At 70.5% G+C, this 55,086-nt stretch carries 56 protein-coding genes (1 of these 56 only partly in view); 38 read left to right on the top strand and 18 right to left on the bottom strand.

The annotated features are described in order from the left end of the window. A protein-coding gene (locus tag ACFWZ5_RS12210; protein WP_384785807.1) for a M6 family metalloprotease domain-containing protein crosses the window boundary here: on the bottom strand, positions 1–1,384 show its 5' portion. 617 nt of this gene lie to the left of the window's left edge; 1,384 of the gene's 2,001 nt are visible here — the first part of the coding sequence; the start codon lies at positions 1,382–1,384; the stop codon falls past the left edge of the window. A gap of 248 nt (positions 1,385–1,632) precedes the next feature. Here ACFWZ5_RS12210 and ACFWZ5_RS12205 point away from each other — a divergent pair, with 248 nt between their 5' ends. Continuing rightward, positions 1,633–2,028, top strand: coding sequence for a GNAT family N-acetyltransferase (locus ACFWZ5_RS12205; protein ID WP_384785804.1), 396 nt, complete (start codon positions 1,633–1,635; stop codon positions 2,026–2,028). A gap of 81 nt (positions 2,029–2,109) precedes the next feature. Here the strand turns inward: ACFWZ5_RS12205 and ACFWZ5_RS12200 are convergent, their stop codons facing one another. Beyond that, entirely contained in the window at positions 2,110–2,562 is a 453-nt protein-coding gene (locus tag ACFWZ5_RS12200; RefSeq protein ID WP_384785800.1) for an ATP-binding protein, read from the bottom strand. 253 nt (positions 2,563–2,815) lie between these two features. On the opposite strand from ACFWZ5_RS12200, the gene ACFWZ5_RS12195 reads away from it, so the two are divergent. The 5 genes from ACFWZ5_RS12195 (at position 2,816) to ACFWZ5_RS12175 (ending at position 7,258) form a co-directional block, all read left to right on the top strand. Continuing rightward, on the top strand, positions 2,816–3,691 hold the full coding sequence (locus ACFWZ5_RS12195; RefSeq protein WP_384785797.1) for a helix-turn-helix domain-containing protein: 876 nt from the start codon (positions 2,816–2,818) through the stop codon (positions 3,689–3,691). Continuing rightward, a complete protein-coding gene (locus tag ACFWZ5_RS12190) occupies positions 3,692–3,928 on the top strand; it encodes a DUF397 domain-containing protein (protein WP_384785794.1) in 237 nt (78 codons plus the stop codon). An 89-nt stretch (positions 3,929–4,017) separates the two neighbouring features. Further along, entirely contained in the window at positions 4,018–4,833 is an 816-nt protein-coding gene (locus ACFWZ5_RS12185) for an SAM-dependent methyltransferase (RefSeq protein ID WP_384785791.1), read from the top strand. A gap of 212 nt (positions 4,834–5,045) precedes the next feature. Next, positions 5,046–5,534 (top strand): beta-class carbonic anhydrase, encoded by a 489-nt coding sequence (locus ACFWZ5_RS12180; RefSeq protein ID WP_384785869.1) that lies wholly within the window; start codon positions 5,046–5,048, stop codon positions 5,532–5,534. Between the two features lie 116 nt (positions 5,535–5,650). Continuing rightward, entirely contained in the window at positions 5,651–7,258 is a 1,608-nt protein-coding gene (locus ACFWZ5_RS12175) for an amidase (RefSeq protein WP_384785866.1), read from the top strand. Positions 7,259–7,315: 57 nt separating this feature from the next. Here the strand turns inward: ACFWZ5_RS12175 and ACFWZ5_RS12170 are convergent, their stop codons facing one another. Further along, positions 7,316–7,888, bottom strand: a complete 573-nt coding sequence (locus tag ACFWZ5_RS12170) for a hypothetical protein (RefSeq protein ID WP_384785788.1) — start codon at positions 7,886–7,888, stop codon at positions 7,316–7,318. Positions 7,889–7,990: 102 nt separating this feature from the next. Then, positions 7,991–8,347 carry a DUF805 domain-containing protein gene (locus ACFWZ5_RS12165; protein ID WP_384785785.1) on the bottom strand — a complete coding sequence of 119 codons (357 nt, stop codon included), beginning with the start codon at positions 8,345–8,347 and terminating at the stop codon, positions 7,991–7,993. A gap of 653 nt (positions 8,348–9,000) precedes the next feature. Between ACFWZ5_RS12165 and ACFWZ5_RS12160 the strand changes: the two genes are divergently transcribed. After that, a complete protein-coding gene (locus tag ACFWZ5_RS12160) occupies positions 9,001–9,702 on the top strand; it encodes a response regulator transcription factor (protein ID WP_384785782.1) in 702 nt (233 codons plus the stop codon). A gap of 38 nt (positions 9,703–9,740) precedes the next feature. Then, complete coding sequence (locus tag ACFWZ5_RS12155; protein WP_384785779.1) at positions 9,741–11,087, top strand: ATP-binding protein; 1,347 nt, start codon at positions 9,741–9,743, stop codon at positions 11,085–11,087. On the opposite strand, the gene ACFWZ5_RS12150 is transcribed toward ACFWZ5_RS12155, so the two are convergent. Next, positions 11,072–12,946, bottom strand: coding sequence for a serine/threonine-protein kinase (locus ACFWZ5_RS12150; RefSeq protein WP_384785776.1), 1,875 nt, complete (start codon positions 12,944–12,946; stop codon positions 11,072–11,074). The genes ACFWZ5_RS12155 and ACFWZ5_RS12150 overlap by 16 nt on opposite strands. A 52-nt stretch (positions 12,947–12,998) precedes the next feature. Beyond that, positions 12,999–13,190, bottom strand: coding sequence for a hypothetical protein (locus ACFWZ5_RS12145; RefSeq protein ID WP_384785774.1), 192 nt, complete (start codon positions 13,188–13,190; stop codon positions 12,999–13,001). Between the two features lie 526 nt (positions 13,191–13,716). Between ACFWZ5_RS12145 and ACFWZ5_RS12140 the strand changes: the two genes are divergently transcribed. From ACFWZ5_RS12140 to ACFWZ5_RS12110, 7 genes are all read left to right on the top strand, one after another. Next, complete coding sequence (locus tag ACFWZ5_RS12140) at positions 13,717–14,679, top strand: quinone oxidoreductase family protein (RefSeq protein WP_384785771.1); 963 nt, start codon at positions 13,717–13,719, stop codon at positions 14,677–14,679. A gap of 97 nt (positions 14,680–14,776) precedes the next feature. Continuing rightward, positions 14,777–15,388: a TetR/AcrR family transcriptional regulator gene (locus ACFWZ5_RS12135; RefSeq protein ID WP_384785768.1), complete on the top strand. Its 612-nt coding sequence runs from the start codon at positions 14,777–14,779 to the stop codon at positions 15,386–15,388. A gap of 185 nt (positions 15,389–15,573) precedes the next feature. Continuing rightward, positions 15,574–16,641 (top strand): alpha/beta fold hydrolase, encoded by a 1,068-nt coding sequence (locus ACFWZ5_RS12130; RefSeq protein ID WP_384785765.1) that lies wholly within the window; start codon positions 15,574–15,576, stop codon positions 16,639–16,641. Positions 16,642–16,758: 117 nt separating this feature from the next. Then, positions 16,759–16,953 carry a hypothetical protein gene (locus tag ACFWZ5_RS12125; RefSeq protein WP_384785762.1) on the top strand — a complete coding sequence of 65 codons (195 nt, stop codon included), beginning with the start codon at positions 16,759–16,761 and terminating at the stop codon, positions 16,951–16,953. Positions 16,954–17,047: 94 nt separating this feature from the next. Beyond that, positions 17,048–17,551: an RNA polymerase sigma factor gene (locus tag ACFWZ5_RS12120; protein ID WP_384785759.1), complete on the top strand. Its 504-nt coding sequence runs from the start codon at positions 17,048–17,050 to the stop codon at positions 17,549–17,551. Beyond that, the gene (locus tag ACFWZ5_RS12115) at positions 17,548–18,228 is read left to right on the top strand and encodes a response regulator (RefSeq protein WP_384785756.1); all 681 of its coding nucleotides are present in this window, start codon (positions 17,548–17,550) and stop codon (positions 18,226–18,228) included. Before ACFWZ5_RS12120 ends, ACFWZ5_RS12115 begins: the two co-directional genes overlap by 4 nt. A 15-nt stretch (positions 18,229–18,243) precedes the next feature. Then, positions 18,244–18,432 (top strand): hypothetical protein, encoded by a 189-nt coding sequence (locus tag ACFWZ5_RS12110; protein ID WP_384785753.1) that lies wholly within the window; start codon positions 18,244–18,246, stop codon positions 18,430–18,432. Between the two features lie 54 nt (positions 18,433–18,486). Here ACFWZ5_RS12110 and ACFWZ5_RS12105 read toward each other — a convergent pair whose 3' ends face one another. After that, entirely contained in the window at positions 18,487–19,011 is a 525-nt protein-coding gene (locus ACFWZ5_RS12105; protein WP_384785750.1) for a hypothetical protein, read from the bottom strand. A 76-nt stretch (positions 19,012–19,087) separates the two neighbouring features. Between ACFWZ5_RS12105 and ACFWZ5_RS12100 the strand changes: the two genes are divergently transcribed. Both ACFWZ5_RS12100 and ACFWZ5_RS12095 read left to right on the top strand, forming a co-directional pair. Next, positions 19,088–20,461, top strand: a complete 1,374-nt coding sequence (locus tag ACFWZ5_RS12100) for a PLP-dependent aminotransferase family protein (RefSeq protein ID WP_384785747.1) — start codon at positions 19,088–19,090, stop codon at positions 20,459–20,461. A gap of 68 nt (positions 20,462–20,529) precedes the next feature. After that, positions 20,530–21,096 (top strand): cupin domain-containing protein, encoded by a 567-nt coding sequence (locus ACFWZ5_RS12095; RefSeq protein ID WP_384785744.1) that lies wholly within the window; start codon positions 20,530–20,532, stop codon positions 21,094–21,096. Here the strand turns inward: ACFWZ5_RS12095 and ACFWZ5_RS12090 are convergent. Both ACFWZ5_RS12090 and ACFWZ5_RS12085 read right to left on the bottom strand, forming a co-directional pair. Further along, entirely contained in the window at positions 21,056–21,592 is a 537-nt protein-coding gene (locus ACFWZ5_RS12090) for a hypothetical protein (RefSeq protein WP_384785741.1), read from the bottom strand. The two genes, ACFWZ5_RS12095 and ACFWZ5_RS12090, sit on opposite strands and share 41 nt — an antisense overlap. Before the next feature lie 106 nt (positions 21,593–21,698). Then, positions 21,699–22,337: an HD domain-containing protein gene (locus tag ACFWZ5_RS12085; protein ID WP_384785739.1), complete on the bottom strand. Its 639-nt coding sequence runs from the start codon at positions 22,335–22,337 to the stop codon at positions 21,699–21,701. Between the two features lie 113 nt (positions 22,338–22,450). On the opposite strand from ACFWZ5_RS12085, the gene ACFWZ5_RS12080 reads away from it, so the two are divergent. Beyond that, positions 22,451–23,428, top strand: coding sequence for a GlxA family transcriptional regulator (locus tag ACFWZ5_RS12080; RefSeq protein ID WP_384785736.1), 978 nt, complete (start codon positions 22,451–22,453; stop codon positions 23,426–23,428). Here ACFWZ5_RS12080 and ACFWZ5_RS12075 read toward each other — a convergent pair. Further along, positions 23,416–23,871 carry a hypothetical protein gene (locus ACFWZ5_RS12075; protein WP_384785733.1) on the bottom strand — a complete coding sequence of 152 codons (456 nt, stop codon included), beginning with the start codon at positions 23,869–23,871 and terminating at the stop codon, positions 23,416–23,418. The two genes, ACFWZ5_RS12080 and ACFWZ5_RS12075, sit on opposite strands and share 13 nt — an antisense overlap. 83 nt (positions 23,872–23,954) lie before the next feature. Here ACFWZ5_RS12075 and ACFWZ5_RS12070 point away from each other — a divergent pair, with 83 nt between their 5' ends. The 4 genes from ACFWZ5_RS12070 (at position 23,955) to ACFWZ5_RS12055 (ending at position 30,067) form a co-directional block, all read left to right on the top strand. After that, the gene (locus tag ACFWZ5_RS12070; RefSeq protein WP_384890680.1) at positions 23,955–24,173 is read left to right on the top strand and encodes a hypothetical protein; all 219 of its coding nucleotides are present in this window, start codon (positions 23,955–23,957) and stop codon (positions 24,171–24,173) included. Positions 24,174–24,714: 541 nt separating this feature from the next. After that, on the top strand, positions 24,715–25,065 hold the full coding sequence (locus ACFWZ5_RS12065; RefSeq protein WP_384785730.1) for a hypothetical protein: 351 nt from the start codon (positions 24,715–24,717) through the stop codon (positions 25,063–25,065). Between the two features lie 516 nt (positions 25,066–25,581). Next, a complete protein-coding gene (locus ACFWZ5_RS12060) occupies positions 25,582–29,007 on the top strand; it encodes a hypothetical protein (protein ID WP_384785863.1) in 3,426 nt (1,141 codons plus the stop codon). Positions 29,008–29,395: 388 nt separating this feature from the next. Beyond that, a complete protein-coding gene (locus tag ACFWZ5_RS12055; RefSeq protein WP_384785861.1) occupies positions 29,396–30,067 on the top strand; it encodes a response regulator in 672 nt (223 codons plus the stop codon). On the opposite strand, the gene ACFWZ5_RS12050 is transcribed toward ACFWZ5_RS12055, so the two are convergent. Further along, positions 30,031–31,260 (bottom strand): sensor histidine kinase, encoded by a 1,230-nt coding sequence (locus tag ACFWZ5_RS12050; protein WP_384785727.1) that lies wholly within the window; start codon positions 31,258–31,260, stop codon positions 30,031–30,033. The two genes, ACFWZ5_RS12055 and ACFWZ5_RS12050, sit on opposite strands and share 37 nt — an antisense overlap. Before the next feature lie 102 nt (positions 31,261–31,362). On the opposite strand from ACFWZ5_RS12050, the gene ACFWZ5_RS12045 reads away from it, so the two are divergent. From ACFWZ5_RS12045 to ACFWZ5_RS12035, 3 genes are all read left to right on the top strand, one after another. After that, positions 31,363–32,310 carry an ABC transporter ATP-binding protein gene (locus ACFWZ5_RS12045; protein WP_384785724.1) on the top strand — a complete coding sequence of 316 codons (948 nt, stop codon included), beginning with the start codon at positions 31,363–31,365 and terminating at the stop codon, positions 32,308–32,310. After that, positions 32,307–33,086 (top strand): ABC transporter permease, encoded by a 780-nt coding sequence (locus ACFWZ5_RS12040; protein ID WP_384785721.1) that lies wholly within the window; start codon positions 32,307–32,309, stop codon positions 33,084–33,086. Before ACFWZ5_RS12045 ends, ACFWZ5_RS12040 begins: the two co-directional genes overlap by 4 nt. 69 nt (positions 33,087–33,155) lie before the next feature. Then, positions 33,156–33,749, top strand: coding sequence for a 3'-5' exonuclease (locus tag ACFWZ5_RS12035; RefSeq protein ID WP_384785718.1), 594 nt, complete (start codon positions 33,156–33,158; stop codon positions 33,747–33,749). 43 nt (positions 33,750–33,792) lie between these two features. Here the strand turns inward: ACFWZ5_RS12035 and ACFWZ5_RS12030 are convergent, their stop codons facing one another. Then, on the bottom strand, positions 33,793–34,788 hold the full coding sequence (locus ACFWZ5_RS12030; RefSeq protein WP_384785715.1) for an MBL fold metallo-hydrolase: 996 nt from the start codon (positions 34,786–34,788) through the stop codon (positions 33,793–33,795). Positions 34,789–34,888: 100 nt separating this feature from the next. Here ACFWZ5_RS12030 and ACFWZ5_RS12025 point away from each other — a divergent pair, with 100 nt between their 5' ends. From ACFWZ5_RS12025 to cpt, 4 genes are all read left to right on the top strand, one after another. After that, positions 34,889–35,872: an AraC family transcriptional regulator gene (locus ACFWZ5_RS12025; protein ID WP_384785712.1), complete on the top strand. Its 984-nt coding sequence runs from the start codon at positions 34,889–34,891 to the stop codon at positions 35,870–35,872. Positions 35,873–36,039: 167 nt separating this feature from the next. Further along, the gene (locus ACFWZ5_RS12020; protein WP_384785709.1) at positions 36,040–37,185 is read left to right on the top strand and encodes a PQQ-dependent sugar dehydrogenase; all 1,146 of its coding nucleotides are present in this window, start codon (positions 36,040–36,042) and stop codon (positions 37,183–37,185) included. A 169-nt stretch (positions 37,186–37,354) separates the two neighbouring features. After that, positions 37,355–39,034, top strand: coding sequence for a peroxidase family protein (locus tag ACFWZ5_RS12015; RefSeq protein WP_384785706.1), 1,680 nt, complete (start codon positions 37,355–37,357; stop codon positions 39,032–39,034). A gap of 213 nt (positions 39,035–39,247) precedes the next feature. Continuing rightward, a complete protein-coding gene (gene cpt, locus ACFWZ5_RS12010; RefSeq protein ID WP_384785702.1) occupies positions 39,248–39,781 on the top strand; it encodes a chloramphenicol phosphotransferase CPT in 534 nt (177 codons plus the stop codon). Between the two features lie 51 nt (positions 39,782–39,832). Here the strand turns inward: cpt and ACFWZ5_RS12005 are convergent, their stop codons facing one another. After that, positions 39,833–40,498: a DUF2238 domain-containing protein gene (locus tag ACFWZ5_RS12005; RefSeq protein WP_384785699.1), complete on the bottom strand. Its 666-nt coding sequence runs from the start codon at positions 40,496–40,498 to the stop codon at positions 39,833–39,835. 342 nt (positions 40,499–40,840) lie between these two features. Between ACFWZ5_RS12005 and ACFWZ5_RS12000 the strand changes: the two genes are divergently transcribed. The 4 genes from ACFWZ5_RS12000 to ACFWZ5_RS11985 all read left to right on the top strand — a co-directional run bounded on the left by ACFWZ5_RS12000 (position 40,841) and on the right by ACFWZ5_RS11985 (position 45,108). Then, the gene (locus ACFWZ5_RS12000; RefSeq protein WP_384785697.1) at positions 40,841–41,512 is read left to right on the top strand and encodes a DedA family protein; all 672 of its coding nucleotides are present in this window, start codon (positions 40,841–40,843) and stop codon (positions 41,510–41,512) included. Positions 41,513–41,607: 95 nt separating this feature from the next. Beyond that, complete coding sequence (locus tag ACFWZ5_RS11995) at positions 41,608–42,792, top strand: sensor histidine kinase (protein WP_384785694.1); 1,185 nt, start codon at positions 41,608–41,610, stop codon at positions 42,790–42,792. Continuing rightward, positions 42,783–43,427 (top strand): response regulator, encoded by a 645-nt coding sequence (locus ACFWZ5_RS11990; protein ID WP_384785691.1) that lies wholly within the window; start codon positions 42,783–42,785, stop codon positions 43,425–43,427. Before ACFWZ5_RS11995 ends, ACFWZ5_RS11990 begins: the two co-directional genes overlap by 10 nt. Positions 43,428–43,563: 136 nt before the next feature. Continuing rightward, positions 43,564–45,108, top strand: a complete 1,545-nt coding sequence (locus ACFWZ5_RS11985; protein ID WP_384785688.1) for a helix-turn-helix domain-containing protein — start codon at positions 43,564–43,566, stop codon at positions 45,106–45,108. A 31-nt stretch (positions 45,109–45,139) separates the two neighbouring features. Here the strand turns inward: ACFWZ5_RS11985 and ACFWZ5_RS11980 are convergent, their stop codons facing one another. Continuing rightward, positions 45,140–45,520: a VOC family protein gene (locus ACFWZ5_RS11980; protein ID WP_384785685.1), complete on the bottom strand. Its 381-nt coding sequence runs from the start codon at positions 45,518–45,520 to the stop codon at positions 45,140–45,142. 188 nt (positions 45,521–45,708) lie between these two features. On the opposite strand from ACFWZ5_RS11980, the gene ACFWZ5_RS11975 reads away from it, so the two are divergent. Further along, complete coding sequence (locus tag ACFWZ5_RS11975) at positions 45,709–46,578, top strand: alpha/beta fold hydrolase (RefSeq protein WP_384785681.1); 870 nt, start codon at positions 45,709–45,711, stop codon at positions 46,576–46,578. A gap of 179 nt (positions 46,579–46,757) precedes the next feature. After that, positions 46,758–48,074 carry an aminotransferase class V-fold PLP-dependent enzyme gene (locus tag ACFWZ5_RS11970; RefSeq protein ID WP_384785678.1) on the top strand — a complete coding sequence of 439 codons (1,317 nt, stop codon included), beginning with the start codon at positions 46,758–46,760 and terminating at the stop codon, positions 48,072–48,074. 59 nt (positions 48,075–48,133) lie between these two features. Here the strand turns inward: ACFWZ5_RS11970 and ACFWZ5_RS11965 are convergent, their stop codons facing one another. Continuing rightward, positions 48,134–48,937, bottom strand: a complete 804-nt coding sequence (locus tag ACFWZ5_RS11965; protein WP_384785675.1) for an NAD(P)-binding domain-containing protein — start codon at positions 48,935–48,937, stop codon at positions 48,134–48,136. 32 nt (positions 48,938–48,969) lie between these two features. Next, entirely contained in the window at positions 48,970–49,968 is a 999-nt protein-coding gene (locus ACFWZ5_RS11960; protein WP_384785672.1) for an alpha/beta hydrolase, read from the bottom strand. Between the two features lie 110 nt (positions 49,969–50,078). Here ACFWZ5_RS11960 and ACFWZ5_RS11955 point away from each other — a divergent pair, with 110 nt between their 5' ends. Both ACFWZ5_RS11955 and ACFWZ5_RS11950 read left to right on the top strand, forming a co-directional pair. Continuing rightward, positions 50,079–50,654: a TetR/AcrR family transcriptional regulator gene (locus tag ACFWZ5_RS11955; protein ID WP_384785669.1), complete on the top strand. Its 576-nt coding sequence runs from the start codon at positions 50,079–50,081 to the stop codon at positions 50,652–50,654. Positions 50,655–50,790: 136 nt separating this feature from the next. Continuing rightward, positions 50,791–51,594, top strand: coding sequence for an SMI1/KNR4 family protein (locus ACFWZ5_RS11950; protein ID WP_384785665.1), 804 nt, complete (start codon positions 50,791–50,793; stop codon positions 51,592–51,594). 52 nt (positions 51,595–51,646) lie between these two features. Here ACFWZ5_RS11950 and ACFWZ5_RS11945 read toward each other — a convergent pair whose 3' ends face one another. Both ACFWZ5_RS11945 and ACFWZ5_RS11940 read right to left on the bottom strand, forming a co-directional pair. After that, entirely contained in the window at positions 51,647–52,636 is a 990-nt protein-coding gene (locus ACFWZ5_RS11945; RefSeq protein WP_384785662.1) for a hypothetical protein, read from the bottom strand. A 45-nt stretch (positions 52,637–52,681) separates the two neighbouring features. Beyond that, positions 52,682–53,674 (bottom strand): hypothetical protein, encoded by a 993-nt coding sequence (locus ACFWZ5_RS11940; RefSeq protein ID WP_384785659.1) that lies wholly within the window; start codon positions 53,672–53,674, stop codon positions 52,682–52,684. A gap of 334 nt (positions 53,675–54,008) precedes the next feature. On the opposite strand from ACFWZ5_RS11940, the gene ACFWZ5_RS11935 reads away from it, so the two are divergent. Continuing rightward, on the top strand, positions 54,009–55,007 hold the full coding sequence (locus ACFWZ5_RS11935; RefSeq protein ID WP_384785656.1) for a threonine/serine dehydratase: 999 nt from the start codon (positions 54,009–54,011) through the stop codon (positions 55,005–55,007). Positions 55,008–55,086 lie beyond the last annotated feature (79 nt).

Raw genomic sequence — 55,086 nt, 5'->3', positions numbered from 1 at the left:
GGGAGTCGATCACCCACGCGAAGGGGGCCTGGTCCTGGTTCTTGGTCTTGGACAGGAGGACGCCGTGGTCCGGGGTGAAGGAGTCCATGCCCATGCGGTCGACGACTTCGACGGTGTAGTTGTTGTAGCCGCCGCCGTCGCACAGCGGATCGGTGCTGGTGTCGCAGGACGGGGACAGGTCGCGGCTCATGGAGATGTTGACGCCGCTGAGGCCCTTGTCGCCGGGCGGCGCCGAGCGTGCGGTGACGCGGGCGACGACCGTGCCGGAGTCCTTGAGCGCGTCGCGGTCGAGGCGCAGCACGTTCTTCTCGTCGACGATGCCGAGCTTCAGCTTGTCGCGCAGGACGTGCTGGGAGCCCATCGAGCCGCCACCGGTGGCCGGTATGTGCCAGCGGGTGTGCGGACCGCCGGGACCGTTGAAGGAGCCGCGCGAGAGCATGCTCCAGATGCCGGTGTACGCGCGGCGCAGCGGCTTGCCGTACGGGTTGTTGTAGTTGTCGCCTATGCCCAGGATGTGGCTGAGCTCATGGGCGTACACGCCCATCCCGGAGCTCTCGGCCTGGGTGGACGAACCGGCCGTCGCGTTGGGCCAGATGCGGGCCGCGGCCGCCCAGGACGTCCACGGCACATAGCGGGTGTTCGCGGAGTTGCCGCCGGACGCGATCGGCGCGGGCGGCCCCCAGGCCCCCGGCACGGCCTGCGGCGAGGCGAACTTCATCTGGCCGAACTCCTGCCACACGCCGGACTCGTCCTGACCGGCGGTGAGGAAGAAGACGAAGTCGTACTTCGCGGTCTCGCCGCCGCCCACGTCGGCGGTCCAGGCGGCCTTGCCGTCGGCGCGGATGTCCTTGCCGCAGGTGCTGCCGCGCGGGCAGGCGCCGGGGTTCATCTGGGGTTCGATGCCGTACTGGAAGGACTTGAACGGCATGCGGTAGACGCCGAAGGCGGTCAGGTCGACGCCGATGCGGCCGCCGGAGTCCTCCATCCAGTACTCGTTGATGGTGTGGCCGCGGTTGAGCTTTCCCGGCTTGTTGAGGAAGTCGCGGTAGAAGGACGGGAGTTGGCTGCGCGGTATGTCGGACGCGCCCACCTGGGGGTTGCCGAAGAGGCTGGAACCGGCCGGTTTGCTGACCGTGAACTCCTCGTCGGGGTAGTCGAGCAGGACCAGGGCGCCCTTGAAGGTGCGCTTGGTGGGCTTGACGTCGGGGTTGGCCCAGTCGGTGCCGGGCACGGACCGGTGGTCGGCCCAGGTCATGTCGTCGGGGTTCTGCCAGTTCTGCGGGTCGATCGGCTGGACGAGGGGGGACTGGGGCGGCCGGCCGGTGGGCTCGGGGGTCGCCCGGGCGGGCCCGGCGGCGAAGACGGATGCGACGAGGCCGGTCACCGCGGCGGCGATACCGAACCGGCGCGCGTGGACACGGGTCGTTCTGGTACGTCGGCGTAGGGGCTTACGGCTTCGTGGTCGGCGGTAGAACAAGGCTCACCTCTTGCCTGACGGGTGTGGACAAGGGCATGACAAGCCGTTCATCGATACTGTCCGCCGAAGCTGTTGGGGAGTCAATATGCTTTTGGGGCGGGTTTGCCGGAAGTGACACGGCAGCCCGCGCGCGGCGCCCCGGCTACGCTCGCGCCATGACGATCACGTACGCATGGCGGGGAGACTTCGACAACGCGACCCTCAACGCCCTGCACGCGCAAGGGTTCAAGCACCGGATCCTCGACATCGACTGGCGGACCCAGGTGCGCGACCACAGTCTGGGCTGGGTGTGCGCGTACGACGAGGGCGACCTGGTCGGTTTTGTGAACGTGGCGTGGGACGGGGGAGTGCACGCCTTCCTCCTCGACACGCTCGTCGCACAGGCCCACCGGCGCGCGGGCGTCGGTACCGAACTCGTCGCCGAGGCCGCACGGCACTCCCGGGCGGCGGGCTGCGAGTGGCTGCACGTCGACTTCGACGACGACCTGCGGGCGTTCTACTTCGACGCGTGCGGCTTCACGGTGACCCCGGCGGGCCTCATCGCCCTCTGAGGAGTCCCCTGCTGAAGCCCGCCGCGCTATGTCGTGTCCTTCGGTTCAGGCCGGGCCCGCGGCGCCTGGAACGGGGGAGGGCTACGGGGGTCCGTCCGGGCGTAGTTCGGCCCACACGAGGTGGCCGGGGCCGCGCGTCGCGCTCGTCACGCCCCATTCATGGGCCAGCGCGTCCACCAGCACAAGACCGCGTCCGCACTGACTGTAGAGATCCGGCGCCTGCCGCTCGGGCACCGCCTCCCTCTGGTCCTGGTCCTCGACCTCCACGCGGACGCGGCGCCCGTCGGCGTACAGGCGGAAGAGCACCCACTGACTGGACGTGTGCGTGATCACGTTGGTGACCAGCTCGGAGACGACGAGCAGGACGTCATCGCCCACGTCGGCGGAGAACCCCCACTCGTCGAGCAGCATGCGCGCCTGGTCGCGTGCCTCGCGCACCGAGGAGGCGATCGCCGGCAGCTCGAAGGCGGCCCGGCGCGTGAGCGCTCGCCTCGGCGTGAGGTCTGAAGGCGTGGGATGGGCGGGGGAAACCACGTCGATCGCCTTTCGTCGCACCCCAACTGCCCAACGCCAGCGGTCATTTGACGTTCGAAGTGGAGGTGATCCCACTGTGGCACCTGTGACGATCGATATGCAACCGCCGAGATGAAAATTGCAAAGTGTGACGCGCATACTGTCGTTGTCGGGTGATGATCGTGACAGACTGCGATCTCAACGCCGGAAGCGCGGCAGAACGGTGGCAGAGCGTGGTGCCGTGAACTCGGCACCAGGAGCGAGGAGGTGGGGCATGACGGCGGAGACGGCATGGGGCGGCGCCCCCACGGTCCTGCGCATGATCCTCGGCAAGCAGCTCGAAGAGCTGCGGACCCGGGCCGGCCTGACCTTCGAGCAGGCGGGCGAGGCGATCGGCGTCAGCCACTCGACGATCAGGCGGCTGGAGGCCGCCAAGGTGGCCCGGCTGCGCCTCGCCGACGTCGAGAAGCTCCTGCGGACGTACGGCATCGGGGACCAGCACGAGATCGACACGTTCCTGCAGTCGGTCCGCGAGGCCAACAAGCGCGGCTGGTGGCACACGTACCGCGATGTGATGCCGGACTGGTTCGCCGCGTATCTGAGCCTGGAGCAGGCTGCGCTCCAGATCCGTGCCTACGAGGCGCAGTTCGTGCACGGACTGCTGCAGACGGAGGACTACGCGCGCGCCCTGCTCAGCGCCGGAAACCCGCACGCCCCGGCCGACGCCACCGAGCGCCGGGTGGCCCTGCGGATGCAGCGCCAGGAGCTGCTCTCCCGCCCGTCCCCGCCGCACCTGTGGGTCGTGATGGACGAGACGGTGCTGAGATGGCCGGTCGGCGGCAGCGCGGTGATGCGCGGCCAGATCGACCACCTGATCGCGGTCACCGCGCTCCCGCACGTGACCCTGCAGATCATGCCGTTCACGAACGGCCCGCACCCGGCCATGCGGGCCGGGGCCTTCCACATCTTCCGGTTCAAGGCCCCCGAGCTGCCGGACATCGTCTACCTCAACGGCCTCGTCGGTGCGGTCTACCTCGACAAGGACGACGACGTGGTGGTGTACCGCGAGGCCCTGGACCGGTTGGGCGCCCAGTCGGCACCCGTCAAGAAGACCGAGGCGCTGCTCGGCGCGATCCGCAAGGAGCTGTGAGTGCACGACCCCCTGGACAACGGCACGCCCTCCCGGGACCTGGGCGCACAAGGCTGGCTGAAGCCGTGGAGCGACGACGCGGGCGGCGCCTGCGTCGAAGCGAAGAGACTGCCCGACGGGAGCGTCGCGCTGCGCCAGTCGACCGACCCCGACGGCCCCGCCCTGGTCTTCCCCCGAAGCGAGATCGCCCGCTTCCTCGCGGGCGTGAAGGCCGGCGACGCCGACTTCCTCTGCTGACCGGGCGCCCACGGACTTCTTACGGACTTCTCGAGGACGACCCGAGATCGACCCGAGATCGACCCGACAACCTGACAGGAGGGGCCGCGTTGCACGACAACGGATGGCCGGCTGACCGGATCGACACCGACAACGCGCATTCCGCGCGCATCTACGACTACATCCTCGGCGGGAAGGACTACTACCCCGCGGACCGGGCGGCGGGCGACGCCATGAGCAAGGAGTGGCCCGCGCTGCCGGTCCACATGCGCGCCAACCGCGACTTCATGAACCGCGCCGTCCGCTACCTGGCCGAGGAGGCCGGGATACGCCAGTTCCTCGACATCGGCACCGGCATCCCGACCTCACCGAACCTCCACGAGATCGCCCAGGGCGTCGCCCCCGACTCCCGCGTCGTGTACGTGGACAACGACCCCATCGTCCTCACCCTCTCCCAGGGCCTGCTCGCCAGCACCACGCAGGGGATGACCTCGTACATCGAGGCGGACATGCTGGACCCCGCCACGATCCTGGGCGCCCCCGAACTGCGCGACACCCTCGACCTCGGCCGGCCGGTCGCCCTCACCGTCATCGCGATCGTGCACTTCGTCCTGGACGAGGACGACGCCCCCGGCATCGTCCGCCGCCTCCTCGAACCGTTGCCGTCGGGCAGCTACCTGGCGATGTCCATCGGCACGGCCGACTTCGCACCGGACGAGGTGGGCCGGGTGGCGCGCGAGTACGCGGCCCGCAACATGCCCATGAGGCTGCGCACCCTGCCCGAGGCGGAGCGCTTCTTCGACGGCCTCGACCTGGTCGAGCCCGGCATCGTCCAGGTCCACAAGTGGCACCCGGACGGCACGGGCGAGCAGGGCATCAAGGACGAGGACATCGCGATGTACGGGGCGGTGGCGCGGAAGCCCTAGCTCTGCACCGGAGCTGCCGGGACCGTGCGGGTGGCGGCCGACTGGGGTCAGGTCAGCGGGCCCGCGCGCCCCCCTGCGGGGCGGGTCTTGCGTTGCTGCCATGTTGCGGTCCCATGGCCAAGTGGGCCCGGCCCTTCCTCGCGGTGGTGCCCGTCGCTACGGTGCCGAGCGACAGGCACCGGGCCGCCCGGGGCTCAGAAGGCGAGGGCATCATGTCCGTGACCGACGAGTATCTGGCCAACAACACCGCGTACGCCGCGTCGTTCCCCGGGCCGCTGCCCCTCCCGCCCTCCCGGCACGTGGCGGTCGTCGCCTGCATGGACGCCCGCCTCAACGTGTACGCGGTCCTCGGACTCAAGGAGGGCGAGGCCCATGTCATCCGCAACGCGGGCGGGGCGGTCACCGACGACGAGATCCGCTCCCTGGCCATCAGCCAACGCCTCCTGGGGACCAGGGAGATCATTCTGATCCACCACACGGACTGCGGCATGCTCACGTTCACCGACGACGACTTCAAACGGCAGATCCAGGAGGAGACCGGGCTCCGCCCGCCCTGGGCGGCCGAGGCGTTCTCCGACGTCGAGGAGGACGTTCGCCAGTCCGTGCGGCGCATCACCGCGAGCCCGTTCGTGCCGCACACCGATTCCGTCCGCGGCTTCGTCTTCGACATCACGACTGGACAGCTCACCGAGGTGAAGTAGGGGGCGCCGCGCCACCCGGCGTGCCTCGGCAGCGTGCGGGGCTCTTGCGCCGGGTGAAGGCGTGTAGTCGGCTGGTCCTCATGAGGAGCATGAGGAGCATGAAGACCATGAAGACCATGAGAAAGAGGAACGTGGCCGCGCTGACCGCCACCCTGGTCGTGGGCGCTCTCTGTGCGGGCGTACCGCAACTGCCTGCTCAAGCCGCTGATACCGCCGGTCCCGGGGGCAGTTCGCCGCCCGCGACGGGCTCGTCCGCCAGGCTCGGGGTCGATCTCGACACCGTGACGATCCCGGAGTTACAGGCCCGCATGGCGGACGGTTCGCTGACGTCGTCGGCGCTGACGTCCGCCTACCTGGGGCGGATCAAGACCGTCGACCCGAAGATCAACGCGGTGCTGCGCACCGACCCGACGGCCCTGCGGCAGGCGGCCGCCAGCGACGTCAGGCACCGGCAGGGCCGCACCCGTGGCCCGCTCGACGGCATCCCCGTTCTCATCAAGGACAACGTGAACACCCGCGGCCTGCCCACGACCGCCGGATCCCTCGCCCTGGCCAGCAGCCCGCCGGACACCGACGCCGTCCTGGTGACCCGGCTGCGCAAGGCGGGCGCGGTGATCCTCGGCAAGACCAACCTGTCCGAGTGGGCCAACTTCCGCGCGGCGAAGCCGACATCGGGGTGGTCGGCGGTGGGCGGCCAGACCCACAACCCCTACGTCCTCGACCGCAATCCGTGCGGGTCGTCCTCCGGGTCGGCCGCCGCCCTGGCCGCGTCGCTGTCGCAGGTGGCGATCGGCACCGAGACGGACGGCTCCATCGTGTGCCCGGCCGGGATGAACGGAGTGGTCGGCCACAAGCCCAGCCTGGGCCTGGTCAGCCAGTCCGGCGTGGTCCCGATCTCCGCGGAGCAGGACACCGCGGGGCCCATGGCGCGCAACGTGACCGACACGGCGCTCACCCTCGCGGTCCTCAGCGGGGGCTCCCGTTCCGGCACGTCCGCCGCGGCCCCGGGCGACCTGATCCGTCCCGGAGGCCTGCGCGGCAAGCGGATCGGTCTGTGGCGGCTGCCCTCGCTCGGCCCGGAGGTGGACGCCGTCATGACCCGTACCGCGAAGGAGCTGCGCGGCGCGGGAGCCGAGGTCGTCGAGGTGACGCCCCCGTATCAGGAGCGGCTCGCCGCACTCGAATTCCCGGCGCTCCTGAGCGAGTTCCACCGGGACATCGACGCCTACCTCGCCACCCGCAAGGGGCCGCGGAACCTCGCCGAGCTGATCGAGTTCAACCGCACCCACCCCGCGGAGCAGACCTGCTTCGCGGGCCAGGAGCTGTTCGAGCAGGCCCTGGCCGCCCCGCCCACCACCGACCCCGCGTACCGGGCGATGCGGGCCGAGCTGAAGGACCTGTCCCGGCGGTCCATCGACGAGACCATGGCCACCCACCGGTTGGACGCCATCGCCGCGCCGACGAACCCGCCCGCCTGGACGACGGACTGCGCGCGCGGCGACAACGACGTGATCCCGTCCTCCACGCCCGCGGCCGTGTCCGGCTACCCGTCCCTGTCGGTACCCGCCGGTTCCGTGCAGGAGCTGCCCGTGGGCCTGCTCCTGATCGCGGGCAACCACCAGGACGGCAAGCTCCTGTCGCTGGGAGCGGCGGTGGAGCGGCGCCTGCACGCCTGGCGGGCGCCGCGCTACCTGCCGTCGGTGGGGACCGGCACCTCCCGATGAGGCAGACCCTTCTGCCTCGTACGGCACTGCGCATCAGGTCGCATGCGGCACCGCGCGTCAGAGGTCGGCGACGATGATGCCGTGGCTGTCGACCCGATTGACCGCCGCGCACGACGGACAGCGCACCGCCGTGACGCTGCGGTAGCGCAGGCCGTCGTACCACTCGTGGGCACATGTCCCGCACCGAACCGTGACGAGGAAGTTGTCCCCCCGTCCGCGCGCGGCCGCGATGACCCCGGCCGCGTTCATGACGGAGACGACGACGCCTGAGCACTCTGCTGCCGTGGTGTCCAGCTGCCACGGCAGCAGCCGCTCCAGATACAGGCCGTCGATGTCCCTGCCCCAGTTGCCGCGGGGAGTCTCCACGACGATGCGGTACTGCCCCTCGGTGACGTCGTGCTCGTCCAGCAGGTACCGCTTGGCCTTCTCGGCGTCGCTGCCCCGCAGGACGAGACAGCGTGCGTCGCCCGCCCTGAGGCTGCCGTCGCCGGGTTCGAGGCCCGCCGCCGCGGCCCTCTCCATGGCCGCGTCGGCCGCGGCCTCCGTCGCGTGGATCAGTATCGGTCCGCTGTCACGGGACCGACGTCGCTTGAACCAGCCCATCCGTCCGCCTTCGAGCGTGCTCGACATGGAGCACGACCGTAGGCCCGCGGGCGTGGGAGGGGTCCCGGCGGCGCTCAAGAGCCGCGGCCCCGGCGAGGCCGCCGTGCTCGCCCAGGCCCTGACGGCCGATCAGTAGACGGGCGCGGACTCCTTGGGGTTCGGCCCGTACGCGTTGTGCGGCTTGCTGTCGGTGGCGAGCATCACGATCAGGATGATCGCGCCGATGACCGGGATCAGGAACAGCAGCAGCCACCAGCCCTGGCGGTTGGTGTCGTGCAGCCGCCGTACGCCGACGGCGATGCTCGGCAGGAGTACCGCCAGACTGTAGATCGCCTGGATGACCAGGCCGGTGCCGAGCGCGATGTCGACGAGCGCGAGCACGACCGTGATGATCGAGCTGATCAGCGTGAACATCCAGTATTCCTTGCGCCGCGCGCGCCCGTTGAACACGGCGTATTTCTTGAGCACGTCGAAGTACCAGTGCATCGCGTCGTCCCCCTGAAAACCGCGATGGTGCGCGTCCCTCTGTGGTCGCGTCGATGACCAGAATGTAGGACTTCGGGTGACCCTGGTCAACCGGTCCTGGAAGGTCCACTTCGTGGCGTTTTGGATCACGCTGATTCCGCTCGGTCGCGCGCTGATTCCCGCTCGGTGGCGCCGGAGGGGGAACGCCGGGATTCCCGCCCGCCGACCTGTGGTGTGCCGCCACACTGGCAGCATGTCGGGGGATTTCGGCCCTGGCATGCCGCGGGGGGCGTAAGGCCTTGTTCCTGGTCGGTGCGGCCGTTCTCGCCGTGCTCGCGGCCGCACCCGCTCCGGTGGCCCCGGGCCAGGGAACTGCTCGCGGGCATGGTGGCCGACCAGCGGCGGGAAGAGGAACACATCCGCTCGCCGGAGCGGTGGGGGCCGATGCCGGTGCGCTGGGAGCTGACGTCCGATCCGGTACTCATGCACCCTGCGCCCGCAGCTGCTCGGGCTGACCGGCGCGCTTCTGGGCACGCCGACCGGGCCCGCCGACACGAAGGGGCCTGACCGGCCGTCCCCGGTCCCGAAGGGCCGGACTCGCGGGCGACCGCGTCGACGTCGGCGATCCCCGCCCCAGCTCCCTGACCACGTCCCCCACCAGCGAAGATGACCTCATGACTGAGGTACATGAGCACCGTCGCACGGTCCTGGTCGTCGAGGACGATCCCGGTGTGCGCAGCACCCTCGACCAACTGCTGCGCTTCGAGGGCTACCGGGTCCGGCTGGCCTCCGACGGGCTGCGGGCCCTCGGCCTGATCGAGGAGGAGAGTCCCGACCTGGCGGTGGTGGACGTGGCCATGCCGGGCCTGGACGGCCTTGCGCTGTGCCGGATGGTGCGCAGGCGCGGTGACCGGCTGCCCCTCCTCGTCCTCACCGCGCGCGACCAGATCGGGGACCGCGTCGCAGGCCTGGACGCGGGCGCCGACGACTACGTGTCCAAGCCGTTCGCCACCGAGGAACTCCTGGCGCGCATCCGTGCGTTGCTGCGCCGCACCGCGCCTCCCGAGGACACCGCCGAGGTCCTGGCCGTCGCCGACCTCACCCTCGACCCCGCCACCCGCCGGGCGCATCGCGGACCACGGCTCCTGGACCTGACCAAGACCGAGTTCGACGTCCTGGAACTGCTGTTGAGCAACCCCGGTGTCGTCCTCACCCGCACCCAGATCTACGAGCGCATATGGGGCTACGACTTCGACACCGCGTCCCGCTCCCTCGACGTCTACATCGGCTATCTGCGGCGCAAGACCGAACACGACGGAGCCCCGCGCCTGATCCACACCGTGCGCAACGTCGGCTACACCGTCCGGCCGGCGTGATGGCAGGCCCCTTGACACGGCTGTCACGGCTGTCCCGCTTGACCCTGCGTACGAAGGTCACGCTCGTGGTCGTCGCGGCGGCCGTGTTCGCCATCACCGTCAGCGTCGCCGCGTCGTACCGCAACGTCAGCGACCTCGTCGCCGACGAGCTCGAACGCGGCCTCGAGGACCGCGCCGACATGGTCACCACCCTGTTGAGCGCCTCCCGCAAGCCACCGGCACGCGCTGACATGACCGAACAACTGCTGCTCCCCAACGGCACCGTGCGCCCCCTGAGCCCCGGCCCCGACCGCCTGCCCGTCTCGGACCCGGCCCGCCGCGTGGCCCGTACCGGCACCGGGAGCAGCCGTGAGGACGTGGTCGTCTCCGGCCGTGAGTACGGCGTGCTGACCAAGCCCCTGCCCGACGGGGGAGCGGTCATGGTCGGACAGCACTACCAAGGCGTCGCACGCGTCGAGAACGCCTTCCTGTGGCGTGTCCCCTGGACCACCGTGGCCGCGACGGGCCTGTCCGCCGTACTGAGCTGGATCGTCCTGGGCCGCATCCTGCGCCCGGTCCGCCGCCTGGCCAGTGCCACCGGGCGCATCACCGCCACCCAGGACCTGGCCACGCCCCTGCCGCCCGCCGGTGCCGACGAGATCGGCCGACTGACCCGCAGCTTCGACACCATGCTCACCGCACTGCGCCGCTCCCGCGCCCAGCAGCAGCAACTCGTCCAGGACGCGAGCCACGAACTGCGCACCCCGCTGACCTCGATACGCGGCAGTGTCGAACTCCTGCAACGGGCCCGCGGCAGACTCGATCCGAAGGACGAGGAACAGATCCTCACCACCCTGGTCACCGAGACCGCGGCCCTCGACGACCTCGTGCGCGAACTCGTCGACCTCGCCACCGACCGCTCCACCGAGGAAGAACCCGCCCGCGTCGACCTGCTCACGGCGGCCGAGGACAGCGCGCACCGCTTCCGCCAGCGCACCGGCCGCACCATCTCCGTCACGAGCACGCACCCCGTCCCCGTACGGGCCAGGCCCCGCGCCCTGCAACGCTGCATCGACAACGTCCTCGGCAACGCCGTGAAGTTCAGCGACGCCCCCGCACCCATCACCCTCCACATCGACGGCAGCCGCGTGACCGTACGCGACCACGGCCCCGGCATCGACCCCGCCGAACAACAGGCCGTCTTCGACCGCTTCTACCGCGGCCCCCGCACCCAGTCAGTGCCCGGCTCCGGCCTCGGCCTCGCCATCGTCCACGACCTCATCACGGCCGACGACGGCACCGTCTTCGCCACGAGCCCCGCGGACGGCGGCGCGGAGGTCGGCTTCGAGCTCCCGCGCCACGACGCGACGACGCCGCGCAAGGGCGGCGGTCACCGGGGCTGGTAGCGGAAGTTCGAAAAGGTGGCGCGGGCGCCGGCGGTCTTCCAGAAAACGGTGAGACCGATGTAGCTGGTGGTCGAGGCGACCGTGGCCGTCTGGATGGTGCTGGACTCACCACTGGCGGCCGCCACGGAGAACGTGACCGTGCTCGCCGTCACGTCGGCCGTCAAACGGTAGGGGGCGCCGCCGCGCGGCAGATCCTTCTCCTCGCGGTCGATCTCGGTGCCGTTGAGGACCTTGACCACGCCGATCTTTCCCTTGTCGGCGGTGATCGGGCAGACCGCCAGCTCTTCGAAGGTCGTTCCGGCGCCGCCCGTGTGGGTGGCGAATCCGGCGCAGCCGCCTTCTGCGGTCGGGTCCGCTTCGGTGAGCCCGGTGACGTCGACCGACAGTTCGTAGTGGCGCGGGAAGGGGGCGTCGCTCAGGCGGAACTGGAGCTCGCCGTTGTTCTCGGCGATCCGGCCGTTCGAGCTCCGGAGCTTGCGCAGCGTGGTCCCGTCCGATGAGCAGGCCAAGGTGCTGCCCGCCCTGGTCCAGGAGACCGGGTAGGCGCTGCCGTCACAGCCGGGCCGGGTGACGGAGCGGGCTTCCGCACCGTGTGACCAGGGCTTGCGCTCCAGCAGGTACAGGCCGGAGACGAGGACGAGGAGCAGGGCTGCCCCCAGCGCGACGAGACGCAGCCCGGGACGGCGGCTGCGAGTCGTACGAGGTGGGTCGGGAGCGGAGGCCGGGGCGGGTTGTCGTCCGCGCTGCGTGGGGACGCGGTGCAGCTTGCGTGCCGCGGGGGCGGTGGGAGGGGCCGGTGGTTCGGCGGACGGATCGACGGAGGGCCCGACGGACGGTTCGACGGACGGCTCGACGGAGGGTGAGGGGGACGGGCCCGGTGGGGCGGTGGCGCCGATGTTGGCCCAGGTCGGCGTGGGCATGGGCGTCACGGAGGGCGAGGTGCGCACGGCGTGTTCCCGGATGAGTCGGGCGACCTGGTCGGGCATCCAGCCGGGCTCGGTGAGCAGCAGTGAGGCGGCGGCCGTCGCCCTGCCCGCGCCGCCCGCGCCGCCCGCGGCGGCCAACAGGTCGAGCAGAGCGGCCACGGCGGGACGCCGGTCGGGCTGCTTGGCCAGGCAGGCGGCCACCACGGCGCGCAGTTCGGGCGGCAGGGGAGCCAGGTCGGGCTGTTCGTGCACGGCGCGGTAGTGCAGCGCGAGCGGAGCGCCGGAGCCGAACGGGCCGGTGCCGGTGGCGGTGTACGCCAGGACGGCGCCGAGGGCGAAGACGTCGCTGGCCGGTCCGACGGGGCGGCCGGTGAGCTGCTCGGGGGACATGAAGCCGGGAGTGCCGATCACCATCCCGGTACGGGTCAGCGCGCTGGCCTCGCTCGCGGCGGAGATCCCGAAGTCGATCACTCGCGGGCCGTCGGCGGCGAGGAGCACGTTGGAGGGCTTCAGGTCGCGGTGGACGATGCCCGCGGAGTGGATGGCCTCCAGGGCCTCGGCAAGACCGGCGCCGAGCGCGAAGACCGGCCGGGCAGGCCAGGGGCCGCATCCAGCGACCGCCTCGTCCAGGGAAACGCCTGGGACGTAGACGGTGGCCAGCCAGGGCGGCGAACCCTGCGGGTCGGCGTCGACCACGCCCGCGGTGAAGGCCCCGCTGACCCGCCGCGCGGCGGCCACCTCACGGGTGAAGCGGCGCCGGAAGTCACCGTCCTGGGCCAGATCCGGGCGGACCACCTTCACCGCGAACAGCCGCTCGCCGGGCGAGCGCGCCAGATACACCCGGCCCATCCCTCCGGCGCCGATCCGTGCCGCGAGCCGGTAGCGCCCTATGTGCCGCGGATCGTCCGGCTCCAGCGCCTCGAACACCGCCACCCCACGCCCCCTCACGCTGCCGTGCGGCTCCCCGAGACCGGGACCGAACGCCTCAGCCCCGCTGGTCCGGCCGCGTGTGGATGGGGAGGATCCCCTTCGTCGGCTGATCGGGCCGCGTCAGGATCGGGAGGATCTCCTTCTTCGAGCTCAGCGCCTCTTTGGAGGGCCGGAGGGCATCAACGGGTGCCTTCGCGCCCGTCTCGCGATTGCCGGTCGTGATCCTGATCCCTTGCATTTCCTTCATGGGTGGCATCCCCTGTCCCGGTCACGGTGATGGCGTTGCGGCCCTTGCCTTCGTCCCGACGAATGGCTGGGAGTGTACGGTCGCTGACGCCCTCGAGACGTTGGGTTGGCCGACCGGCCTTGCACTCGATGGATGCGAGGACCGCGGGGTCGCACGGCAGTGCGGGCCGGGCGGTGCTGCGCACACCCGCTGTGGCCAGGGAACTCTTGAGGGAGATGGCAGGGCGAACGGAACAACGAGGAAAGCATGTCCCGTTGGCCGACGGACCTCCCGCAGATGTACGACGCCGCTGTGCGCGAGAGCACCCACACCATTCAGCCACTCCGTATGCCGGGGCGCTCCCTCATGGCGCGGAGCGGCGGGCCACCCGGAGCCGGGCCTTCATACGGATCGATGGGTACGCCGCCGACGTAGGCCGATCAACTACCGTGCGCACACCAGAGTTTGGACTTGCTGGTCCATTTTTGGCGACCTACGGTGCTGCCGTTCCCGCAACACGCGCCCCACCGGCAGAGAGGTGTCACCCATGCATGCGATCCGCATCGAGGAGCACGGCGGCCCCGAGGTCATGCGCTGGACCGAGCTGCCCGACCCGTCACCCGGCCCTGGCGAGGCGCTGGTGCGGCTGGGTACCGCCGGCGTGAACTACATGGACGTCGGCGCCCGCGCCGAGGGCGGCCCCGGCTGGGCGGCGCCCGTGATCCTCGGCGTGGAGGGGATGGGCTACGTCACCGCCGTCGGCGAGGGGGTGCGGGACCTGGCCGCCGGTGACCGGGTGGCCTGGTTCTACCACCCGGGCAGCTACGCCGAGCTGCTCGCCGTCCCGGCGGATTCGCTCGTCAAGGTGCCGGACGGTATCAGCGACGAGACCGCTGCGGCCGTGATGATGCAGGGCCTCACCGCCAGCCACCTGAGCACCGAGACCTACCCGATCGGCCCGGGCGACACCGCCGTGGTGCACGCCGCGGCGGGCGGCGTGGGCCAGTTGCTCACGCAGCTGATCAAGGCGCGCGGCGGCCGGGTGATCGGCCTGGTCTCCCGCGAGGAGAAGGCGCCGACAGCGAAGGAGGCCGGTGCCGACCACGTTCTGGTCCACTCCGGCGGCGGCTTCGAGGAGCAGGTCAGGGAGTTGACCGGCGGCAAGGGCGCCGACGTGGTCTACGACGGTGGCGGCGCCGGGACGTTCCGCTCCTCCCAGCTGGCCCTGCGCCCGCACGGGGTGCACGCCTATTACGGCCCCTTCATGGGCGTCCCCACGCTGCGCCCCACCGACCTGCCCAACAGCATCCTGCTGACCTACCCCGTGGTGCACCACCACGTCGCCACCCGCGAGGCCCTGCTGCGGCGGACCGGGGAGCTGTTCGACCTGGCCCTGGCGGGGCGGCTCGTCCCGCGCGTCACCGGCCGCTACCCGCTCGCGGACGCGGCCCGCGCCCACGCGGACCTGGAGTCGCGTCGCACCACCGGGAAACTGCTGCTCCTGCCCTGACGAACCGTCACCCGGAGCGGCCCTCGCGCGCCGCGCCCGACCCACTTGAATAAAGCGCAACTTGCAGGGAACACAACAGCTCGCGCCGGGAGGACTCATGCCGCTGACCCGCAAGGGCACCGCGACCAGGCAGCGCATCATCGAGGGCGCCGCCGACCAGATCCGCGAACAGGGCGTGTTCGCGGTGCGCCTTGAGGACGTCATGGCCCGCACGGCGACCAGTAAGAGCCAGCTCTTCCACTACTTCCCCGAAGGGAAGGATGAACTGCTCCTCGCCGTGGCCCGGCACGAGGCGTCGAGGGTGATCGACGAACAGCAGCCGGAGCTCGGCTCCCTCACCTCCTGGGCGGCCTGGCAGGAGTGGCGCGACAAGGTCGTCGCCCGCTACCGCGCGCAGGGCAGCAACTGCCCCCTCCACGCGGCGCTCGCCCACCTGGGCGGGGCCACCGATGCCACCCGGGCCGTGGCTGGCGAACTGCTCGGCCGGTGGCAGCGGGAACTCGCCGCGGGGATCCGCCACATGCAGGGCAACGACGAGATCGAGCCCGGGCTCGACGCCGATCGCGAGGCCGCGGCCCTCCTGGCCGGTATCCAGGGCGGCGTACTGATCCTCATGACCACGGGCGGCCTCGCCCACCTGGAGGCCGCGATCGACCTGGGCGTCGCCCACCTCCGCGCTTCCGTCCACCGCGCTGACGCACGGCTCTGACCAGGCTGGACTCGCAACCCGATGCGAAACACCTCAGTCGAATGACTGCGCTCACGGGATCGGGGCGCCCCGCCCCCGCGACGATGTCGCCCCGCGGCACCGTCATGCGACTGATGTGTCCCAAGTCGCCGTCGGCGAGAGTGCGTGTGTCGCCGATCCGGGCCGCACATCACGGAGGGTTTGAGATGATCAACAGGCGTACCTTCAGCAAGGCCGTGGGGCTGGGCACCGGAACGGCAGCCGTTTCGCTCTCCGGCCCGCCGGCCCAGGCGTCAGCCACCACCGCCCGGCCCCGGCCGAGCAATGGCCCCGCGCCGACCGTGCCCGCCGTCCGCCCCGGCACCCACACCGCATTCCCCCGGATGAAGCGCGTCAAGGCCGGGGCCCTCAGCATCAGTTACGCCGAGGCCGGGCCGGCGCACGGACCAGTCGTCCTGTGTCTGCACGGCTGGCCCTACGACATCCACAGCTTCGTCGACGTCGCCCCGCTCCTCGCCGACGCGGGCTACCGCGTCATCGTCCCCTACCTGCGCGGTCACGGCGGCACCCGCTTCCTCTCCAGCCGCACTCCCCGTACCGCCGAACAGTCCGCCGTCGCCCTCGACATCATCGCCCTGATGGACGCCCTGAAAATCGACAAGGCGGTCCTCGCCGGCTTCGACTGGGGCTCGCGCACCGCTGACATCATCGCCGCCCTGTGGCCCGAACGCGTCAAGGCTCTGGTCTCCACCAGCGGCTACCTCATCACCAACCTCAAGGCGCAACTGGAGCCCGCCGCGGCGGCCGTGGAGCGCAACTGGTGGTACCAGTGGTACTTCGCCACCGAGCGCGGCAAGAAGGCCATGGAGGACCCGAAACAGCGCATCGCGCTCTGCCGCTATGTGTGGACGCTCGTCTCTCCCCACTGGGACTTCGACGACGCCACCTTCGACCGCACCGCCCGGGCCTTCGATCATCCGGACTACGCCGCCGTCGTCCTCTACAACTACCGCTGGCGCATCGGCCTCATCGAGGGCGACCCCCGCTACGACCGCTACGAGAAGCTGCTCGCCGCCCAGCCCTCCATCCACGTGCCCACCGTCACCCTGGACGCGGCCCTGGACCCCTTCACCCCACCCGGCGACGGCTCGACCTACCGCCACCACTTCACCGGGCCCTACCAGCACCGCACCATCGCGGATGTCGGGCACAACCTTCCGCAGGAAGCACCCACTGCCTTCGCCCAGGCGGTGGTCGACGCCGACCGCCTCTGAACGATCCAAGGGCCGAGATCGTCACCGCCTTGACTGGTGACGCGTAGCACGGCACGCTGATACTCGTCCCACCCTTGAAGAGAACGCCGTGCACCATCGACGAAGGGGAGATCGGTCATGAACGGGGAACGCACCGGCGACGCCGCCGAGGCAGCGCGGCACGAGCGTTTCGGCAGGCTTCCCGAACGCATCCGCTTCGAGGACATGACCGAAGAGGTCGAGGCCGAGCGGGGCGGCGAGGGCCACGGCACGTACAGCCCCGAGGGCTCATGGAAGTACTACGCGTGCCTGGCTCTCGACCTGGGACTGTAGCCCCGTCCCGTCGATCGCCTTCCGAGGCATAGCCGGCACCCCTCGCGGGCGTCCCTACGAACAGCAGGGACCCGCGAATGAAGGCGAACGACCCATGAGACACCCCGATGCCGTACTGATAGAGCGCTCGCTCGTCGAGCCGGAACTCTTCGCCGAGGTCTACGACCGACGCGCGCCGGAGGTGTACCGGTACGCGCTGCGCCGACTGGGGGAGGACCTGGCCGACGACGTGGTGGCGGAGACCTTCGTCAAGGCATTCCGCAGTCGGCACCGGTACGACCCGGACCGGTGCGGGGCGCGCCCATGGCTCTACGGCATCGCCGGCAGGGTGATCGCCAAGCACTGGCGCGTGGAGGTCCGGCAGTACCGGACACCGACGGCACCGCACGGCGCGTGCCGCAGTTGGCAGGCCGCGGCGCTGGGCGGCCTGCCGAGACGGCAGCGGGAAGTGCTGCTGCTGATCGCCTGGGAGGGTCTGTCCGTCCAGGAGGTCGCCCACGCCCTCCGCATCCCCGTCAGGCGAGTCCAGCTCGCCGAGGACAGGGCGCGCAGTCGGATCGCCGGAGCCTGCGACCGGATGGTGGGGGAGGCCGCGTGACGCGCGTGCTCGTCGTCCAGGACGATGCCGCCGACATCGCCGCACTGTCCTCCACCCTGCGCGGGGAGGGGTTCGAGGTGGAGAGCGTCGCCAGCGGCCCCGTCGCCGTACACCGGTTCCACAGCGACGGCGCCGACCTCATCCTCCTGGACTGGGTCCTCGCGGGCCTGTCCGGACTCGAGGTCTGCCGCACGCTGCGCAGCACCTCGAACGTGCCGATCATCATGGTCACCGACAAGGACAGCGAGATCGACAAGATCGTGGCCCTGGAGATCGGCGCCGACGACTACGTGACCAAGCCGTACTCCGAACGCGAGCTCGTCGCCCGGATGCGCGCGGTCCTGCGGGGGCGGGGAACCCTGAATCCCGCACCTACCTCCGTAGTGGAGGTGGGGCCCGTCCGTATGGACCTGGACCAGCACCAAGTGATGGTCAAGGGCGAGGAAGTCACCCTCCCCTTGAAGGAGTTCGACCTGCTCAGCCTGCTGCTGCGCAACGCGGGACGGGTCATGACCAAACGGCAGATCATCGATTCCGTATGGGGCGTGAACCATGTGGGGGACGTCAAGACCATCGACGTCCACATCCGACGACTGCGCCTCAAGATCGAGCCGGAACCGGGGAACCCGAGCCATCTGATGACCGTCCGCGGCCTCGGCTACAAGTTCCAGGAATGACAGGGGAGTCGCTTCATGGACGAGTTGCACCTGATCCGGACGGCGCGCCACGAGGATGACCTGCCGCACCGCAACCAGCTGGCACTGGCCCGCAATTTCCTCACCGCCGCAATCAACGCCGAGAAGGAATCCCGGGCCGATACCGGTCAAGAACGGCAGACGATCAGGCGGCGGCTCGGACTCGGCCGGACGAGGAGACGGTGACGGCCGCCGCCCCGTGCGGGACGAACAGCCGCTGAGCGATCCGCGGGATGTCAGTCAGGCGCGGTCGAAGGCCTTCACCGTGTACACCAGCGCGTCCCGCGGAGCCAGAGCGAGCAGGGCCGCCGCGGCCAGGGCGCTGAAGACGGAGTAGATCAACGGGGCTTGCGGATCCACGAACACGGCCATCGACAGGCCGAAGACCAGGAGCAGCGCCGTGGTCAGCCAGGCCGTCCAGCGCAGGGCGACCCCGAGGAGCAGCGCGACGCCGAGGCCGAGCTCCGCGGCGGTCGCGGCCGCGGCGGCGGCCCGCAGCGTCCCGCCCGACAGATACGGCATGAGGTCGTGGCTCGCGGTCACGAAGTTGTCGAAGGTGCCCCAGGCCACGGAGTTCGTGCCGGGCTCTCCCCACAGGCCCAGCCGGTCGGAGACCGCGGAGAGGAACGACGCCGCCAGGGCCAGCCGCGCCACGACGGTGGCGATGCGCCACGCGGTGATGTTGTCGCCCGCGCTCTGCACGCGGTGGTGCATCCTGCGCACCGCCTGCTGTGCCGTACCGGAGTTCCCGTGATGTGAAGTCATGCCGGCACCGTATTTTCGGCTCCGTACACTGGTCCACAATCTTGAACCAGTGCACCCCGAACCTGGTGGACCAGTTATGGACCTTCATCTGGAGCTCGACGCGTCCTTGCCCTTGGCGGACGCGGTCGCGGCGGCGGTGCGGGCGGCGATCGGGACCGGTCGGCTGCGGGTGTCCGACCCCCTGCCGTCCACCCGCGCCCTGGCGGCGCAGCTCGGTGTCGCGCGGGGGACCGTCGTCGAGTCGTATGCCCAACTGGCCGCCGAAGGCTGGCTGGTCACGCGGCAGGGAGCAGCCACCAAGGTCGCCCGCGACGCCTCAGGCACCGGCGGCCCCGCGGACACCGCCCCAGCGGCCGACGCGCGCTCCATCGGCACGTACACGTCCCCGGTGAACGCGCGCTGGGACCTGAGGCCCGGGGTCCCCGACACCTCGCTCTTCCCCGGCCAGTGCTGGGCCGCGGCCGTGCGCGGTGCGACACGGTCCGGCGCCGACCCATTCGGCTACGGCGATCCGCGGGGCCGGCCCGAGCTGCGCGGAGTCCTGGCCGACTACCTGAGCCGTACGCGCGGCGTGACGGCGCAGCCCGGCCAGATCCTCGTCACGAGCGGCTTCGCCGACGGACTCGCCCTGGTGGCAGCGGCGTTGCGCGACCTGGGGCTGCGGCACATCGCGATGGAGGACCCCTGTCTGCACACCCACAAGGAGGTGCTCTCCCGCGCCGGTCTGACCGTGCACCCCGTTGCCGTGGACGCGCACGGCCTCGACATCACCGCGCTCGCCGCCACACCCGCCCGCGCGGTGCTCGCCACCCCGGCCCATCAGTTCCCCCTGGGCGTCACCCTCAGCCCCGTACGGCGGCGCAAGCTCGTCGAATGGGCACGGCGGGTCGACGGGTACGTCATCGAGGACGACTACGACGGGGAGTACCGCTTCGACCGCAAGCCGGTGAGTGCCCTGCAGGCCCTCGACCCGGCCCGCGTCGTCTACGGCGGCACCACCTCCAAGACCCTCGCGCCCGCGATGCGGCTCGGCTGGCTGGTGCTGCCGCCCCGGCTCGCCGGGCCGGTGCTGGACCGCGTGCTGCACCAGCAGGCCCCACCGCTCGACCAGCTCGCCCTCGCCGAGCTCATCCGCGACCGGCGCTTCGACCGGCACGTACGCCGTACGCGCGGCGAGTACCGGCGCAGGCGGGACCACCTGATCGCCGCCGGTCTCCCGCTGACCGGCATCGCGGCGGGACTGCACGCCGTGCTGGCGGTCCGGGACGAGGAGGAGATGATCGCCGAAGCGCGGGAACGGTCCGTCGCGCTCCTCGGCCTGGCACCGTTCTGGCACGGCCCGCGCCGCACACAAGGGCTGATCATCGGCTACAGCCGGCCGCCGAGCAGCACCGCGTACGCGGCCCTCGACCGACTCGTCGCCTTGGCCCGGTCCTTGCGCAGCACATGAAGTGGCCCAGTGAATCCCCTCCGAAATGGCCCACGGAAGCGGGCCGTTGCCCGCATACGGTCGGGATCATGACGACAACAGCACCCACCGCCGTACGCCGTGAAACGGCCGTACCCGGAACACGTGTCACCCGTGCGCTGCTCGCGGTCGGCTTAGTGACCGCGCTTGCCGCGTGCACCGCCGAGGCGGAGCCGCAGTCGGCCGCCAAGGGCCCCGCCGCCTCAACCACTTCAACCACCTCGACCGCCTCAACTGCCTCAACTGCCTCGACCGCCGAGCACCCGACGCGCACACCTCTGATCGAACAGGCCCTTCCGCAGGTCAAGGGGAAGACGTTCACCTCGGCGACCGTCGACTTCCCGCCCGCCGCACGCGCCGAGCCGCACCGGCACGGCGAGGCCTTCGTGTACGCGTACGTACTGGAAGGCACCGTCCGCAGCAAACTCGACGACGAGCCGACCCGTACCTACCGCCAGGGCGAGAACTGGGTCGAGCAGCCGGGCGCCCACCACGTGTCCACACAGAACACCAGCCGGACCAGACCGGCCAAGCTGCTTGTCGTCTTCGTCTCCAGGACGGGCGACGAGCTCACGGTCAACGACCCGTCGAAACAGGCGACGGCACGGACCCACTGATCGCGTACACATCGTCCGTACGCAGCCGGGACGGCGTGAGGAACTCCTCGCGGGTGCCGATGACGGACACGGAGACCTGGGAATCCGGCTGCCAGAACCGGCGGTAGTGAGGGGAGTTCGCCGGATCCGGGAGCTCCACCAGCGGCACGCCGCGCCGCTCGAGGAGTCTGCGCACCTTCGCGAAGCGCAACCGGCGGTCGAAGCGACCGTACTCCGCCCGGATGGCGTCGTTGACCGTCCTGCTGTCCCCGCCCGCGAGGCGATGGACCTGCAGAGTGAAGTGATGGCCCTCCCAGGGGGCGTTGGCGGAGTCCCGGTGCCAGAAGAACTCCGCCATGCCGTAGTCGCGCCACATGCTGCGGCGGTCGGCGGAGTTCTCGGCGAAGTCGTCCCCCAGCACGGCCGTGACCTGGTCGGGGGTGGCGGACGGCCGCACGCCGAGCACCGTTGCGGAGGTGATGACGTCCAGGTAGAAGGCGAGGGAGTACGGGGTCAACGGGTACCTCTAGGGGGCCTGGGGGAGCGTTCCGGGCAAGGTCGTGACGATACCTGCCGGTCGGCGCGTGCGGCGCCGTGACTCTTGCGGCCACTCGGTGCCGTGGTCATTCGGGCCACTCGGAGCCCTTGATGACCTCCACGAAGTCGCCGCGCCGGAAGCCCGGCACGTAGTGGGCCAGCACATCCGCCTTGACGTTGCCGAAGGCCGTGTGCGGGCGGTCCTTGAGTCCGTCCGCGAACGCGGCGAGGATCCGGTTCTTGAAGTCCGGGCGCGGGTGCGCCGCGACCACGGCCGCGCGCTGATCGGCGGAGACGGCGTCGTAGCCGATGCCGAGCACGTCCAGTTCCACCCCACGCGTCACCAGGGCCACCTCGGGGGCCATGTGCAGCGGGACCTCGGGGGTGGTGTGCAGGGCGACGGCCGTCCAGACCCGGTCGGCCGGTTCGCCGGTGATGCCGTGCGCGTGCAGGAAGCGGCGGGCCTCGTCGGCGCCGTCGATCTCGAACCGCTGGTCCGTGCGGCGGAACCGCTCGGTCAGCCCCAGATCATGGAACATCGCTCCCACGTAGAGCAGTTCGGGGTCGAAGTCGAGCCCCTGCGCCCGGCCTCGCAGCGCCCCGAACAGGAACACCCGCCGCGAGTGGTCGAACAGCAGCGGCGACGCCGCGGCGCGCACCAGCTCGGTCGCCTCCCGTGCCAGAGCGCTGTCCGGGATCTTTATGTCCGCGATCGTCTCACTCATCATGTGCGCCTTTCCGTGCCTGGGTTCCGTGCCTGGATTCCGGGCGTCTACGTTCGCTCGCTGACGTACGCTGATGCCATGTCCATTCGGCCAGGAGAACCACGGATCAGGACATGACGCGGCGCGTGGCCTTCCTCGTGTTCGACGGTGTGACCATGCTCGATGTCACCGGCCCCGCGGAGGTGTTGCACCAGGCGGGGCGGCTCGGCCTCCCCTACGAGGTGGTGCTGGTCTCGCCCCGCGGCGGTGACGTGGCGACGTCATCGGGGCTTGTGCTGGCCGGGGCGAGCGCGGCGGCCGGGACCGGCCCTTTCGACACGGTGGTGGTCGCCGGTGGCGACCGGCTGGTCGAGCAGCCCGTCGAGGGGGAACTCCTGACGGCGGCCGGCACGCTCGCCGCGCGGGCGAGCCGGGTCGCGTCGGTCTGCAGCGGCGCCTTCGTCCTGGCTGCGCTCGGCCTGCTCGACGGGCGTCGGGTGACCACGCACTGGCGCCACTCCAAGGCGCTCGCCCACCGACATCCCCGCGTGTGCGTCGAGCCGGACGCCCTCTACATCCGCGACGGGCGGTACGTCACGTCGGCGGGGATCAGCGCGGGCATCGATCTGACGCTCGGCCTCGTGGAGGACGACCACGGAGCGGGCCCGGCCCGGGACATCGCGCGCGAGCTGGTCGTGTTCATGCAGCGCCCGGGCGGGCAGTCGCAGTTCTCGACGGCCCTGACGACCCCGCCCGCGCGCAACGATCTGCTCCGCTCACTGATGGCCACCGTGGTCGCCGACCCGGCCGGCGACCACAGCCTGCCCGCGATGGCCGCGTCCGCCGCCATCAGCACCCGGCATCTGACCCGCCTTTTCCGGAGCGAACTGAACACCACCCCCGCCCGCTGGGTGGAACGCGTCCGCCTCGACCACGCCCAGCAGCTCCTCCTGGACGGACACAGCATCACCTCGGCGGCGCAGCGCAGCGGTCTCGGCACCGACGAGACCCTCCGCCGCGCCTTCGCCCGCCACCTGGGCACCACGCCGAGCGAGTACCGCAGACGCTTCACCACCACGCGCGCACAGGCGGCGCCGGATCAGCCCGCGTAGACCCGGCCTTCCTTCACGGTGAAGTGCGCGGGGTCGGAGCAGCCGATCGACGGTGTGAGCAGCAGGCTCACGGTCAGGGGCGCGGGTTCGGTGCTCGCGGTCGAGAACTCACAGACGGCGCCCTTGCCCGTGAGGGGGTACCAGAACCAGCCGTCGACGTCGCCCACGGTCACGCGGTCGGACTCCTTCCAGGCGCCGCCGCTCTGGGTGTAGACCTGCAGGCGCACGGAGGCCGCGTACTCGTCCTCCGTGGACCGCAGCGCGGTCAGCGTGATCTTGTAGTCGCTTCCGAGGACGGACGACGCGATCTGCCGCGTCTGGGGCGCCGTGGTACCGGCGTTCGAGGATCCGGTGCCGGCGGCCGCGACACCGGCCGCCATAAGGACGGTGAGGGCGGCGGCCGCGCCGCGGCGGGTACGTGTACGGGTGTGCGTCAGGCTCATGTGATCCCCCGTTGGAACGAGTCGGCACGAGTGGGAACCGGTCGGGACGGAAGGCCGGAGGGCTCCGCCATGGACGGCTCCGTGTGGTGGTGAAGACACGCCACGCGGGGCAGGGGTTGTACGGCTCGGCCGACGGGGCACGCGGCGCGGCCTGGAACGGACTACTGGTTCCGGCTCAACCGCGCATGGAGGGCCAGCAGTTCCGGGTGCCGTTCGCGGAGCGCAGCGACATCGGCCCGCAACGCGTCGATCGGCTGCCGTCCGCAGCGAGCCGGGATGCCGTCGGCCCGGATGAACGTTGACTTGACCAGGCCTGCGACGAGCCACACGTTCCACTCGTGCCAGGCCGAACAAGCAGGCCGGCCAGCATGTATGGCCCGTCTCCCGCCATGGGCGCGGACGCCCGTCCGGGCCGATGTCCGGCGGATGCATGATCAAACAGATGCACTCCGGGCTCCACCCCTCCGTCCGGAAACGTCCGGTTGGACCTGTGCGCCGAGGACACGTGACGGGCGTGCAGCCGAACTGTGACGGTGTCACCGCGCTCGGCGACAGCGCGCGCAAACCCTGTCCTGACCGCCCCGCTTTCCGCGAGGGTTCTCGGGCAATGGCCTGGAAGCGCGCGTGCCGCGAGTTTGTCACTTCCATCGAATCGGGGCTGCCAGACAATCCCTGCCTGCGCAGACTCAATGTCCGACACGCCGCATCGGCTGCAGGCCCGGCGCAGTGCGCTAGCCGTCGCGCCCTCAAGGCGCTGGCTGGTGGCTGCGTCGATGTCGTCCCTCGGGCATGAGCGGCGCACTTCAGAGGGCTGACTACCTGAGAATCGAGAGGATGTAGTTGATGACTCCACGCAAGAGGAGCCTTGCACTGACCACGGCCACGTTGGCGCTCGGGGCGGGCCTCGCCTTGGGTCCCACGGCCGCACAAGCGGCTCCTGCGGCCTCTCCCGCAGTCACCACCACGCAGAATCCCGTCACTTCAGTTGCAGACCATGACGTCTCAGCGCAAGGGTGGAGCTTCTATCGCGCCTACTGGACCAAGGGTGCCTGCAAGGCCGAGGGGAAGACAGGTAAGAGCAACGGCTGGTGGCGGGCCTACTACTGCGACCGTCGACAGGGTAACGACGGTCGCATGAAGTGGTTCCTGTTCGTCCTTGACCGGACCCATGGAATCGCATCGGCGAACGCCTGACCCGATACCGACGGCCCGTCAGAGCTTTTGGCGGGCCGTCTCAGCGCTCAGGGCATGATCTGCCGCAGGTGCGGAGGCACGCGCGCCCCCGCGGGACCAGAGCGGTAAAGACACCGAGTGTTCGCCAGTTGGGGTCACCCACCAGCCCGCCTTGGCGGGACAGCCGTGTGGTGGACCGACAGCTGGCAGATGCATGACCATGAGCGCGGTTCGAAGCACGGAACGTGGGGCGCGAAGACTTGGCTGGCACCTCCCTTCACTCTGTTGTGGCGATGTGGTGGCCTCGGCCTCAGCGATCAGAACAGGGGTGGAGCGATCGTGGGGCGCCGTGAGAAGCCAATCGATCCGGCCGCGGGCTCAGTACCGCGTTTTGCGTACTATCTGCGCCGACTACGAGAGGCAGCGGGCTCTCCGCCCTACCGGACGCTAGCCAAGTCCGCGCCCTACGCTGCAGGCACACTCGCAGCGGCGGCGGCAGGAGAGAAGCTGCCGTCCCTGGATGTCACGTTGGCGTATGTGAAGGCCTGCGGCGGGGATGTGCAGGAGTGGGAGCGACGCTGGCATGACGTTCAGGCCGAAGCCACCCAGACTCCGCTGGAACCAGCGGATGCATCCGATGCGCCCTACCGTGGTCTGGCACGCTTCGAGCCCGACGACAGCAGCCGCTTCTTCGGCCGTACCCGCTTGACCGACGACCTCGTCGAATTGACGCGTGCGCACCGAATCACGGTGGTGCTGGGTCCATCGGGCAGTGGGAAGTCCTCCTTGTTACGCGCTGGCCTGGTTCCCCGATTGCAGAGCACAACCGATCAGGAGCTGCGTCCGGCGGCGATCCGGATCCTCACCCCCGGCCCTCGCCCGGCACGCGAGCACCGCGAACGGCTCACGGCGGCTGCGGGGGCGGGGGATACGTGGCTGGTGGTGGACCAGTTCGAAGAGACCTTCACCCTCTGTCAGGACCCGGACGAGCGCCAGGAGTTCCTCCGTCGACTCATGCAGGCCCACGACCCCGGCAGCCGACTACGGGTGGTGTTGGGGATGCGGGCGGACTTCTACGCCCGCTGCCTCGAACACCAGGACCTGGCCACCCTCCTCAGAAAGGCGAGCCTGCCTGTTGGCCCGATGACCCCTGACGAGCTGCGCGAGGTCATCGTCAAGCCCGCGGCCACCGCAGGCCTGATCGTGGAACGTGCCCTGACCGCCCGGCTCATGGGGGAGGTGACCGGCGAGCCGGGCGGTCTGCCGCTGCTGTCCTATGTGCTGCTGGAGACCTGGCGCCGGCGCTGCGGCCGTACCCTGACCTTGCAGGCCTATGAGGCTGCAGGGGGCCTGCACGGCGCCATCGCTCAGACTGCCGAGGACCTCTACACCCAACTCACCCCTGCGCAAGCCCAAACAGCCCGGCGTATCCTGCTACGTCTGATCACCCCGGGCGAGGGCGCCCCCGATACGCGCCGCCCCGCCGACCGTTCCGAGGTCACAGGCGGCAGCACGGCAGACTACGACCCGCACATCGTGCTGCACCGGCTGGCCCGCGCCCGGCTGGTCACGCTGGACGACGACACTGTCGACCTCGCCCACGAAGCCTTGCTCACCGCCTGGCCGCGGCTGCGCGACTGGATCGACCAGGCACGCGAACGCCTCATCGTCCATCGCCGTCTCACTGATGCGGCCACCGCCTGGCATGAGGTCGACCGCGACCCCGGAGGGCTGTATCGGGGCATCCAACTGGCTGCCGCTGCGGACGCCTTCTCCACGCCCGACGCCTGCGCCGATCTGACAGCGTTGGAACACGACTTTCTCGCTGCCAGCCTCGCCGCCCGTGACCAGGAACAGCGCGCCGCCGCCCGCGCTGCCCGGCGCACGCGCCGCTTGACCCGCACGCTGACCGTCCTCCTTGCCCTCGCCCTCGTCGCTGGCCTGTTCGCCTGGAACCAGTACCGGGACAGCGAGCATCAGCGGACGACAGCGGTGACCGCACGGCAGATCGCCAAGTCCCGTCAGCTCGCCGCGCAGTCGGCCGACCTTCTGGAGACCAAGCCTGACCTCGCCTCCCTTCTGGCCCTGCACGCTTACGACACCAGGCCCACCCGAGAAGCCACCACCAGCCTCCGTGCTGCCGCCGGCCTGCCGCTCAACCACCGTTTCGACCGTGGGCTGGTCACCAGTGTGGCGTCGGCAGCGTACAGTCCCGACGGACGCACCCTGGCAATCGGCGGTTCCGGGCGTGATGACGAGACGCGCGTGGAGTTGCGGGATGCGGTCAGCGGCAAGACGAAGCGATCGTTCACCGGCATCCTCAACGGAGTGTCGCAACTGGCATTCGATCCCGGCGGACGTCTGCTGGCCGCCAGTGACGACGACAGGCGGGTGTGGCAATGGGACGAGGCCACCGGCGCGCGCCACATCAGGTTGCGCGGCGCCGCTGACGGTTCGGTGGTCTTTAGTCCCGATGCTCGCATCCTGGCCACCAGCAGTGGCGTCGGAACGGGGCCGGTGCGTCTGTGGAATCCGGAGAGTGGCCACCTGCGCGCGACACTCAACGGGCCGGTGAGCCATGTGTGGGCCTTGGCGTTCCGTCCTGACAGCCGCACACTGGTGGTCGGTGGGAAGAACGGCAAGGGCCAGGGAATCGTGCAGCTGTGGGATGCCGTGACGCTAAAGCCTCGGCCTTCTCTGCTGGTGCGGGACGGCGCGGTGACCGCGGCCGCCGTCACTGCCGACGGCCGTACGCTTGCCACTGCCACGCAGTACGGAAGGGTACGCCTCTGGGATCCCCACGAGGGCCGCACCCGGTCAACGTTCTTTGTGCCGGCTGCCGAAGGGATCTCTTTGGCGTTCAGCCCCGACGGACGTACGCTCGCCGGAACCGGCAATGATGAGCGGGTTCGTCTTTGGGAGACAGCCACAGGCAAGGCCCGCGCCACGCTCAACGGACACTCCAGCTTTGTAGAGTGTCTGGCCTTCAGCCCTGACGGTCATTCTCTGGCCAGTAGTGCGATTGACGGGGAAGTACGGTTGTGGGACTTGACCACGGACCAGACGCGGACACCCTTGATTGCGGACCCCGGTGAGCTCGTAGCCATGGCGTTCAGTCCTAGCGGGCGTCTGCTGGCCACAGGCAGCAATTCCGACCAGCGTGGCGGGGAAGTACGGTTATGGGACGTGGCCACGGGCACCGTGCACAAAGGGGCCATGAGAGGCTTCTCCGAACTGAAGTCCGTGGCATTCAGCCCAGATGGCCGCACTCTGGCCGCCGTCGGAAGCGATGAACAGCCAGACGGAGCGGTGGTGCGCTTATGGGACGTGAACACCGGCAGAGCCCGCGCCACGCTCACTGAGCCCAGCGGCGACGTCTCGGCTCTCGCGTTCACTTCAGACGGACGCTTGCTGACCAAGGGCGATACGAGCGGCCTGCGGTCGTGGGACGTCGCAACAGGCAAGGCCCACACGTTTCCGGAGTTCGACGACTTCCCTGCAATGGCCTTGACTGCAGCGTTCAGTTCTGACGGACGGTCCTTCGCTGCTGGCGACTACAAGGGGCGCGTGCACCTGTGGGACATTGCAAGCGGCGATGTGCGCGCAACGTTTCCTCGACTTTCGGAAGGCGTGGGGGCCCTGGCGTTCAGTTTCGACGGACACACCCTCGCCATCAGCGGCCAAACCAACGGCGAGATTCGCCTCCACGACACCGCCACCGGCAAGATCCGCTTCATACTCACCGCACGTACCGTCAGGGGGAGCGCTCTCGCCTTCAATCCTCGGGGGGATCAGATCGTCGGCAGTGGCAGCGATGGCATCGTACGGCTGTGGGACGCGACCCTTCCTCAACCGGCCCTCGCACTCCGCAAGATCTGCCGCGCCGTCAACCGCGACCTCACCCCACAAGAGCGCGCAACGTATCTGAAGGACGACACAGGTCGCTCCCCCTGCCGACCATGACATACCGATTCAGGGCCGCCCGGAGCGGCGCCTCGGGCAGGCAACAGCGCACGCTGACAGGGCGGGGGGAGGAGTGGGCCGTGGGCGCGACGGGGGGCGGGGTGGTGGCGGGGAGGAGACGCCGCTGTCGCCCCTTTGAGCGCGAGCGCGGCTTCCCGATCTACGTATGCCTGCTTCGTCTCGCCAAGCAGGGTGACTGCCTGGGAGAGGCGCACGCTGTGCCTTCTGCGGCGAGCAGCCGGACCAGGTGGCAGCCAGGCCCGCGCGCTCCAGCCGCTGCCTTCCGATCCAGCGCCCAAGCTCACGGAGATTCCCGTTGGTTGAACGCACTCCGCACCCCGGTATCGTCTCCGGCGAGGCAGTGCGTGGCGCAGACGTCGGGGGCGGAGTGACGATTCGGGTGTTGGTGGCCGACGACCAGGCACTGCTGCGCGGCAGTTTCCGCATGCTGGTGGACAGCGCGCCGGGCATGGAGTCGGTCGGCGAGGCCGCGACCGGCGCCGAGGCCGTACGCACGGCGCTGAGGGAGCTGCCGGACGTGGTCCTGATGGACGTACGGATGCCGGACATGGACGGCATCGAGGCCACGCGCAGGATCTGCGCCGCTCCCGAGGCCGCGGCCGTGCGGGTGCTCATCCTGACCATGTTCGACCTGGACGCCTATGTGTACGGGGCGCTGCGCGCCGGGGCGAGCGGCTTCCTGCTCAAGGACACGCCGCCCGCCGATCTGCTCAGTGCCGTCTCGGTGATCGCCGCCGGTGAGGCCCTGCTCGCACCCAGGGTGACCCGCCGCCTCATCGCCGAGTTCGCCGGACGCGGGCCCGAGCAGTACCCCGAGATCCCCGTACGCCTGGACGGCGTGACGGCACGGGAACGCGAAGTCCTCGTACTGATTGCCCGCGGCCTGTCCAACGGCGAGATCGCGGACCGGCTGCACTTGAGCCTGCCCACGGTGAAGTCCCATGTCAGCCATCTGCTCGCGAAGTTGGGGATGCGTGACCGGGCACAGCTGGTGGCGGTCGCCTACGAGAGCGGCCTGGTGCGGCCCGCCCGGCGGTGAACCCGACGACTCGGCCAGCGGATGTCCGGCGCCACCGGAAGCCGTGCCGAGACCTCGAACCCGCCCCCCGGGCGAGGTCCTGCGACGAGGCTCCCGCCGTACACCGCCACCCGTTCGCGCATCCCGACCAACCCGTATCCGCCCTCCACGCGGGCCCGGACGCCGCGCCCGGAGCGCGGCCCTTCATCGGTGACCGTCACGCGCACCTCTCCGTCCACGACACCGACAGAGACCTGGCAGCGGGTCGGCGCGGCATGCCGCACCACGTTGGTCAGGGACTCCTGCACGAGTCGGTAGACGGACAGACCGACCGCCTCCGGGAGTCCGTCCAGCGGGTCTGCGGCGAGCCGGACCTCGACACCCGCCGATTCCGCCCGTTCGACGAGTTCGGCGATCTGCTCCGCACCGGGCGAAGGGCTGAAGTCGACGGCGGACACCCCCGCCTCGTCGCCCTGGGTGCGCAGCAGGCCCAGCATGTGCCGCATTTCGGTGAGCGCGTCCCGGCTGACCCGTTCGATCACGCGCAGGGTCTCCCCGGCCACCTCCGGCCGTTCGTGTGCCACATGGTTGGCCACGGCGGCCTTCACCGCGATCAGTCCGAGGCTGTGGGTCACCACGTCGTGCAGCTCACGGGCGATGCGAAGCCGCTCCTCCTCCACCGCGTCGGCGGCCAACTGCCGTGCCTGACAGGCCGCGTAGGCGCGGCGCTCCCGCGTCGCACGGCCGACCGTCCAGCCACATCCGAGCACACCCGCGGCGACCACGAACCGGCCGACCTGGTCGTACGTGCCCTCCGGGACCCCCACGAACACCGGCACAGCGAGGCCGAGACAGGCCAGTGCCGCGGCCCGTGGTGCGGAGACCCGGGGCTCTCGGCGGCTGGTCAGCGCCACCGAGTACAGCACGTACGCGGCCGCAGCGAAGTACGTCTGCGCCGCTCCGAGGAGTTCGGCGGCCAGCGAGGCCGAAGCCACCACGGCGAACGCGGGAACGGGCCACATCCTGCGCGCCGCCACCGGCAGGCCCGTCGCGGCCGCGAGCAGCAGCGGCAGCCAGTCGGGGAGTTCCCCGGAGCCATGGGGCGGCAACGGCGCGGAAGCCGCCGTGAACAGCACCGCCGCTACGGCATCCAGCGCCACCAACTGCCGGTGGTTCAGGCGCTGTCCTGGGTCGACTGCTTCGCTACAAGGCATCGGCACACCGTAGGCACAGCGGTCGGTCCCGCGCTTCATACCCGGGAATGACAGTCCCTGGCCCGATGCGCCACCGCAAGGTCGCCCGGCACGCTGACCGGCATGATTGAAGTCGAAGCGCTGACCAAGCGATATCGGGGGCACCTCGCTGTCGACGAGCTGTCCTTCACCGCCGAGCCCGGCCGGGTGACCGCGTTCCTGGGTCCGAACGGCGCCGGGAAGTCCAGTACCCTGCGCGCGATCCTGGGGCTCGACATCCCGGACGGCGGCCGATGTGCCGTCAACGGCCGGGCGTTGCGCGCGGTACGGCATCCCGTGCGGGAGGTGGGCGCGCTGCTCGACGCGGGGGCCGTGCACCCCGGCCGCAGCGCCCGTGACCACCTGCGCTGGATCGCCGTCGGCAGCGGCATCGGCGCCGCACGGGTCGACGCGGTCCTCGACCAGGTCGGCCTCGCGGGAGTGGCGGACCGGCGGGTCGGCGGCTTCTCTCTGGGGATGCGGCAACGCCTCGGCCTGGCTGCCGCCCTGCTCGGCGACCCCGGGGTGCTCATCCTCGACGAACCCGTCAACGGCCTCGATCCGGAAGGGATTCGCTGGATACGTGGACTGCTGCGGACCCAGGCCGACGAGGGCCGCACCGTGCTGGTCTCCAGCCATGTGATGAGCGAGATGGAACAGACCGCCGACCGGTTCGTCATCATCGGCCGCGGCCGGCTCGTCGCCGATGTCACCGCCGTCGAGCTGCACGAACGCTTCGGCCGCGGGGTGCTGGTGCGCTCGCCGGAGCCGGACCGCCTCGCCGGAGCCCTGGAGGCCGCCGGAGCCGTGGTCCGGCGCGAGAGCGACGGCGGCCTCGTCGTCGACCACGTCGGCGGGGAAGAGATCCGTGGCATCGCCGCCGGACACGGCATACCGCTGTGGGCGGCCAGTCGGCTCGGCGCCTCCCTGGAGGAGACGTATCTGCGGCTGACCGCCGCGGCAGGGGCTCACACGGCAGAGGCTCACACGGCAGGGGCCCACACGGTCGGCACCACGGGGTTCCCTCGATGATCGCGTCACTGTCGGCCGAGTGGCTGAAGCTCCGCACTGTGCGCTCCACGTGGATCGCCGTCGGCACCGTCGCGCTCGCCCTGGCCGGGGCCACCGCGCTGTGCCACTACGCCGTGCACACTTACGACGGCCTGAGCCCGGGCGACCAGGCCCGTTTCGCCGTCACGCCGATGACCCAGCTGGTGACGATGGTCGCCGAGATCGCGCTGGGCGTCCTGGGCGTCCTGGCCGTCACCCCCGAGTACGCCACCGGTCTGATCCGCACCAGCCTCGTCGTCGTACCGAGTCGCGGCCGCCTCCTGTCGGCGAAGGCGGCTGTCCTTGTGGCTCTCGTCTGGCCGGTCTCCGCGGCGGCCCTCTTCGCTGCCGCGGCGCTGAGCCGGGCGATCGTCGGCGACCGGCGGATCCAGTCGCTGTCCGACGGGGACGCGCACAGCGTCGGGCTCATCCTGAGCCAGGCCACCACGGTGGCCGCCATCGCCCTGATCGGCCTCGGGCTCGGATGCGTGCTGCGCTCCACCGTCGGCGCGGTGGTCGCGGTCGTCGGCCTCGTCCACCTGGTGCCCATGCTCACCCGGACGCTGCCCGCACCATGGGACGAGCGCGCCAGCTCCCTGATGCCGGCGGCCCTGCCCGGCCAGATCGCCGGAGTCGGCAACGACGACTCCATCTATGGTGCCGTGCTCTCCCCGGCCGCAGCGGGTGGGGCGCTCGTCGGCTATCTGCTCCTCGTGCTGGGTACGGCGGCGGTCCTGCTGCGCCGCCGTGACGCCTGACTACCCCGCCCGGGGGCCTCCGCGCGGTTCGGTTGGCCAATCCCCGGCGTCGGTTGGCAGAGTGACGCCATGTCCTCCTTCGTTGTATTCGACCTCGAGTTCACATCGTGGCCCGGCGCGCTGGAGCAGGACTGGGGAGCGCCCGGGCAACTGCGTGAGGTGGTGCAGATCGGAGCCCTCCGCCTGAGCGAGGACTGCTCGGTCGTCGACGAGTACGAGACGCTGGTGAGCCCCGTGGCCAACCCGCGACTGTCCGCGTACTTCACCGAACTCACAGGTATCACCCAGGAGTCCGTGGACCGGGACGGGATCCCGCCCGCACAGGCGCTGAGCGACTTCCTCGGGTTCTGCCGGGGGCAGACCGCGCTGTCCTACGGCAACGACATGGTCGTCATCGGAGAGAACATCGGCTGGGCCCGCGCACGAGGGGACGTGCTCAAGCACAGCATGCTCGACGCCGCGTTCATCAACATCCGACCCTGGGTGAACCGCGTGGCACCGGCAACGGCGACAGCGAACGTGGGCCGCCTGTGGGAGGTGCTCGGCCTGCCCAAACCCGCAGCCGGGCGTGAGCATTCAGCGCTGTTCGACTGCCATTCCTTCGCCGCCGCCCTCGCGCACCTGACCGGCCTCGGGGCCGCCTTGCTCGAAGGGTACCGGTAGCGTTCCGGCACAGCGCTTCAGGGCAGGGCTCCGGGGTAGGGGATCAGCCCCTTTGCTCGCCGCCGTAGGCCGCCCATTGCCCGAGGGCGAACCCGTCGCCCTCTCGCCGGACTTCCACGGCACCCGCCCCGCCGAAGTGTGCGGGTATGACCAACTCCCGTTCCGTGGCGGCTCGTTCGAGGATCCGGCGGCGGCTGGCCACCGCTTGTCCCGCATCCAGGCAGAAGCAACTGTTGCAGGAGGGCGCCAGGATCTGCACCGGACTGTGCAGAAGGTCGCCGACGAAGACCGCCCGGTCGCTCCCGGACGCGAGCCGCAGCACGGACGAGCCGGGCGTGTGGCCCGGTGCGGACTCCAGAGTGAGGTGTTCGTCGATGCGGTGGGAGCCGTCCCACAGGACGGCCTGCCCGGCCCGGTGGACGGGCGCGACGCTGTCCTCGTAGATCAGCCGGTCGTCCTCCCGGAGGCCGTTCCCGTACGCGTTGTCCGGGCCGTAGTGGAAGTCGTCCGCGGCCGGGATGAGGTACTGGGCGTTGGGGAACGTCGGCTCCCACCCTCCGTCCACCCCCGTGGTGTTCCAGCCGACGTGATCACCGTGGAGGTGGGTGTTGACGACGACGTCGACGTCCTCCGGCCGGACTCCGGCCCGCGCCAGTCCGCCCAGGAAATCGCCCTGCCAGTGGTGGAACTGCGCCGAGCCGGGCCGCTCGCGCCCGTTGCCCACACCGGTGTCGACCAGGACGGTCCGTCCGCGGCTGCGCAGCACCCAGGTCTGCAACGCCACCACCGACCTGTCGCTGTCCGGCTCCCAGTGATCCGGCGCCAGCCAGTCCTCGTTGCCCTTCCACACCTCGGCGTCGGACTCCGGGACCAGGCCGCGTGCAGGCGCGAACGCCCCCTGCCACTCGACGACTCGGGTGACCTCGACATCGCCGAGCACGATGCTCTGCCCGCCGGTCGGCCCGCTCCCGCTCCGCCCGCTCTCGCGCTTCCTGCTCTCGCTCTGCCCGCTCTCGCCCTGCATGCTCTCGCTGTTCATGCCCACGACTCTAGGAAGGGAGGATGAGCTGCTCAATGCCTGCTCAGCTCATCTGGATACGCATCCGTCTCACGCATGACGTGATGGATATCCTGGTCCGATGGATGTGGTCAGTGACGCAGTCTCGGCAGTACGCATCGGGCGTCCCTCCTCGAACCGGGTGCGGGTGAGCGGGAGCTGGTGCGCGCGGCTCGCCCCGTACGACGGTGCGGGCTTCCATGTGGTGCTTGAGGGCAGCTGCTGGCTGCTGCCCGACGGTGGCTCTCCCGTCTCGCTCGGCGCGGGCGACGTGGTCCTGCTGCCGCACGGCACGGGACATGTGATCGCCGATGCCCCCGCCGACGCGGCGACCGTGGAACAGGCGGTGCCGTTCGAGCGGTGGCTCGACGAGAGAGGGCCGCGCCTGCCCCGAGCCGGTTCCGGCGAGGTGCAGATGCTGTGCGGCAAGTACCGGCTCGACCGCAGCCGCATGCACCCGCTCATGGCGGAGCTGCCGACGGTCGTCCACCTGCCGAACAGAGTGGGTGCCCATCCCGAACTGCGCGCCGCGGTCGATCTGCTGGGCCACGAGCTGACCACCCGAGGGCCCGGCGCCTGCGTCGCGGTGCCCAGCCTGCTCGACCTCCTCCTCGTCTACATGATCCGCTCCTGGGCGGCCCAGGGCACGAGCGGCGCCTGGCCGACCGTACTGGGCGACCCCGTGGCGGCCGCCGCCCTGCGGGCACTGCACTCGGACCCGGCCGCCCCCTGGACCAACGATCGCCTGGCCGCCGAGGCAGGCGTGTCCCGCGCCACCCTGGCCCGCCGCTTCACCGCTCTCGTCGGCCGCCCGCCGATGGCGTACCTCACCTGGTGGCGCCTGACGTTCGCCGCCACCCTGCTCCGTGACACCTCGGACCCGCTGGCCACCATCGCCCGCCGCGTCGGCTACGGCACTCCGTACGCCCTCTCGCATGCCTTCAGCCGGGAATTCGGTACGACCCCGGGGCAGTACCGGGCCGGGACGGCGGAGCGATCGGCGGACGTGCCACCGTCATCGAACTCGGCCTCATGGCCGACGAGTTCGTGGGCGGACGACGACTGACCGTTGGCCTATACCAGTGCCTCCAGTCCCGGTACCCTCACCCGTAACCAGTAGCGCGCTGCCCCCCACCCAGGTTGCGTACCGGCGTGACGACACCCACCCCACTCTCTCCACTCTGCCCCGAGCAGCCGGGTGACCCCCCACTCGCCGCCTCCAGGAGGATCACGGTGAACGTTCGCACAGTTCGCACCAGAAGCTCGGCGATCATCGGCACTCTCTGCCTCGTCGCTTCCCTCGCCCTGACCACCGCCTCCGCCGACGAGCCCCCCGCTCTCCGTCCGGCGGCGAAGGTCGTACTGAACAAGGTGGCCATGGCGCAGCACCCGATCGCCGGCACCGCCGGTCCCGGTGGCACGGTCTGGATCGCGGAACGCGAAGGCCTCGTCAAGGTGTTGGGCCCGCACGGGCTGAGCACGCCTGTCCTGGACATATCCAAGGAGACCACCACCGACGGCGAACGCGGCCTGCTGGGCATCGCCTTCGACAGGCGGTTGGCGCACTTCTACATCTCGTTCACGGACCTCCAGGGCAACAGCAGGGTGGACGAGTTCGCCGTGCGGCACGGCAGGATCCAGAAGGACACCCGGCGCACCGTCCTCACCCAGACGCAGCCCTACTCGAACCACAACGGCGGCGACATCAAGTTCGGCCCCGACGGCTACCTCTACATCGCGTTGGGCGACGGCGGCGCGGGCGGCGACCCGCACGGCAACGGTCAGAACCTCGACACGCTGCTCGGCAAACTGCTGCGGATCGACCCGCGCGGCGGCAAGCCGTACGCGATCCCGCGGGACAACCCGTTCGTGGGCGACCCGAAGGCCAGGGACGAGATCTGGGCGTACGGGCTGCGCAACCCGTGGCGGTTCTCCTTCGACGCGGGCACGGGTGACCTGCTGATCGGTGACGTCGGCCAGAGCGCCTGGGAGGAGATCGACTGGGCCCCGGCCCGCAGCAAGGGCGGCGAGAACTACGGCTGGTCCCAGATGGAAGGCAAGCACCCCTTCCGGGACGGCACGGAACCCGCGAACCACGTGCCGCCGGTTCACGAGTACGACCGCACCGGCCTCGGCTGCTCGGTGACCGGCGGATTCGTCTACCGAGGCAAGGCGATCCCCGACCTCAAGGGTCAGTACGTGTTCAGCGACTACTGCGACGGCACCGTCCGCGCCCTGCAGATGGACGACGGCGAGGTGACCGGCGTGAGCGACCTCGGAGTCAACGGCGGCGAGGTCATCTCCTTCGTACAAGGAGGCCGCGGCGAACTGTACGTGCTCGACCTCGGCGGCAGCGTCTTCCGCATCGACCCGGCCTAGAGTCTGCCGTCTTCGCAGGAGCCGATGCCCTTGCGGGCGGTCCCCTGTGCACGGTGCTGCGGCCCGAACCGGCGCGGGCCGCACCAGTCGTGTCCTTCCTCCTCCGGGAACTCTCCATGCGCGATAGAGTCCGAGGTTGCCTACTCCTCACATTCCCGGAGGATTCCTGATGGAAAGGCCCAACCCGACCAACGATCGTCGTACCGCGCCGCCGTCCGCCGAGGCCGCGACGGCGGACGCCGAGAGCGCCGCCGTCGAGCCCGAGGGCGACGCGGCCGAGGCCGCCGACGGCAGACCTTCGGCGCCCAACCCGCCGGTGTACCGGTCCGTCAACGGCTACGGGAACCACCTCAACCACCCCGAGCGCGGGGCCGCCGGATCGGTCTTCCTGCGGCGCACCCCCATCGGGTACGCCGACGGCGTGAGCGCCCCGGCCGGCGCCGACCGCCCCAGCGCCCGGGTGGTCAGCAACATCGTCTGCAGGCAGGAGACCGACACCCTCAACGCCCAGCGCCTGACGGACCTGACCTGGATGTGGGGTCAGTTCCTCAACCACGAGTTCAACCTCATCGCGGCCGCGGACCCGCTGGAGACGATCGGCATCCCGGTCCCCGCCGACGACACCGCGTTCCCGCCGGGCAGCCAGATACCGCTCACCCGCTCCGCGTACGACCCGTCCACGGGCCGCGGACGGCGCAAGCCGAGGCAGCAGCTCAACAGCTTCAGCGCGTACATCGACGGCAGCCCGGTGTACGGCTCGGACGAGGGGCGGGCCGCGGCGCTGCGCGCCATCCGGAACTTAGGGCCGATCGCCGTCTACAGCGGCTCCTTGAAGACCAGTGCCGGAGTCGACGGGCCGGCCATGCCCCTGAACACGGCCGGTCTCTTCAACCAGACGGTCGGACCGGCGGCCGGGTTCTTCCTGGCCGGTGACGAGCGGGCCAACACCGGGTACGGCCTGATGAGCATCCATACGCTGTTCGTCCGGGAGCACAACCGGCTGGCCGCGCTGATCACTGCCGAGCGCCCCTCGGCCAGCGCCGAGCAGGTCTTCCAGCACGCCCGCAAGTGGGTCGGCGCGCTGATCGGGTCGATCACCTTCCAGGAGTTCATCCCCGCGATCCTGGGCCCGGACGCGATCGGCCCCTACGACGGCTACGACCCGCACACGGACCCGACCATGAGCACCGAGTTCGCCACCTTCGGATTCCGGTTCGGCCACTCGATGCTCTCCCCGGACCTGCAGATCGTCGACAACGACGGCCAGGTCCTGCGGTCCGTGCCGCACGAGCAGGCGCTGCTGAACATCGGGATCGTCAACCAGTACGGCATCGGCCCGGTGCTCAAGGGCTTCGCGTCACAGATCATGCAGGAGATCGACGTCTCGGTGATCGAGGCGATGCGCAGCATCCGGTTCCCGGGAGCGCCGCCGCTGGACCTGGTGGCCGTGGACATCCAGCGCGCCCGCGACCACGGCGTCCCGGACTACAACCAGTGCCGCAAGGCATACGGGCTGCCCCCGCTCCGCACCTTCGCCGACCTCACACCGGACCCGGCCGTGCAGGCGAAGCTGGCTGCCGCGTACGGCGAGATCCGCCTCCTGGACCCGCTGATCGGCGGGCTCGCCGAACCTCATGTCCCGGGCACGGCGTTCGGCCCGCTCCTCACCGCGGTGATCATCGAGCAGCTCACCCGGACCAGGGCGGGCGACCGCCTCTGGTTCGAGAACGACCCGGCCCTCACGCCCGCCGAGGTCGCCACGATCAAGAGCACGAAGATGTCGGACGTGATCAAGCGGAACACGCAGATCACGAACATTCAGGACGACGTCTTCCACCTGCCGCTCTGACGCGTTCCGCGTCCAGCCCGCGGTGTCGGGCACCCGTCCGCGGGTCATGCGTGCCCAGGCGGGAGTCCGTTCGGCAACTGTCGGAAGCGGGTGGCCGGCCGGGGTGCCCCGGCCGGCATCGTGCGCGCCGGGCCATGCCGAGGAGGCCCGCGCGCCGTGCCTGCCTGCCGATATTCGTTTCGTGTCGTGCGGGAGGCGCCTTACTGTGGCGCGATGGCGACTCAGCTGATCATTCTCAACGGCGGTTCGAGCTCGGGGAAGTCCGGGATCGTGCGGTGCCTCCAGGCCGTCCTTCCGGACCCGTGGCTGGCGTTCGGCGCCGATTCGTTCGTCGACGCGCTGCCCGCGAGGATGCAGGCGTCGGACGACGGCATCGACATCGCGGCGGACGGGACCGTGAGCGTCGGGGCGGAGTTCAGGGCGCTGGAGGCGGCATGGGTGGCGGGCGTCGTGGCGATGGCCCGTGCGGGTGCCAGGGTCATCATCGACGAGATCTTCCTCGGCGGCGCGGCCTCCCAGCAGCGCTGGCAGAAGGCCCTGGGCGACCTGGACGTGCTGTGGGTGGGCGTCAGATGCGAGAGCGCGGTCGCCGCGGGGCGTGAGGTCGCACGAGGGGACCGGGTCCAGGGGATGGCCGCGTTGCAAGCGGAACTGGTGCACGAGGGCGTGAGCTACGACCTGGAGGTCGACACGACACACACCGAATCCCTGGTGTGCGCGCAGACCATCGCCGCCCGGCTCGGCTGACCGGTGTTCACCCGCGTGAACCCACGACGAGCTCCGGTCCCGCGCACTGCCCTAGTCCCTCCCGGACGCGAACCGCGTCAGCTGCCGGTCGTGCCACCCGCTGAGCAACAGCAGCGCGACCGTGGCGCCGATCAGTGCGCACAACATGTCCCAGTGGGTGTCCCACACATCGCCCTGCGTGGCCAGGAAGTCGTCCGCCGCGTTCCCGCCGATGACCGCGGCCGCCCACTCGAGCATCTCGAAGACCGCGCTGAAGGCGAGGCACGCGCAGACCGTGAGGGGCGCCAGCCAGCGGCTCCCGCGCAGCGGCGAGGTCCGGCTCAGCAATTCACGTACCAGGATGGCGGGTACGAAGCCCTGCATCAGGTGCCCGAACCGGTCGTACGGATTGCGCGCGAGCCCGAGCCCGTCCCGCACCCACTCGCCCAGCGGCACCCGGGCGTACGTGTAATGCCCACCGAGCGCAAGCACGAGCGCGTGCGCCGCGAGCAGACAGCACAGCAGCCCCGTCAACGGGAAGCGCCGCCACACCACAACGGCCAGCGGAAGCCCAACCAGCACCCACACCACTTCCAGCAGCCAGGTCGTCCGGTCGTACGGTGCCCACGCGGAGAGGGACACCCCCGCAACCACCACAGCGGCGCAGACACGGGGGAGCGCCGAGGGCGGGGCGGTCACCTCGGCGGTGCGGTGATGGGCAGGTGCGCTCTGGAACATCGGCTGAGCTCCTTGTCATAGGCCCCCTCAGCCTCGCGGTCCCGCGGGATGGAATCCTGAGTACGGGTACTCAATCGGCACGGATCTCCGGACCGGAAGGTGACTGATGGCCTCGCACGTGACCGACAGCGTCAGCGGGTGATGCCCGGGCAGCCTCATGGCCGCGCCCCGGGGGATTTCCTCGGTAGAGGACTGCGGTTTTCCGCAGGGTGCGGTCGGGGTTGTCCGTAAGAAGGTCGATGGTTTCCCTCGTGGTGGCGCTGAGCTGGGATTTCTAGGGTTGTGGAGAGATCAGGGGGCGGCTCGCCCCCGCTTCCGCTTCCCGTCATCCCGAGGTGTTGTATGCAGTCCACGACCGCGACCCTGGCCCTGTCCGACGAGCCCGCCGGCGGCATCGCCGGGTGGGCGGCCGACCTCGTCGACACGATGGGTGGCGCCGGAGCCGGGGCGGCCATCGCGCTGGAGAACCTGTTCCCGCCACTGCCCAGCGAGGTGATCCTGCCGCTGACCGGCTTCGCCGCCGGACAGGGCGTGCTCAGCCTCGCGTCGGCCCTGTTCTGGACGACGTTGGGCTCCGTGGTCGGCGCCGTGGCCCTGTACTGGATCGGCGCGCTGATCGGCCGGGAGCGGATGTACAAGATCTGGGCGAGGCTCCCGCTGGTGAAGGTCGCGGACCTGGAGCGGACCGAGGCGTGGTTCGCCAGGCACGGCACGAAGGCGGTGTTCTTCGGCCGCATGGTGCCGATCTTCCGGAGCCTGATATCGGTGCCGGCCGGGATCGAGCGGATGCGGATGCCGGTGTTCCTGGTCCTGACCGCCGCGGGCAGCCTCATCTGGAACTCGATCCTCGTGCTGGCCGGCTACTGGCTGGGGGAGCGCTGGGAGCTGGTCGAGGACTACGTGGGTGTGCTGTCGAAGGTCGTCCTGCTGCTCGTCCTGGTCGCCGTGGCCGTGTTCGCGATACGGCGCCTGACCCGGGCGCGGGCCGGTCGTGCCCAGCACCGGAGGTCGTGATGTCGGCCGGGTCCGGGCTCGGTGCGCCCGTGTGCTCAGGTGATCTTGTTCCGCGGAGCGGTGCGCCATTAGGGTCGGATGCTGTGTCAGGAGAGATGTCCGGCGCCGGAGCTCTGGCCCGGGCCATGAACGTGCAGGGTGCGGAGCCGGGGCCGGAGGCGACCGTGCCGTTCGTCCGCAGGGCGGCCGGGCTGCTCCTGGGCATCGGCACCAGCGTTCTGGCCGGGCTGTACTTCCTGACCGCGGGCGCCGTCCTCGGGGCGGCCCTGCTGTGGCCGCGCACCCGCCCCGGCGCCGGACGGCTGCTGCGGGCGGGGGCCGGGCGCCTGGTCGCGCTTGAGCGGTCGCGGCGGTCGGCGTTCTTCGGGGACGTCTACCCCTCCGGCCACGACGCCCGCAAGGACCTGCCGTACCTCGCCTCGCGGATCGCCATGGGCCCGGTGTGCGCGGTGGTCGTCGGCCTGCTGGGCGTCGGCGTGGTGCTCGCGGGGCTGCTCGCGTACGGCGCTGTGCGCGGCACCATGAGTGCGGGCGAGCTCGTCGGACAGGTGCTGCTGGGCAGCGTGTTGCTGTTCCTCGACATCCAGGGCCTCGTCTCCCTGGCCGGGTTGGACCAGCGCCTGGCCCGGCAGTGCTTCGGCCCCTCCGAGCGGGAGCTCCTGGAGCGGCGCATCATGGAGCTGGCTGTCAGCCGGGCGGGCATGGTGGAGGTCGTCGACGTCGAGCGGCGCCGCATCGAGCGCGATCTCCACGACGGCGTGCAGCAGCGCCTCGTCGCCCTCGCGATGCTGCTCGGCCGTGCCTGCCGTAACCCGGACAAGGCCGCCGACCTGCTGCGACAGGCACACGCAGAATCGCAGGAAGTCCTGGGCGAGCTGCGCGAAGTGGCCTGGCGGGCCTACCCGTCGGCGCTGGACAGCCTCGGCCTCGAAGAGGCCCTCGCCGGGGTGGCCGAGCGGTGCAGCATCCCCCTCCACATCGACTTCCGCCTCACCGAAAAGCTGCCGCAGACCACCGAGACGGCCACCTACTTCGTGGTCTCCGAATCCGTGACGAACGCCGCCAAGCACTCCGGGGCCGACCGCATCGACGTCAGCGTCGGCAGGGAAGGCGGCACGGTCGTCATCCAGATCCGTGACAATGGCCGCGGCGGCGCCGACCCGGAGGGCTCCGGTCTGTCCGGACTGCGCCGCCGGGCCGCCGCCCTCGACGGCGACCTGTCTGTCCACAGCCCGCCGGGCGGGCCCACCACGATCACTGCGGAGCTTCCGTGCGCATAGTCCTCGCCGAAGACTCGATCCTGCTGCGCGAAGGGCTCGTGCGGCTGCTGACCGAGGAGGGGCACGACGTCGTCGCGGCCGTCGGCGACGGCACCTCGCTGATGGCGGCCGTCGAGGAGCACACCCCCGACCTGATCGTGGCAGACATCCGGATGCCTCCCACCCACACCGACGAAGGCATCCGCGCGGCCCTGGAGATCCGCAAGCGATGGCCGGACATCGGCGTCCTCGTCCTGTCCCAGCACGTGGAGAAGAACTACGCGGCCCAGCTGCTCACCACCGACTCCGCCCGCGTCGGCTATCTGCTCAAGGACCGGGTCGCCCAGGTCGAGGAGTTCCTGGATTCCCTGGAGCGGGTGCACGCGGGCGGCGCCGCCATCGACCCCGAAGTCGTCCGCCAACTCCTCGCCCGCACCACGCACGTCGACCCGCTCAGCAAGCTGACCCGGCGCGAGCGCGAGGTCCTCGCCGAGATGGCGCAGGGCCACACCAACGCCGCGATCGCGCTGAAACTGAACATCTCGCAGAGCACGGTGGAGAAGAACGCCAACGCGATCTTCGACAAGCTCGGCCTGTCGGGGACCACGGGCTACAGCCGACGGGTGCTCGCCGTGCTGCGCTACCTGGACTCCTGACCGGCCCGCCGCTGTCCGGCTTGTTGGTAGGTTGGGCCCGGAATGTTGGCTTGCGGATGAGTTGCGCATCGGCGTCCCCACCTCAACATCGCAGCTGTTCCGCACCCCGTCGCGTACTTCTGAAAGGGCCGGTCCGGTGAGTGACTTCGACGCGATCGACTCGCTGCTGGCAGCCGTCGGCCCGCAGTCCGACCTCCCGCCCGCCGAGGTGCGCCGCGAACTGCGGGAGCAGGCACGCCTGTCCAAGGCGCAGGTGGCTCGCGCGCTCGGAGTGAGCCCGTCCACGGTCGGCGGCTGGGAGAGCGGCCGCGACCCGGTGGGCGAGACGCGCACCAAGTACGCGTACCTGCTGGACGGCTTGACCGCGAAGCTCGCCACCGAGAGCGAGACCGGGACCGAGAGCGGGAGCGGGACCGAGGCCGGGACCGAGAGCGGGAGCGAGACCACCACCGAGTCCACCACCGGGACCGAGGCCGCCCACGATGAACTCGGTGAGGAGGTCGAGGTGCTCGCCGTTCCGCAGCCGTGCGTGCTGTGCGGCGGCCCGGCTCGGCACCGCGTGGCCGGTTTCGTTCAGCACCTGGACCCGTCCGATTGCCGCCCCGCCCGCCCCGCCCCCTCGGACCAGGCCGTGCACGCCGACCCTGCCCCGGCGGCAGAGCCACCGGCCCCGAAACACGAATCCAGGCCCCCGACCCGACGAGCGTTCCAGGAGACACCCGGCCCGACTGGCCTGATCGACCAGGCGGTCGTGGCCGCGCTCGCCGCACACCAGGGGGACGTCGAGGCCGCCACCGCAGCCCTGCTGAAGAAGGCGATCCCGGACGCGATGCGGCTCCTTGACGAGACCCGCAAGGGCGCCCGGTACGACGTGATCGCCCACCCCTGGACCCCCGACATCCTCAGGAAGCAGACTTCCCGGGGCGCGGACCAGATCTGGGAGGCACGCCCCAGGTGGACCCGCGCCGACCTCCCGCCGGGCCGGCACCAGGTGACGGCGCTCGACATCAACGGCGCCTACCTCAGCGCCCTCAAGACCCATCTCCCGCTGGGCCAGCTGGAGCACTCCGCAGGCCTCGCCCACGACCGCCGCCGCGCCGGCGTCCACCTGATCACTCCACCCGCCTGGGCCCACGAGGACGACCTGCCCAACCCGATCGGCCAGCGCGACGAACCCGGCCCCCTGTGGGTCACCGAACCCACCCTGCGCCTCCTGCTGCGCCTCTCCGGGCCGAAGTACGGCCTGTGCGACCCGCCCGAGATCCACGAGTCGTACACGTCGGGCGCCACGGAGAACCTCCTGGAGAAGTTCCGCATCGCGCTGAAGGACGCGCGCGACGCCGCGATCGCCGCGGACGACACCCTGACGCTCGAATACGTCAAGGCGATGTACTCGAAGTTCGTGTCCACGATGGGTGAGTCGAACTACAACCGTGAACTGAACCGCCCGGACTGGATGCACATCATCCGGTCCCAGGCCTTCGCGAACCTCTGGATGAAGGCCTTCAAGGCCCACGAGGAAGGCCTGACCGTCGTCCGTGCCATGGGCACGGACGAACTCCACCTCATCGGCGACTGGCAGCGCGTCTTCCCCGAAGGGCGCGGTGTCACCGAGGTCAAGGTCAAGGACACCTACACGGCCGGGACCGACCCCCACACAGAACTTCCTGGCAGGCCCTGAGGACCTGGCGGCGAGGCGTGACCGATGGGCGTCAAAGCTGGGGGATGCGGGCCTTGAGCAGGCAGAACTCATTGCCTTCGGGGTCCATCAGGACATGCCACGGCTCCTGCCCCGTCTGGCCGATCTCGGCCGGGCGCGCGCCGAGCCGCAGAAGGCGTTCGAGTTCGGCGTCCTGATCGCGGTCGGTGGCGTTGACGTCGATGTGCAGCCGGGACTTCCCCTTCTCCGGCTCGTCCCTGCGGCTGAGGATGATCGTCGGTTGCGGACCGCCGAAGCCTTCGCGCGGCCCGATCTCCAGCATCTCGCCCTCCTCGCGGTCGAGCACGACGAAGTCCAGGACCTCGCACCAGAACCGCGCCAGCAGCTCGGGGTCGTGGCAACCGAGTACGAGTTCACTGATGCGACATGCCATGGACGACATCCTTCTCTCAGCCTGGGCACCGCCGGGGTGGCGACCCGCGCACGTCGTGGGCTCCCAGCAGCGAAAACAGTGCCGCGACCGTACCGGACGAGGCAAGCACGGGTGAAGTGAATTCCCTGGGTGCGAGCGCCGCCGGGGCGGGGCGATGAGTTTTCGGTACGGCGGCGGTCTACCCGGTTATGACAACGCACACGCTCAAGATTCCCGGCGTCGACCTCGCCTACGACGTCCACGGCCCGTTGCCCACTGCGGACGGACGCCCGCCTCTGCTCCTGATCGGCCAGCCCATGGACGCCGCTGGTTTCGGCACGCTGGCGGCACTCTTCCCCGAGCGCACCGTGATCACGTACGACCCGCGCGGCCTCGGCCGCAGCACCCGCACGGACGGCCGCGATGACCACACACCCGATGTCCAGGCCCGTGACGTGCACGCGCTGATCGAGGCTCTGGGAGCGGGCCCGGTCGAGTTGTTCGGGAGCAGCGGCGGCGCGGTGACCGCACTGGCTCTGGTGGCGGCGTACCCCGGTGATGTGACGACTCTGGTGGCGCACGAGCCGCCCCTGATCCCCGTACTCCCCGACGCTGAGGCGGCCGAGCGTGCCCGTGCCGCGGTCCGCGAAGCCTACGAGGCGAAGGGCTTCGGCGCCGGCATGGCGGCCTTCATCGCGATGACGTCATGGCAGGGCGAGTTCACCGATGACTACTTCGCTCAGCCTGCAGCCGATCCCGCCGCGTTCGGCATGCCGGTCGAGGACGACGGTCGTCGTGACGATCCGCTGCTGTCCGACCGCTCCTGGGCGGTCAGCGGCCACCGCCCCGAGGTCGACGCGCTGCTCGCGGCGCCGACGCGGGTCGTGATCGCGGTGGGGGAGGAGTCCCTGAACACCTTCACCGGGCGGACCGCGGTGGCGACGGCCCAGCTCCTCGGCCGGGAGGCGGTGGTGTTCCCCAGCCACCACGGCGGCTTCCTCGGCGGCGAGTTCGGCTATGCCGGGCAGCCCGAGGCGTTCGCGCGCAGGCTCCGTGAGGTCCTGGACGACGCCGACTGAGAGGCCATATCAGCCAAGAGCGCTCCCGAGGCCGCCGCTGGGCGGCTGAGGGAGCGCTACCCTGACGGAGTTTCACAGCCGTGCCGTGCGGTGCGAGTCCGCAAGGGCAGACGTGCGGCGCACCGGCGCGTGCGGGCAGAGAGTCATCTGGTTCATCTGTGGGAGATGGGGAGATGTCGATGTCTGGGGGTGCGATGGTGCGCAGGCGGAGCGTGCTGGCGGGTGCGGTCGGGTCCGCGGCGGTGGCGGCATGGGGCGGCGCGACCACCGAGGCGGCTGCGGCCGCTGGTGAGGGAAGTCGGCAACTGCTGGGGGCGGACGGACGACCGGACTGGGAAGCGGTGCGGGCGCAGTTCCGCCTCGCTCCGGACTGGGTCCATCTGGCGACGTTCTATCTCGCCTCCCAGCTGCGTGTGGTGCGGGAGGCCGTGGACCATCTGAGTGGTCAGCTCGACGCCGACCCGATGCGGGTGCCCACGGACCTCTCGCTGCCCGACGGGCCGACGAGTTGGCAGCGCGTACGGGAATCGCTGGCCGGTTACCTCGGCGGCCGGGCCGAGCACGTCGCGATGACCGCGAGCACCACCATCGGCCTCGGCGTGGCCTACAACGGGGTGCTCACCCGCCCCGGCCAGGAGTTCCTGCTCGGTGAGGACGACCACCCCGTTCACCACGCCGCGGCGCGGCTCGCCGCGGAGAAGCACGGGGCACAGGTGCGCCTGGCCTCGTGGTTCGCCAACTCCGCGGAGGCCACCGCCGAGGAAGTGGTCAGCGCGGTCCGCAAGCAGCTGCGCCCGACGACCCGAGTCCTTGGCATCACCTGGGTGCAGTCGAGAACCGGGGTGCGGATGCCGGTCGCGAGGATCGCCGAGGTGGTCCGCGAGGCCAACCGGGGGCGGAAGGAAGCCGACCGCTGTCTGCTGGTGGTCGACGGGGTGCACGGCCTCGCCGCGGTCGACGCCGACGCCGCGCGCCTGGGAGCCGACGTGGTGGTCGCGGGGACGCACAAGTGGCTGTTCGGGCCGCGCGGCACGGGCCTGGTGTGGGTGGCACCGCAGACGCTGGAGCAGGTCCGTCCGACGTTCGCGACCTTCATCGCCGGGGAAGGCGCCGCGCCCCTGTCGCCGGGCGGCTTTCTGGCCTTCGAGCACGCCTTCGCCCTGCCGGTGTCCGTCGCGTTCCACCAGACCCTCGGCCGCTCCCGGGTCGCCGGGCGGATCACGGAGCTGTCCACACGGGCCAAGCGAGGGCTCGCCCGCATCCCGGGCGTGACGGTGCACACGCCCGCGGCACCCGAGATGTCCGCGGGCATCACCTGCTTCAGCGTGCGGGACCTGCCCGGCAGCGAGGTGGTCACCAGGGCCGCCGAGCACAGGATCCGGCTGTCCTCGTTGCACCGTGACAGCCTGGGTTACGCGCGGATCGGCACCGGCATCATGAACTCCCCGCGGGACGTCGACGCCGCACTGCGCGCGGTGCGCGCCATCGCGCGCTGACCGACGCGTACGCCGCCCCGGCCGCGGTCCACCTGTGCCCAGCTCCGGGCCCGAGCCCGCTACCCAGGCTCTTTGAGGTCGGCGAGGAGGTCATCGAGAGCCTTGCCGAGGGCTGCGGAGTTTTCAGGGGCGAACCATGTGGTGCGGATGCGTTCGTTGTTTCCTTTCGGGGTCTCGTGGTCGGCCGCGAGCTGTTGCAGGGAGCGGGTCTCGTCGCTCAGGGACCGGCCGACCCCCTGGAAGAGACTGCGTACGTAGCGGTCCGCGTCGTCGGAGGCGATGCCGTGACCGGCGGCCCAGGACGTGAGGGTGGCGAGGTACGCGTAGTGGGTGGTCAGCGTTCCCGTCAGTGCGGAGAAGACGTCGAAGGCCGCCTCGTCCGTGACCGGGAGCACCCCGCCCAGGTGCTCGAAGAGGGCGTCCACGACGGGGTGCGAGGGGTACGTCACCGTGACGGAGCGGCGTTCGCGCACGGTGGGCAGGGGGATGGCCCGCACCAGCGGGGCGTCGGTGGCCAGGGTCCTGCGCAGGTCGTCGTTGCTGACGCCGGCCATCACGTTGACCACGGTCTTGTCGCCGGTCACTCTCAGACCGGCGAGTGCCTCGTGCCGGTCGTGGCGGCGTACGGCGATGATGAGCAGCTCGGAGCGGTCCACCACCGCCTGGTTGTCGGCGCATACCTGCACGCCCGCGTAGCGCTCGGACAGCTCCGCGGCCGTGCGGGCGCCTCGCGGGGAGAGGAACACCTCCGGCGACTCGCCGCCGTCGCCCCCGCTGCCCCCGTCGCACAGGCCTCCGACGATGGCCCGCCCGATCTCGCCTACCCCGATGATGCCGATGCGCTGCACTGTGTCTTCCTCCATGGGATGAGTCCGCGTCATGCGTTGGGTGCGTGTCATGAGGTCTGTTCGCGCGATGAGGTCTGTTCGCGTGGTGAGGTGAGGGAGGCTCGGAGGAACTCGAGGATCTCGGCCCGCGCGGCACCGGCCTGCGGTGCCACTCCCGGCAGGCTGAGGAACGCGTGTCCCGCTCCGGGGTATTCGCTGAGCCGCGCGGGTGTCCCGGCCGCGCGCAGTCGTTCGGCGTAGCGGCGGCCGTGATCGGCTATCGGGTCGTGGGTCGGCACCACTACGAGCGCCGGGGCCAGCCCGTCGAGCTTGTCGGCGTGGAGCGGCGAGAGCGCGCGAGGGTCGGATCCCGGGGAAACGGCGAGCCGCTGGATCAGTTGCAGCTGCGGCACGGCCAGGGTCGGGGTGTGCGCGTACTCGCTGAGCGAGTCGTGGTCGAGCATCGACGCGGTCACGTCGACAACGGGGTTGACAAGGACCTGTGCCTGGAGGCGGAGTCCGGACTCCGCGGCCCGGATCGCCGCCAGGGCGTTGATCAGCCCGCCGCAGCTCTCGCCGAACACGGCGGCCCGGGCCGGGTCGATGCCCCACCGCGCGGCATGCCCCACCACGTGCCGCAGTACGTCCCAGCCGTCGTCGACGGCCGCCGACAAGGGACTGTCCGGGGCAAGGAGGCGGTGCTCGACCGAGACGACGAGGGCGGGGAGTCGGGCGGCGAGGTGACTGTTCACCCAGTCGCTCTGCACCGCCGTACCCACGAATCCGCCTCCGTGTACGTGGAGTACGAGCGGCAGGTCGGTCCGGCGGGCGCCGTTGCCGTGGTGCCCGGAGGCAGGCCGGTACACCCGGACCGGGATCTCGCGGCCGGGCAGCGCGACGTCCTGCCATTCGATCACGGCGCCGGGATCCGGATCCCCGGTGAAGGCCCGCGCCGTGCTCGACGCCCGAAAGCGGTTCTCCGCGTCGCTGTAGGCGGCCAGTTCCTCGGCCGTGGTCGCCAGCCAGTCCGGCTCCGGCGGCCGCTCTGCGGCAGTACCCCAGTTCATGTCTTGTCCTGACTCATGTCCTGACTCATGGCTCATGTCGTCTCCTCGCCCAGATATTCGCGACCTCGGGTATCGAAACCTAAGGTAGCGAAAACAGGTATCATCTGGGTATGGCATCGACCACATCCGCCAGGCCGCCCGGTCGTCCGCGCGCCGGAGTCAACGCCGCCGTGTTCGCCGCCACGCTGAGCACGGTCCATGAACTCGGCTACGCGCGCGCCACCGTTGAGCGCATCGCTGCCGCGGCGGGCATCGCGAAGTCGACGGTCTATCGGCGCTGGCCCTCGAAGGGCGAGCTGATCGTGGACTGCCTCCTGGACGCGTTCGGCCCGGCGCCGCTGGAGGGAGCCGACCGGGCCGCGATGATGTCCTCGACCATCCGCTGGATCGCGGCGAAGGTCGCCGAGCCCGGCGTGGGGGACGCGTTCGCCGGCGTGTTCAGCGACGGCGTCAGCGACCCCGCCCTGCGCGAGATCCTGTCCACGCGCTTGCAGGACCCCTACCGGCTCGCGCTCCAGGAAGCGCTCGGCGAACCGGAGAACCGGGTCCTGTTCTTCATCGACGTCGTCGTCGGTGTCCTGCTCCACCGGCTGGGCATGACCGGCAAGCCGATGGCCGACGCCGACGTCGACGCGCTGGTCGAGATGGTCCTGCCGCACTTCGCCGACGGGCCGAAGTCGGCCTAGGTCCTGTCCGATGGGTCGGCGCCGCCGGTGTTTACGGGAGTGTTCACCGCCAGCGTCTTCGTGACCGCTCCCGGCTCGACGCCAGACGTGCCTGCGAGCAGATCCCATGTCAGTGGGGTGCGCTTCACTGTCTGTCATGGAGCTCACGCAAGCGACCGTCAACGACCTGCTGGCGCAACTCGGCCCGGGGGACGGCTACCTGTACCTGCCCGGCGGCCTGGACCCGCAGGGCCTGACCGACCTGCTCAGCGGCAGGTACGGCGCCCCGCGCACCCTCGTCCTCGACGGCTTCACCGATCCGACGGTCGACGAGTCCAGGGGCGCGGCGCTTCTCGTCCCTTTCGAGGGCCGGGCCGTGAAGATACGGGCGTGGGCGCACGGGGATCAGTGGGTCGGCACGGGTACGGCGCGGGACACCGAGGGGGCGGAGCGGGCGGTGTTGGTGGTCGCTCACAGGGAGGTGCCACAACCGTTGGCGGTCGCTCCCGGCGAAGGCGAGGGAGTCGACTGGATGGAGCGGCTCAGACGGATCACCGGCTGGACACAGCCCGCTCAACGGCCGGACGTGGACTGGCCGGAGGCGGAGTCGCGCCTGGGTACCGCGCTGCCGAGTGACTACAAGCGCATGGTCGAGACGTTCGGCGAGGGCGCCTTCGACGGATATCTGGACCTGAACCAGGAGCCGTGGACGGACCTGAGGGAAGACGGCCTGCTCATCTGGGCGGGCACGGAGCACGAGGACCTGTACTGCTGGAGGGCCGAGGGTGACGACCCTGACCGCTGGCCTGTCGTGGTCCGGTCCTTCGACGGGGAGGATGTCCCTTTCGACTGCCAGGCCGCGGAGTTCGTCTGCCGCGTCCTTGTCGACCCGCACCATCCGTTCACGATGGCCCGCTATGTCGACACCCACTGGTTCATGAACTACCGGGAATGCGGCTGACACGCATGGCGGTGAGCTCCAAGGGGCTCACCGCCATGCGTTCGCCGTCCGCCTACTGCGTGGCGGACGCCGCCAGGTGGGGAGCAATGTTGTCGTCGGTGAAGCGCGGCACCTCGGAGTTCTCGTGCTGGTTGCCGTTCTTCTCGTAGATCCACTTGCCGGCGAGGGCCGGGATCCAGGCCGAGAAGTCGCTCTGGGTGAGGTCGCGCGGCACCTTCGCGCCGAGCTGGTTCAGATCGGCGGCCGGCAGCGGCGTGCTGGCGTCGATCTGCTCGGCCGGGGTGTCGGCCATCGTGGCGTCCCACACCTGCAGGGCGAAGGTCGTGCAGTTGCGGGCCGGCGTGCCCGCCCAGCCGCCCGTCAGGAGGAACTTCCAGCTGGGCAGCAGCGTGTACTTCTCGTTGACCTGCTTGCGCCGGTCGATCTCACGCTCGAACGCGGACTCCTGGGCGGGGGAGAGGGTCTTGCACCGGGCCGCGCGCGGTGAGTACGCGCCGAGGCGGTCCTGCTTGCGGCTCGGCCGGTCCCACTCGACCAGGGGCTTGTCGGAGGCGTTGATGTCGTAGCCGGTGTAGTTGATGGACATGCCGTCCACCGGACTGCCGTCGCCGTTGCGGCCGTCGGGGTCCTGCGGCTGGAAGGAGTACGTGTCGTAGCGGGCGTGGGCGCCGGAGGCGAGGTCGCGCTTGAAGGCGCCCTTGGAGTTGAAGTGGACCAGCCAGCTGTGGCCGAAGACGTGCTGGCTCACGTTCAGTTCGTAGAGGAGCTTGTTCATCTGCTCCGCGTAGGAGAGCTTCCCGTACTTGTCCTGGAAGTCCTTGGAGTTCCAGATGTCGTAGGCGCGGCTGCCCACGTCCCACACGTAGCCGCCGGTGGTCTTGGCGGTGGTCTCGGTGCTGTAGATGCACAGGGTGTTCTGCGGCGGCGCGCCGTCGTGGCCGGCGGGCGCGGGCCGCTCGGCGGCGGCCGCCGGTCCGGCTATGAGGCCCGTGGCCAGGAGCGCCACGGCACAGGAAGAGGGAAGGAAGCTGCGGTAATTCACCGCTTATGTATACATGCGACGAAGCGTCAGATGATCACTCCAAGGTCACTTTTGAGCCAAGTTGGAACGGAGTGAGGCGGTGCAGTGCTTCTGAGTGTCGATGCGCACCTTGCGGTTGGTGAACTCCTCCACGATGGCGATGTTCTCCGGGGCGTAGTTCGTCGCGGTGATCTTGTCGGCGTCCCGGCTGCCGAGCTTGCCGGTGTACGGCGCGGACTTCTCCAGCCAGTACGCCGTCCGCAGGAACTGGGTCAGGACCAGGTCGCGCAGCTTGGGCTCGGCCTTGATCCTGGCCCAGTAGTCGGGGTGCTTGTCCTTGGCGACGCGCAAGTAGAGCAGCAGGTACCGCAGGTTGGTGGCGGCGATGTCCCGGGCGTTGCTGGCCCCGACCCCCTTGATGTGCTCCTGGAGCACCGTGACCGCCGGGAGGCCGGTCAGCCCGGCGTTCTGCTCCGCGAGCACCCCCTGAAGGCGGTACTCGCCCTGCGTCTTGTCCCGCAGGTAGATGTTGTCCATGGAGGCACTGAGGCTGTCCTTGATGAGCGGCAGGATCTCCTTGCGGGGGAAGCCGCCGTGCACGGGCACGGTCAGGGCCTGCTGACTGCCGTTGATCCATGCCGCGATGTGGACGTCCCACCTGGTCCGTGACGGGTCGAGGTCCCACATGTGGGTCTCCTCGTGGATCGCCACCATCATCGACTCGGCGAACCCCTCGAAGCTCTGCTTGTTCACGAACTGGTCCCAGTACTTGTCCCTGGCCTGGGCGATCGCCAGCGCCTCGCCGCTGGGCCAGCGCCGCTTGTACATGGCCTGGAGGGTCCGCATCCAGTTCGAGGAGTTGAAGCCCGCCTTGAGGTCGCTCAGGTCGGCGTTCGGCTGCGACGGCTCGTCGTAGCAGTAGGGTTCGGCGGCGGCGCGGCTGTGCTCGGCACTCGCGGAGGGGCCGCCGGGTGCGGGACCGGACGCGGCCACGGTGCCCGAGCCCAGGGCCAGGACAAGAGATGCGGTCAGCAGGCGGGGAAGAAGTCTGCGGCTCACGAGGACCTCGTCTCGAAGCAGTTGTGGGGGGAGTGGGGGGATCGGACCGGGCGCCGCACCGCCCGTCACCCGACGAAGCTACTGACCCGTCCTTCTCGTGCCTACTATCACCGCGTCCATAACATCGGGGTAATGGATCCCATGACCGCGGAGTGCTGCGTGCGGGCAGGTGGGAGGATCATGGGGGTGATCTTCCTGCGCGCGCTGAGTGCGCCAGGACGCGAGGGGCACCTGCCGGCCAGCCAAGGCATCAGCTTGTGCGTGTGCTGGGCCCCTCACCGCTGCCAACAGGGCACCGTTTGCCCGTGTCTGCCTCGTGAACAGGAGCGATGACGTGCACCAACTCGGCTACGGCGACATCAAGGCCGCCACGGACCGGATCGCGGGGCGCATCCGCCCGGCCGTCGTCGCGCCGGTCGACCCTGGCGCACTCGACGCCGCGGCGGGCGGCCGCGCGCCGCAGAGCCAAGAGATATGGCTGGCGCTGGAGTTCATGCAGTACACCGGCAGCTTCAAGGCCCGTGGCGCGCAGAACTTCCTCCAGGCCCACCGCGACGCGGGCACGCTCCCGGACAGCGGCGTGACCATCGCCTCCGGTGGCAACGCGGGTCTCGCGTGCGCGTGGGCCGCCCAGCAGCAGGGCGTACCGGCCACGGTGTTCCTGCCGACCACCGCCCCTGAGGTCAAGGCGGCCAAGCTCCGCTCGTACGGTGCCGAGGTGCGCCTGGTCGGTGCGGAGTACGCCGAGGCGCTGGCCGCGTGCGAGGACTTCGCCGCGTCCACCGGCGCGCTCGCCTCGCACGCCTACGATCACCCGCTGATCGCCGCCGGGGCGGGCACCCTGCTGGAGGAGATCCGCACTCGTGTCCCCGACCTGGACACGGTGGTGGTGGCCGTCGGTGGCGGGGGCTTGTTCGCGGGGGTTGCGACCGCCGCCCGGCACCACGGCATCCGTACCGTCGCGGTCGAGCCGCGGAACTGCCGTGCGCTCAACGCCGCCGTCGAGGCGGGCCGGCCCGTGGACGTCGCCGTGGACTCCGTCGCCGCCGACTCCCTCGGCGCCCGCCGGGCTTCCGCCATGGCCCTGCACGCGGCCCAGCAGGACGACGTGCGCAGCGTCCTCGTGGCGGACGACGAGATCGTCCGCGCACGCCGGGCACTGTGGGACCACCACAAGGTGGCGGTCGAACACGGCGCCGCCACCGCGTTCGCCGCGCTCGCCCCGGCTCAGGGCCTCGGCTACCGCCCCGGCGACGGCGAGAAGATCGCCATCGTGCTGTGCGGCGCCAACACCGACCCGAGCGACTTGGCACAGCGGTCGCGCACCCCCTGAGCCTGACTCCCGGCTCGGTGCGCGGGCAGGTGGCGGAGCCGGTGGACGCCGGGCCGGGCCAGGCACAACAGTCCTGGCC

The sequence above is a fragment of the Streptomyces sp. NPDC059003 genome, assembly GCF_042740445.1.
Lineage (GTDB): Bacteria > Actinomycetota > Actinomycetes > Streptomycetales > Streptomycetaceae > Streptomyces.
Note: the sequence above shows the minus strand (reverse complement) of the source record. Positions and strands in the feature narration are given on the sequence as shown.

What these genes read in the sequence shown, in the direction of transcription:
- ACFWZ5_RS12160 (WP_384785782.1), top strand. Translation starts at nt 9,001, where the DNA reads ATGACTGAGGTACATGAGCACCGTCGCACGGTCCTGGTCGTCGAGGAC.
- cpt (WP_384785702.1), top strand. Translation starts at nt 39,248, where the DNA reads ATGGCGACTCAGCTGATCATTCTCAACGGCGGTTCGAGCTCGGGGAAG.
- ACFWZ5_RS12110 (WP_384785753.1), top strand. Translation starts at nt 18,244, where the DNA reads ATGGACGAGTTGCACCTGATCCGGACGGCGCGCCACGAGGATGACCTG.
- ACFWZ5_RS11975 (WP_384785681.1), top strand. Translation starts at nt 45,709, where the DNA reads ATGACAACGCACACGCTCAAGATTCCCGGCGTCGACCTCGCCTACGAC.
- ACFWZ5_RS12100 (WP_384785747.1), top strand. Translation starts at nt 19,088, where the DNA reads ATGGACCTTCATCTGGAGCTCGACGCGTCCTTGCCCTTGGCGGACGCG.
- ACFWZ5_RS12205 (WP_384785804.1), top strand. Translation starts at nt 1,633, where the DNA reads ATGACGATCACGTACGCATGGCGGGGAGACTTCGACAACGCGACCCTC.
- ACFWZ5_RS12030 (WP_384785715.1), bottom strand. Translation starts at nt 34,788, where the DNA reads ATGAACAGCGAGAGCATGCAGGGCGAGAGCGGGCAGAGCGAGAGCAGG.
- ACFWZ5_RS12080 (WP_384785736.1), top strand. Translation starts at nt 22,451, where the DNA reads ATGACGCGGCGCGTGGCCTTCCTCGTGTTCGACGGTGTGACCATGCTC.
- ACFWZ5_RS12025 (WP_384785712.1), top strand. Translation starts at nt 34,889, where the DNA reads ATGGATGTGGTCAGTGACGCAGTCTCGGCAGTACGCATCGGGCGTCCC.
- ACFWZ5_RS12135 (WP_384785768.1), top strand. Translation starts at nt 14,777, where the DNA reads ATGCCGCTGACCCGCAAGGGCACCGCGACCAGGCAGCGCATCATCGAG.
- ACFWZ5_RS12045 (WP_384785724.1), top strand. Translation starts at nt 31,363, where the DNA reads ATGATTGAAGTCGAAGCGCTGACCAAGCGATATCGGGGGCACCTCGCT.
- ACFWZ5_RS12120 (WP_384785759.1), top strand. Translation starts at nt 17,048, where the DNA reads ATGAGACACCCCGATGCCGTACTGATAGAGCGCTCGCTCGTCGAGCCG.
- ACFWZ5_RS12105 (WP_384785750.1), bottom strand. Translation starts at nt 19,011, where the DNA reads ATGACTTCACATCACGGGAACTCCGGTACGGCACAGCAGGCGGTGCGC.
- ACFWZ5_RS11970 (WP_384785678.1), top strand. Translation starts at nt 46,758, where the DNA reads ATGTCTGGGGGTGCGATGGTGCGCAGGCGGAGCGTGCTGGCGGGTGCG.
- ACFWZ5_RS12180 (WP_384785869.1), top strand. Translation starts at nt 5,046, where the DNA reads ATGTCCGTGACCGACGAGTATCTGGCCAACAACACCGCGTACGCCGCG.
- ACFWZ5_RS11995 (WP_384785694.1), top strand. Translation starts at nt 41,608, where the DNA reads ATGTCCGGCGCCGGAGCTCTGGCCCGGGCCATGAACGTGCAGGGTGCG.
- ACFWZ5_RS12015 (WP_384785706.1), top strand. Translation starts at nt 37,355, where the DNA reads ATGGAAAGGCCCAACCCGACCAACGATCGTCGTACCGCGCCGCCGTCC.
- ACFWZ5_RS12145 (WP_384785774.1), bottom strand. Translation starts at nt 13,190, where the DNA reads ATGAAGGAAATGCAAGGGATCAGGATCACGACCGGCAATCGCGAGACG.
- ACFWZ5_RS12165 (WP_384785785.1), bottom strand. Translation starts at nt 8,347, where the DNA reads ATGCACTGGTACTTCGACGTGCTCAAGAAATACGCCGTGTTCAACGGG.
- ACFWZ5_RS12195 (WP_384785797.1), top strand. Translation starts at nt 2,816, where the DNA reads ATGACGGCGGAGACGGCATGGGGCGGCGCCCCCACGGTCCTGCGCATG.
- ACFWZ5_RS12140 (WP_384785771.1), top strand. Translation starts at nt 13,717, where the DNA reads ATGCATGCGATCCGCATCGAGGAGCACGGCGGCCCCGAGGTCATGCGC.
- ACFWZ5_RS12040 (WP_384785721.1), top strand. Translation starts at nt 32,307, where the DNA reads ATGATCGCGTCACTGTCGGCCGAGTGGCTGAAGCTCCGCACTGTGCGC.
- ACFWZ5_RS12175 (WP_384785866.1), top strand. Translation starts at nt 5,651, where the DNA reads ATGAGAAAGAGGAACGTGGCCGCGCTGACCGCCACCCTGGTCGTGGGC.
- ACFWZ5_RS12125 (WP_384785762.1), top strand. Translation starts at nt 16,759, where the DNA reads ATGAACGGGGAACGCACCGGCGACGCCGCCGAGGCAGCGCGGCACGAG.
- ACFWZ5_RS12000 (WP_384785697.1), top strand. Translation starts at nt 40,841, where the DNA reads ATGCAGTCCACGACCGCGACCCTGGCCCTGTCCGACGAGCCCGCCGGC.
- ACFWZ5_RS11965 (WP_384785675.1), bottom strand. Translation starts at nt 48,937, where the DNA reads ATGGAGGAAGACACAGTGCAGCGCATCGGCATCATCGGGGTAGGCGAG.
- ACFWZ5_RS12050 (WP_384785727.1), bottom strand. Translation starts at nt 31,260, where the DNA reads ATGCCTTGTAGCGAAGCAGTCGACCCAGGACAGCGCCTGAACCACCGG.
- ACFWZ5_RS12075 (WP_384785733.1), bottom strand. Translation starts at nt 23,871, where the DNA reads ATGAGCCTGACGCACACCCGTACACGTACCCGCCGCGGCGCGGCCGCC.
- ACFWZ5_RS11955 (WP_384785669.1), top strand. Translation starts at nt 50,079, where the DNA reads ATGGCATCGACCACATCCGCCAGGCCGCCCGGTCGTCCGCGCGCCGGA.
- ACFWZ5_RS11960 (WP_384785672.1), bottom strand. Translation starts at nt 49,968, where the DNA reads ATGAACTGGGGTACTGCCGCAGAGCGGCCGCCGGAGCCGGACTGGCTG.
- ACFWZ5_RS12095 (WP_384785744.1), top strand. Translation starts at nt 20,530, where the DNA reads ATGACGACAACAGCACCCACCGCCGTACGCCGTGAAACGGCCGTACCC.
- ACFWZ5_RS12170 (WP_384785788.1), bottom strand. Translation starts at nt 7,888, where the DNA reads ATGTCGAGCACGCTCGAAGGCGGACGGATGGGCTGGTTCAAGCGACGT.
- ACFWZ5_RS12035 (WP_384785718.1), top strand. Translation starts at nt 33,156, where the DNA reads ATGTCCTCCTTCGTTGTATTCGACCTCGAGTTCACATCGTGGCCCGGC.
- ACFWZ5_RS12005 (WP_384785699.1), bottom strand. Translation starts at nt 40,498, where the DNA reads ATGTTCCAGAGCGCACCTGCCCATCACCGCACCGCCGAGGTGACCGCC.
- ACFWZ5_RS12065 (WP_384785730.1), top strand. Translation starts at nt 24,715, where the DNA reads ATGACTCCACGCAAGAGGAGCCTTGCACTGACCACGGCCACGTTGGCG.
- ACFWZ5_RS12130 (WP_384785765.1), top strand. Translation starts at nt 15,574, where the DNA reads ATGATCAACAGGCGTACCTTCAGCAAGGCCGTGGGGCTGGGCACCGGA.
- ACFWZ5_RS12085 (WP_384785739.1), bottom strand. Translation starts at nt 22,337, where the DNA reads ATGAGTGAGACGATCGCGGACATAAAGATCCCGGACAGCGCTCTGGCA.
- ACFWZ5_RS11950 (WP_384785665.1), top strand. Translation starts at nt 50,791, where the DNA reads ATGGAGCTCACGCAAGCGACCGTCAACGACCTGCTGGCGCAACTCGGC.
- ACFWZ5_RS11980 (WP_384785685.1), bottom strand. Translation starts at nt 45,520, where the DNA reads ATGGCATGTCGCATCAGTGAACTCGTACTCGGTTGCCACGACCCCGAG.